Raw genomic sequence first — 57,671 nt, forward strand, 5'->3', positions numbered from 1 at the left:
TATTGATTTACTCAAGGAGTGGCCAAATTCATATTGGGGGACAGATGAGGCTCGGCACAGTATCAGCCCATTTATAACCTTCTATTTCTTACCCAAAGAAGAAGAAAACAAAGAAATTTCAGCACTGTTAGTTGATATTCACGAGGAGTTTGAACAGCTGGCCGGGTACCCCTATAGCATCTTCATGCACGGCGCCGCTGCACGCCCTCGTCGCTATGATGCATTGCACCGCCCTGACCTTAGAAAACTGGCCAGCAAGACTGAGCCGTACGAATACTTTGTCTTCGAGTTCACCGATGAAGAAAACCATGCCTCTTCACCGACGACGGCCGGCTACTTTTGGCGCAGCAAGTTCAAAGCGGCCGACTGGAAAACAGCCTATTCATCGATTGTCTTTTACTACCGCTGGCAATGGTGGCTGGACAACCGCGAGGCGTGGCGCATATTTGTGCTCAAGACCATCGACCGGCTCAAAGCCGACCAGGTCTATAGCGGCTTTGCCATGGCCAACCCGCTGGAGTTCGGCACACGTGCCGCCGTCACCACCTGGGAGCGCGCCTTGACACCTGCGTTCTACGGCTTGGATATCGATTACCCGTACGGGATGGACAACGAGTTACTCGACGGCATTCGCCCGCCCACGTGGGCCTTTTTGCTCGCCGACCGCTGGCGCGAGAAACTTGACCTGACGCGTGAGCAAGTGCACAACGCCCTGGCGCATCCGCGCATCAGTATCACCGAATTGCAATGCGGCCTATGGATCGAACTGGGCGAACAACCGGAGCTCTATCCCGCCGAGTATGGCGTGCCTGAGTTGCCAATGCTGTTGAACAAATTGTTAAAGCCCATTCGCTACGACGACTTGGGCTTATTGGGATTTGGTCAATGGGACGGCGATCCCAACGAGCGCTTCACCGACGCGGACGGCCGTCGCTGGATGGGCCGCTTTGATGCCGACAGCGACTGGCCTACACCCTTCATGCGCGTTGGCGCGCTGCCGACGAAGACGTGCACTCTACCCCCTGCACCGGCATGCGCCGTCGCCGGTATGCCATGCCTCCAAGCCGGGGTTTGGCGCATGGTCGGCCAGGCGGACAGCCGCCGAGTGTTTGAACAGGGGGACATCCTGCCCCACTTGAGCAATGAGTCGGATGACGGCTTTGTTATCTGGCAGCGCGACCCCGACCAGACCCCGCCGGAACCGGCTCGTTACGCCAACAGCCATGAGCCAGCTCCTCGTGCAGGGCGCTGGGAACTTGAGAGCGACCCGTGCGTGTCATGCGAACTGCGCGTGAATGATCTGCTCCCGCTTCATGCAGATCAGATTGTGCGCTGGCGCTGGCTTGGCTTCGGGCTTCGTGTACTCAGTGGGTCACTGTGTCCATATCCTGGAACATGGGTATGTGAGTACAAAACTGGCAGCAAGCGCTTTTTCGAATACGAGGCCCCTATGCCGACCATCGACGGCGAAAAAGTCGTCTGGTTTTGGTTGACCATATCGCCCCTGTGAGACTTGCTACTTGGTGATCATTGACTGCAACAACCACTCGCTACAGCCCAAGCAGAACGTACAAGCCGCGACCAAAACGCCATAGAGAGCACGTTCCAATGTACATATTCGACGACGCTATGAAATATAGTCCACCCTTTCTCGACAACCCCGCTCCAGGGCGCAAGTACGACCTGCCACGTCCGAACCAGCCACCAACTATGGAGCCTTCCCCTCTATTGCTGGCGAATTCGCCAAATCACGTAAATGACATATATCTGGAACTTGCCAGCTCCACGGCGTGGATTCGTGGAATCGGGCTTTGGTGTGCAGCGAGTATGGCTGCAACAACAATTGCACAGGCTTATTTTTTTGTCCTTATCAGCTTTAGTGCCCCACCGCCCTACCTCCAATTTTATATATATCAGAACTAGGAATTACGCTCATTGGATTGTGGCTAGTCGCTTATATCTGGAGAATGGACACCGAAGCCCCCCGAGACGAACCTATTCGGTTCAACCGCCTCCGTCGCAAAGTCTATGTATACCGTTTTTTCCATAATGGTCTTCTTCCTTTTAGCCGAGTTGCCTGGGGGGTACTCCCGGTAGCATACGATTGGGATGACCTCCACGCAGAAGCCTGTAGAGGCTATGTTCCTGGAACAGCCAGAGTAGAGAACATAACAATTAGTGTTCTTAAGCCAGGTACAAACGAGGTATTAGATCGCTTCCCGTTTTCCTGTGACATTCTACAAGGCGAAATGTACTGGGCCATGGCCCAACTATTCATGCAGCAGGGACCGCAGGCGCTCCCTGCCTTCCCTCGCCCGCCCCGGGACTGGAACAACGAAAAGGTCACCTTCAATCTCGCCCGGCGCCTCGCGCCCAAGGTGAAATGGCCGGAAGATCTGGACCTGGAATCACGGACGGCCCCTTGATGCCCGTAAAAGAAACAGCCCCTAGTCAACAAAATCCAGATCTCATCCGACATATCTGACAGACAAAGGCAAAGAGCTATGTAGGACGTGTCTGATTTCCATCTCGTCTCTTGAGGCACCAAGCCCCACCCACCTAGATTCCCCTGACGCGTCCCCTGCAGCCTCAGGCTCAGGCTCAGGGCGCTACCCCAATCAACGGCAAGGATGTCGACATCAATTCAAGGACCCACGATGGAATTTCACAACCAGACGCCCTTTGCCGCGCTGTGTTTCAGCGCACTCGACCCGCGGGGCAACGAACATCCCGTGGTGGCCATCAAGGTTGGTTATCGCCTGCTGCCGATTGCCGGCCAGCCGGGGCACTGCAGTGCCGAAGTGATGGCTGAGGAACCGGCCCTGCTCTGCGCCGCCGATCGCTACTTCGGTGAACAAGGCCGCAGCAGTGTCTATGAAGAAAGCGACCTGGCGCCGTTCAAACCGCGCTGCGATGTGATCGTCAACGGCCATGCCCACGCCCCCGGCGGCGAACCGGCAACGTCCTGGACCGCCGGCATCCGCTTGAGTGCGCCCCAGGGCGAAACCGCGGGCGAAATCCTGCTCGACAAACAGCTGCGTTTCAGCGGCCCGCGCTACTTTGAACACGGTCTGTTCAGCGGCTGGCGCCTGTCTGCCGCGGAACCGGCCACCTGTGTGCCGCTGCGTTGGGAGTATGCCTTTGGCGGCAGCAGCGTGTTGGCCAACCCCGGCTACCCGGGCACCAGCGCCGAGCCCTACCTGCTCCATCAGGTCTGCTACAGCAACCCCCTGGGCCGGGGCTGGATCGAAAAGCGTCACGAAAAACACGCCTGGTCCCTGCAAACGCCACTGCAACGCCTGGCAGCCCCGCAAATCGAAGCACTCGAGCGGCCGGTGACCCACCTGCACATCACTCACCACCCGGACGGCGACATCAGTGCGGCCGACATGGCCCAGTTGTCGGCCACCTACGGTTACTGCCCGGCAGGCTTCGGGGTGGTGGGCCGGGACTGGGCACCACGCCTGGCCCTGGCCGGTACCTATAACAAAGCCTGGCAGGCAAAGCCCTGGCCCGGGCTACCCGCCGACTTCGACTTTGCCTACTGGAACGCCGCCCCTATCGACCAGCAAATCGACTTTCTTCCCGCCAGGCTGCGCATCGAACTGTTCAACCTCACGGCTCCAGCCCTGGGCCACAACGGCCAACTCTGCGTCGAACTGCCCGCGCACCGGCCCTTCGTGCTGATGCACCTGCGCAGTGGCGAAGTCCTGGCGCTGCCCCTGTTCACCGACACCCTGCACATCGATACCGATGCCATGACCCTGTCGTTGACGCACCGGATCAGCCTGCCCCGCCCGGATGACATCGAGGCACTGGAGGCCTGCTTCGATGCCGAGCCGTGCGCGGCTGACTGAAAACTCCACGCCATTCCCTCCCGACGCTTTTTCGTTTCTGCGTCGCTTTTACGTTTCTGTGCGACACATCCCACTTCAGGCACTCCCGTACCAGGCCCTCATGGTGGTAGCTTGGAAATGTTTTGTTGCACCCATCCTTTCTCATTATTTGCCTGCAAAGGAATGCCCCCCGCAATGAATTTCGCCCTGAAAAAACTGGCTGCGGCCACCTTGATGCTGGCTGGCCTGGCGTCAATCACCACGCCTGCCTATGCCAACCTCACCCCACAGCAACGCGCGGCCATTCTCAAGAGCTTCAGCGACACTTCGGTCAAGGACTTCCGCCAGTTCCTCGCCAGCCTGGCGAAAAGCGAACTCGGCAAGGCCGACAAACTCGATCAGAGCATCGCCGCCTTCCTCGCCAACCAGCAGCTGACGGCTGAACAACAGAACGAAATCCATCGCCTGCTGGGCATCTATGCGCGGGTCAAGTACGGCGATGCGGCCACCCAGACCCTGCGTGAGCTGGTGGCCATCCCGACCTTCCGGGTCGACGGCGTCGAGCAGCACGACAACCCCGAGTTCATCAAGATCGCCGAGAAGATCAAAGGTCTGGCCAAGGCTTTCAACCTGAACTTTCGTAACATCGACAACCGTGTCTATGAGATTTCCCTTGAAGGCAAAGGCGATGAAGTGGTCGGCATCCACGCCCACGCCGACGTAGTACCGGTGACGCCAGAGAACTGGGTACTCAAGGACGGCACCCGCCTTGACCCGTTCAAGGTCACCCTGATTGGCGATCGCATGTACGGCCGCGGCACCGAAGACGACAAAAACGGCATCGTCGTGGCGATGTACGCGATGAAGATCATCAAGGAAGAAAAGCTGCCACTGGCGCGCAACTTCAAGCTGCTGGTCGACACCACCGAAGAGACCACCGGCGACGCCATCCCCTACTACTTCGAACGCAACCCCACGCCCAACTACAACCTGGCGCTGGACGGTGGCTACCCGGTGGTGATCGCCGAGAAAGGCTACGGCACGGTCATGGCCAGCTTTGCCCGCCGCGCAGGCGAAGGCAACGGCGCTGAAATCACCACCCTGAGCGGTGGCCTGGCCACCAACCAGATCCCTTCGACTTCGGTGGCGACCCTGGTGACCGACAAGCCCGCCGAACTGGCAGCCAGCCTGCAAAAAGCCGGCGCTGAGTACGTCAAGGCCAATGGCGGCAATTTCGAGGTCAGCGCCAAGGTCGACGGCAAGGATGTAAAGCTGACCGTCACTGGCGTCTCGGCGCACTCCTCTGAACCTGAGTCCGGGGTCAACCCGGTGGCGCGGATGCTCGGCTTCATCAACGGCCTTGATGGCAAGGTTGCGCTCAAACACAACCACATCACCGACGCCGCTCGCTACGCCGCCGACAACTGGGGCCTGGACTACCTGGGCGGCAAACTGGGCGTGGGTTTCTCCGACAGTTTCATGGGCCCGCTGACCACCTCGCTGACCTACGTTGGCCTCGATGACAAAGCCTTGAAACTGGCGGTCAACCTGCGGGTGCCAAAGGGCAAAAGCCCGCAAACCCTGAAGAGCGAAATCGCCGGCAAGCTGGATGCATGGAGCAAGCAGAGCCACATCAGCCCGACCTTCGACTACTCGATCGCCGAGCCGATGTACCGCAACCCCGAGGGCGAGTGGGTCAAGGCGCTGCTGGCGGTTGCCAGCGAGAACCTGGGCATGAAGCACGAATTCGGCACCTCCGCAGGCGCCACCTCGGTGCATGAACTGCCCAACGGCGTGCAGTTCGGCCTGGCCATGCCCGACGTCAAGTACACCGGGCATAACGACAACGAGTTCAAGACGGTGGAGCAGTTCCTTCTGGACCTGCAGGTGGTGACGGAAATGATGGGGCGTGTCGGGCAACTGCCCAAGCTCTGACCCATGCAGCAGGCCCGCTGTTGTGGCGGGCCTGCCTTGCGCAGTTTGTTAGACGCTATCGCACCACTTGCAGGTTATGATCCACCAACGTCCCTCCATGGAATGGATAAAACATGCACAAGCCCCCACCCAGGTCACGATTGCTCAGGGCCGCAGTGTCTGCACTGGCCATCGCCAGCATCAGTGGCTGCCTGACCAGCAAGTTGTACGAGCCGCGAGCCAGCGATGAAGTCTATACCGAGCAGGTTGGCCAGCTCTATGTGACGGCAGACCAAAAGAGCTTTGTGGTGCTGGGCAAAAAGTACCATTACTTCATCCTCGTCGAACCCGCGCTGTTGCAGGCGATTCGCTCAGGGTTGCATGCCAGGATGCAGGCCGAGTTTCTGCCGGTTCACGTCAGCATGTATGAAACCCTGGACGGCGAGTTCGAGCTCAGGATTCCCGGGCTTGCGCAACTCCAGGCACATGAGATCAACGAGGCAAAAGCGCTGGGCTTTGTGGTCTCAACGCAACAGGACGCCCTGGTGCGTCGCTACAAAATTCAAGGCAGCCGATTCGAGGCGAGAAAGGACATCAGCGCCCTGGAGGGCAACACGCTGAACAGCACCTACACCCTTCAGGTTTCGGCCTACAGAGAAAAGAGCAAGGTCACCCAGGTGCTGCTGACACCGGTCACTGTCACTGCGGATGGCGTGTTGATGATCCTCGCCGTGCCGCTGCTGCCGGTGGCGTTCATGGCGGCGCAACCGTTCCGGGTCAAATAGCACTTGTATAGCCAAATGATATCATTTTGACGTCAACTAATTTACCATCGCCGCGCTCTTCTGCGTGGCCCTGTCTTTTTGTCAGCGCAAGGTCCAGCCCCGCACGGAAGCGAAGCACTTAAAACGCCGCTAAAGGAATGAACCGTGACCCCCGTGATGTTCCGCAAAACCCTGCTCGCCCTGGCCGTAACCGCCACCGCCCTGCCCGCCCTCGCTGAAACCGTGCAACTGACCAACGCCGGCTTCAAAAGCGAGCACCAGCGCTACAGCGGCAACCTCGAGATCAACGGCGCCTACAGCGGCGGCAGCGACGAAGATGCCATCGAGCTCAATGGCTCGAGCATCGAGAAAGACCTGATTCTCAACGCCACCATCAACAGCACCGGCGACTTCGCCGGCGGCGTCGATATGGACGTGTGGGAAGGTACGCAGCCGTGGGTGGCCAACAGCGTTGGCGGCGACGTGATCAACAAGGGCAGTATTTCTGCCATCGGCGGTGGCGCCAACGCGCTGATGATCGACCCGGCCAAGATCGGCGGTAGCGTCATCAACGAAGGTTTGCTGTACGCCGAAGGTGCGCCGTTGAGCGACGACGGCGGCCGTGATGTTGCCCGCGCCGTGGATTTCTCCGGCTCGTCGGTGATCAAGGGCGACCTGCTCAACGCCGCCAGCGGCAAGATCATCGCCAAGGGCGAAGATGCCAAAGGCATCAACCTTGAAGGCGGCGAGATCGTCGGCAAGGTCATCAACCGCGGCCTGATCGAGGTCACCGGCGCCGGCGCCACCGGCATCGACGCCACCACCAGCGGCTCGGGCATGTACACCGACATGGTCGACCTGGCCGGCATCGAGAACCACGGCACCATCATTGCCAATGGCGACGACGCCGAGGGCATCCGCATCGACGGCGCCAGTTTCACCGGCATGAACAACCACCTGGTCAACACCGGCACCATCCGCGCCGAAGACGCCGCCATCGCCATCGGCTTCAGCGACTTCGACAGCCCGGGTGCCCAGCCCTGGTACAAAGCCGAAGGCGACTTCAACATCTTCAACAGCGGTTCGATCATCTCTGCCGACGAGGCCATCGACGCCTCGCAAAGCAACCGCCCGGTCGAGCTGATCCTGCGCAAAGGCAGCGTCATCGTCGGCAACCTGATCGACCTGAGCAACATCGAGATCGAAGGCGACACCTCCTTCACCGGTACCGACAGCCGCGCTGACGGCGCCAACATCCGCATGAAAGACGGCGGCTGGATCGATGTCGGCAGCCTCAGCGACGACCTGAAAACCACCCTGACCTTCGAAGCCCCGCACACCAGCATCGACGGTAACCTGTACGTCGCCGGCAACTCGGCCCTGGGCCTGAACCTGAGCAGCGCCACCGACGCCAACCGCGCCGTGCTCAAGGTCAGCGGCACCACTCAGTTCGGCCAGGGCGCCCAGTTGCAACTGGCGGCCAAGGGCGAAGACTTCAACGCCAATGGCAGCCGCTACACCCTGCTCCAAGCCGGCCAGATCGAACTGCTGGGCGCCGACGGCGAAACAGTCGACCCGAATGGCAAACTCAACCTGGTCAGCAGCTCGGCGCTGCTCAAGGTTGACAGCTTCACCGTCGACAACAACCAGGTGGTGGCCGTGGTCACCGGCAAGGGCAAGGAAGAAGTCGAACAGATCATCACCAACCAGGGTGGCTCGGCCAACAGCCAGAAAGCCCTGGGCAGCCTGACCGCCGACGGCATGATCGCCAAGCTGGCCAACAACGACCCGTTCAAGCAGGCGCTGCTCAACGCCGACGAAGCCCAGGTCGCCAAGCTGGCCTCCGAGCTGACCCCGGAAACCAACGGCGGCGCGACCCAGGCGGCCACCACCAGCCAGAACCTGGTCAGCAACGTCACTGGCAGCCGCACCAGCTCGCTGCGCGGCGCCTCCTCGGGTGAAGGCTTCAAGGAAGCTGGCGTCTGGGTGCAGTCGCTGTACAGCGATGCCAGCCAGGACCTGCGTGACGGCGTGGCCGGCTACAACGCTTACAGCCGCGGTATCGCCGTCGGTGCCGATGGCAAGCTCAACGACAACCTGACCCTGGGCCTGGCGTACAGCTTCATCAACACCGACGTCAACGGCAAGAGCGGCAACCAGACCGAAGTCGACAGCCATGCTTTCACCCTCTACGGCGGTTTCGAGCACGGCAACTACTTCGTCGATGCCAGCCTGACCTACGGCTTCAACGACAACCAGAGCAAGCGCAGCATTGCCGGCACCCAAGCCAAGGCCGACTATGACAGCGACCTGCTGGGCCTGAACCTGGTCGGTGGCTACACCTATCACATCAACCCGCAAGTGCTGGTCGAACCGCGCCTGGCGGCCCGCTACAGCCTGGTCAACATCGACGGCTACCGTGAAAAAGGCTCTTCGGCAGCGCTCAAAGTCGAAGACCAGCGCTATGAAGCCATCGAGCTCGGTGCTGGCCTGCGCGTGGCCGGCAGCGTCGCCCTGGGCGCCGGTACCCTGGAGCCGCAAGCCAAGCTGATGGCGTATCACGACTTCGCCGCTGACGAAGCAAAAAGCACCTCGACCTTCCTGCTCGGCAGCACGCCGTTCGTGACCAGCGGTGCCAAGGCGGCGCGTGACAGCTATGAAGCCGGCGTGGGCGCCGACTACAAGCTGGGCGCGGTAACCCTGGGCGTCAACTACGACTACATCGGCAAGTCGGGCTTCGATGCCGACGTGTTCTCGGCGAAAGTCCGTTACGACTTCTGATGAGTCAACACCTTGCCGGCCCACACCCGTGGGCCGGCGTCGGTCGAACCTTGGGGGCGCTGCTGGTCAGCGCCCTTCTTGGTGCCTGCCAATCCCCCTTTCAAGCGCTGCAGGAGCTGGCTGAACAGCACGGTCGCCACGTACAAATCGTGCCGGGCCAGGCATTCCCGCTGGTCCTCTTGCCGCCGTCTGAGCAACGCCCCACCGAGCGCCTGCGGGTGTACCTGGAGGGCGACGGCCATGCCTGGGCCACGGCTAGCCAGCCGAGCCTCGACCCCAGCCCGCGCAACCTGCTGGTGGCGCGCCTGGCGATCAATGATCCAGCCCCCAACGCCTACCTTGCCCGGCCCTGCCAGTTTGTCTCGGCTGCAGGCTGCACGGCGGCGCTGTGGACCGATCGGCGTTTTTCCCAGGAGGTGGTGACCAGCCTCAGCCAGGCCCTGGACCGGCTCAAGCAGCGCGTTGGCAATCGCCAGTTCGAGTTGGTGGGCTATTCAGGTGGTGCGGCATTGGCCGTGCTGCTGGCCGCGCAACGGGACGATGTCGCGCAGATCCAGACCCTTGCCGGCAATCTTGATCCAGGCTTATGGGTACAGCTCAAAGGCTTGTCGCCCCTGAACGGTTCGCTCGACCCGATGGTCTATCGCCAACGCCTTGTAGCATTGCCCCAGCGCCATCTGCTGGGCGGCCGCGACCAGGTGATCAGCGCCGAGATCAGCGCCAGTTTTCGCGGCACGCAGGCATCCAGCCGGTGCAATCAACGGGTGATCATCCCGGCTGCAACCCACGAGCAGGGTTGGGAGACAGCCTGGGCGCTTTGGCAAGGCCAGGCGATCGGACCCTGCCCCTGAACCCAGGCATCGCCTCACTGTGCCCAGCGCGCCTCGCTGTTTTGTAGCGCCGAGGCAATGGTCGCCAACTTGCCGTCCGGCAGGGTGTCCGGCAACAGGTCGGTACCGGAGCTGACGTACAACTGCGCATAGGCATTACGCAATTCGGCATACGACAGGTCGCGCTTCAACTGTGTCTGCAGGTTGTTCAGCTCGCCCTGGATCAGCTCCAGCTCACCAATGTTCTGGGTCTGGTAGCGGTTGCGCAGTTGCTCGGCGATCTGCCCGTCCAGTGCCGCCAGCTCTTCGCTGGTGCGAAACTGCCGCGCGGCCTCGTTGTAGTTGGCGTTGGCCACGTACAACTGTGCCAGCACCGCCATCGACATCGCCTGGCGGCGCGCCGCCGCGACGTCTTCGCCGGCCTTGGCGACCTTGATGGCCGCCGGGGCCGAAAGCACGTTGAACAGGTTCCAGGTCACCTTGACGCCGTAATCCGCCCAGCTCTGGTTGACCAGGAAGGAGTTGCTGTCGTAGTGCCCGCCGGCCGAGAACTCCAGCCCCGGCAGCAGGCGCAGCATGGCCTTGCGGGTTTCGGCGGCACTGATCCGCGCCTGGTAGTCCTGCTCGCGCAGTTCCGGGCGGCTGGCCAGGGCCTGTTGCTCCAGGCGCGTGAAGTCGCCCTTGAACTGCGGCACCGTGTAGCCCTCTTCCGGCGCCAGGCTGAAGTCGGTGTTCAGCGGCAGGTTGATCAGCGCCGCCAGTTCCGTCTTGGCCAGCGACAGCGCGCGGCGCTGCTCTTCGAGCTGGCGGGTCGCCTCGATCAACGCACGCTGGTAGCTGAGCGACTGCACCGGGTCGCCAATGCGCTGCCTGCTCATGTGCTGGCTGTTGTCCCGGGCCTGGGCCACGCGGCCCATCAGGCTGTCGATCTGGGTCAGCAGGCGCTGCGCCGCGACCGCCCGCCAATAGGCCGAGCGCACGTCCTGGGTGATGGTGTGGATGACCTTGCGGCGCCGTTCCTGGAGGATCAGGCGCTGGTCGGCCTGCTGCTTGGCACTGACGTAGCTGACACCGAAGTCCAGTACGTTCCAGACCATGGTCAGGTCCGCCACTTCACGGTCGCGGTCCTGGGAGGTCGACGGCTCCAGGGACTGGGTACCGGTCTGCACGCTCTGGCTGCTCGAAGCGCTGACATTGTTGCGCCCGGCGTAGCCGGCTTCCATGGCCATGCGTGGCAGCATGTCGAAGCGCGCCAGGTCGACCTGGCGCTTGGCCAGGGCTTCTTCCATGACCTTAAGGCGTGATTCGAGGTTGTACTTGACCGCCCGGGCCATGGCCTGGTGCAGGGTCAGCGGGCCGTTGAGCGGCTCCTGGTCCTTGAACATACTGACCAGGTCGGTGCGCGCGCGCTCCTCGCTGATGCTGCGCTCGATCGGTTCGCTGGTAACCGCACATCCGCTGATTGCCAGCGCCAGCAAGCTGGCGCTGAACAGTTTCTGACTTTTTTTCATCCTTGGGCCGCCCCCTGGTACGGCTCGATCATCTCTGAATAAGTGCTGGCGTTTCAGGTCCGGTTGCCGATCTGTGTCGGCTGTGCCAGAGCCATGGCCAATTCGCGTACGGGACGCTGTTCGGCGTCCTTGATGTCCTGCAACTGCTGCTCCAGCGAGGCGGCGCCAAACACTGCGCGCAAGCCTTGGGCAGGGTCGGTGGTGCGCCACTGCTTGCCGTCGAAAACCCGCATCGACTCGCCCTCCGGCGCCGCCTCGCGGGCAAACAGGGCGGCAAAGGTACTGGTGCCGAACACGCCCCCATCACCGCCGCCAAAACCGAGAAAGCCCTGCCCCGATCCGTCGCCGCTGCCATCGCTGCTGGCAAATACCTGGGCGATGAAGCTCGGCGCGCTGAGACCGTAGTGAATGAAAATGCTGCCCAGGGTGTCGATGCCACTGCCCAGCGTGCGCTCCTCGAACAGCGGCGCGGGCAGCATCGGCGACGTGCTGGCAACCGACGGCAACTGCGGAACTTGTGGCTGCAGCAGCGGTACGCTCACCGCCGGGTTGCTGACGGGCGGATTGACCCGGAATTCGAGATCGCCGACATCCTGGTTCGGCAACTGATACAGCGGGCTGCTCATCGACACCGCCAGGGCATTGCCGGCGCCGTCGCGGATGCCGCTGTTCAGCGCGTTGAGGCTCAGCCCCAGGCCGCCCTGGCCGCTGATACTGCCCAGGGTTACCCGGTAGGTACGCGCATCCAGTTGCTGCACCGACTGCACCACCCCCGTGGCGCTGCCGCTGGACAGCACGCTGAAGTCAGCGGCATCGACGCCGCTGACCGCCTCGTCAAAGCTCAAGGTGTAGCTCAGCGTCCGCTCGCCGGGCGTTGCCGGAGTTTGCACGGCGATCTCGGCAGGCCGCGGTGCCCGGGCATCGACGAGGATGCCGGCGGTGCTGGCGACGTTGCTCAGGCCGGTGCCGGCATCGTTGCCGCGTGCATCACGCACGGTGCTGCCATTAAGGTCCAGGCTCGGCGCCACGCTCAGGCCATTGCTGGCCTGCAGGCCCGGGCTGATGGTCAGGCGGAACACCAGGGTGTTGCTGCCGGAGCCGCAAACGTAATCGGCATACACCACCCGGCCATTGTCCAGGGTGACCGCCAGGCGCGGCGCGCCATCGGCGGTATCGACCAGCACCGCTTCGTCCAGCTGCACGCTGAACTCCAGCCCCTGCCCGGCGACATAACTGCCCGCCGCCGGCACCGCCACCGCAGTCACGCTTGGCGCCACGCGGTCGATACTGTAGCTGCTGCCTTGCAGGCCCCCTGCAAGGGCGTTGCCGGCCGCATCGGTGATGCCGGTGCCGGTCGGATTCAGGTCCAGGCGCAGGGTGCCGACACCGCTGAGGTTGTCGACCAGGACGCTGTAGGTGCGCCCGTCAAGCTGCGTCACGCTGCTGATCCGCCCGCTGGCGCTGGCGCTGAACGCCAGGCTGAAGTCGGCCAGGTCAACGCCGCTGACGCTCTCGTCGAAGCTCACGGTGTAGCGCAGCGAACCGCTGTTGCTCGGGCTGACATCGACGCGAACGATATCCGCCACTTGTGGCGCTGCGGTATCGATACGCACCCCTGTGGTGCTGGCGAGCCCGTTCAGGCCCAGGTTAAGGGGGTTGCCTGCCGCATCGCGCACTGTGCCACCGTTCAGATCCAGGGTGCTGCCGACCTGGATGCCATCGGCATCGTTGTTACCGGCTTGCACGCTGTACTGGAACACCAACTGGCCGCTACCAGAGCCGGACACATAGCTGGCATAGCGGGTCAGCCCGCCAATAGTCAGCTGCAGGCGCGGCGTGCCGGCAGAGGTATCGACGATCAGCGCTTCACTGGCGTTGACCGTGAAGCTCAGCACGTCGCCAGCGTTGTAGCTGCCTGCTGCCGGTACCGACACGCTGGCCACCGTCGGCAGCACAGCGTCGACCAGTACGCCACTGGTGCTGGCGACGTTGTTGAGGCTGATCAGCGCGTCATTGCCAGCGCTGTCGCGCAGTGCACCGCCATTGAGCACCAGGCCGCTGCCCAGGCTGATGCCGGTGCTGTCGAGCTGGCCGGTGCTGACCGTCAGGCGGAACACCAGCGCGCCAGTGCCAGAGCCGGACAGATAATCAGCAAACACTGTGCCGCCAGTGTCCAGGGTGATTTGCAGGCGCGGTGTACCGGTGACCATCACCGCCTCGCTGAGGTTGACGGTAAAGTCCAGGTGCTGGCCAGCGACATAGTTGCCGTCGGCCGGCACCGTAACGCTGTTGACCGTCGGTGCCACCCGGTCGATCTGGTAGCTGGCGCCGCTCTGCCCATTGCTCAGGCTGTTGCCGGCCGCGTCGCTGATGCCGGTGGCGCTGCTGTTGAGGTCCAGGCGCAGGCTGCCAACGCCGCTCAGGCCGGACACCAGTACGCTGTAGGTGCGCCCGTCCAGCGAGGTGACGCTGCTGATGCTGCCGTTGGCCGTGCCACTGAACACCAGGCTGAAGTCGCTGGCATCGACACCGCTGACCGCTTCGCTGAAGGTCACGTTGTAGCGCACGCTGCCGGCATTGCTCGGGCTGGCATCGATGGCCAGCAGCGCTCCAGCGCTGGGTGCCAGGGTATCGACCAGCACGCCGGCGGTACTGCCCAGGCCGTTGAGGGCCAGCACCAGGCCGTTGCCGGCGGCATCGCGCAGCGTACCACCGTTGAGGTCCAGGGTGCTGCCGAGCTGAATACCATCGGCATCGTTGACGCCGGCATCGACACTGTACTGGAACAGCAACTGGCCGCTACCGGAGCCGGACACATAGCTGGCATAGCGGCTCAGCCCGCCAATGGTCAGTTGCAGGCGCGGCGTACCGGTGGAGGTATCGACGATCAGCGCTTCGCTGGCGTTGACGGTGAAGCTCAGCACGTCGCCGGCCTTGTAGCTGCCCGCAGCCGGTACCGCGACGCTGCCGATAACCGGCGCCACGGCATCGACATTGACGCCCGTGGTGCTGCCGACGTTGTTGAGTGTCGCGCCTGCCAGATTGCCCGCCTGGTCGCGAACCGATCCGCCGTTGAGCACCAGGTTGCTGCCCAGGGTGATGCCGTTGCTATCGAGCTGACCGCTGCTGACCGTCAGGCGGAATACCAGCGCGCCGGTCCCGGAGCCGGACAGGTAATCGGCGAACACGGTGCCGCCAGTGTCCAGGGTGATCTGCAGGCGCGGTGTACCGGTCACCGTCACTGCCTCGCTGAGGTTGACGGTGAAGTCCAGCTGCTGGCCGGCGACGTAGGTGCCATTGGCCGGCACGCTGACACTGGTAACCTGCGGCGCGATGCCGTCGATGACCAGGTTGTGGTTGGCCCCCAGCGAATGGGCGGAGCCCGGCGTTGGCAAGGTCAAAACGGCATTGTCGAAGGTGGCGTTGCGAATCACTGCACCATTGAGGGCCAGGGCGGCGCTGCCGGCGTAGTCGAGGTCGGCGCTGGTATCACCGGCCTGCACGGTGTACTGGAACGTCAGGGTGTTAGTGCCCGAGCCGGCCACATAGGTGGCATAGCGATCGATAAGGCCGGTTTCCAGCAGCAAGGCCGGGATGCCGCCAGTGGTGTCGACGCTGACCATCTGGTCGAAGGTCAGGGTCAGGGTAATGCTGTCGCCGGTCTTGTAGCTGCCATTGGCGCTCTGCGCCGAGACATCGGTAACCCGCGGGTTCAACGAGGCGACGTTGATGCTAACGGTGTCGGTGTCGGTCTGCGCCCCGCCGCTGCCGCTGCCGCCCAGGTCGCTGGTGGTGATCTGCAGGCTGGCCGAACCGTGGTAGCCGGCCACCGGGGAGAACACCAGGCCGTTGAGCGCGGCATTGATATCGCTTTGCGAGCCGGTGAAGGTCATGCTCGCATCGCCCGCGCCGCTGCCGACGGTAAACACCAGGCCGCTGAGGCTCGACAGCGTCAGCAGGCCGTTGCTGGCGGTCAAGGTCACCTGCAGGGCGGCGCCGCCGACGTCAACATCGCTGATACTGATCAGGTTGCCGTTGCCATTGTTGAAGGTCAGCGAGCCGTCCTGAAGGACGTTCTGGCTGCTCGGTACCTGGTTGACCGGCGCATCGTTGACCGCACCAATGGCCAGCGTTACCACCCGCTGAGTGAGCTGCACCCCGCCGCTGCCCGTGTTGCCGCCATCGTTGTAGGTCACCGTCAGGTTGACGTTGCCGTTACCGTTGGCGGCGCCGATGTAGGAGACCCCGTTGGCGGCGATAAAGGCGTTGATGTCCGATACCGAGCCGACCAGTATCAGACCGCTGCCCAGCGTGTTGACCGTGACGCCGGCGCCACTGTTGGCGCGCAGTTGGCCCAGCGCCACGCTCAGGGTCAGGGTGACCTGCCCGCTGCCGGCATCGGCATCGCTGATGGAAATGCCCGACACCGTGCCAGAAGCATCTTCATTGAAGTTCAGGCTGCTCGGTACGCTGAGGATCCCGGCGTCGTTGACGGCCTGGATGTTGACGGCCTTGCTGGCGACGGCGCTGTCGCTGTTGCCGTCATTGACCGAGAACGACACGGTGCGCGTCGAGGTGTCGGGGTTGTCGGAAACGTTGCGATAGCCCACCGATTGCAGGGCGACCTGCCACTGCCAAAGGGTCGCGGTGGCCCCCGCCGACGTCAGGGTCAGGACGCCGGTCGCGGCGTTGTAACTGGCGTTGATGTTGCCCGTGGTCGGCGAACCGGGGCTGAACTCCAGTACATCCTGGCCGGCGCGAAAGTTGCCGGTGATGCTGATGGTAGCGCTGGCCAGGGTGTTGCTGTCGATGTCGCTGAGCGTCAGCCCGCTGTCGATTGCCACGGGCCCTGCGTTCTCGAAGTAGGTTTCGCTGCCGCCGCTGGTGGCGATCACCGGCGTATCGTCTACTGTCGCCACGGTCAAGGTGCGGGTTGCGGCCGGGCTGTCCAGGGTGCCGTCGTTGACCACGAAACTCAGGGTCCGGGTGGCCGTGCTGGGCGATTCGCTCTGGTTGCTGAAGGTCACCGAGGCCAATGCCGCCTGCCACTGCGCAAGGGTGGCAGCGGCGCCTGCGGAGGTCAGGGTCAGCACGCCGGTGGAAACGTCGTAGCTGGCGCTGATGTTGCCCATGGTTGCCGGGTTGTTGGTAAATGCCAGCACGTCGAAACCGCCCTGGAAATTACCGATAATGCTGACCCTGGCGCTGGCCAGGGTGCTGTTGTCGGAATCGCTCAGGGTCAGGCCGCTGTCGATGACTACCGGGGTCGAGGGGCCGTTGTTGCCCTCGACGAAGTGCGCGCTGCCAGCGCTGGTGCTCAGGTTCGGCGCGTCATTGACCGCCGTGACGGAGATGCTGGCAGTGTCGCTGGCGATGGAAAACGCCGTGCTGGCGCCGCTGGCCGTGGTGTCGACCTTGCTGCCCTGCTGCCCTGCCGAGGCGCCAGTCTGGTCCCAGGCCTTGTAGGTCAGGGTTGCCACCATGGCGCTGGCGCCGTCGGGCACCAGGCGCAGCTTGTCGCTACCGCGCAGCAGCAAGGCACTGTTGCCGGCCACGGCGCCGATATCGCTCCAGGTGCTGCCATCGGTGCTGTACTGCCAGGTGCCGGTGCCGCTGTTCAGGCCGGTGATGGCGATACCGACAAGGGCGCCGGTGTCGACATCGGTTACGCCACTGAGGAAGCTGGCAACGGTTTGCCCGGGGTTGTTCAGCTGGCCATCAGTGATGCCGATGAGCACCGGTGCAGTCGGGGTCAGCAGCGGCGCGTCGTTGACCGCGCTGATTGTGATCTGCGCCTGCGCGGTGCCGACCGAGAAGCTGCTGCTGCCGCCGTTAATGGTGGTGTCGCCAGTGTGGCGTACTGAGCTGCTGGAGGCCGTGCCGCTGGTCTGGTCCCAGGCCCGCAAGGTCAGGCTGGCGCTACCGGCATTGGTGCCATCGGGGACGAAACGCACTTGCGTGGTGCTCGACAGCAGCAGGCCGGCGCTGCTGGAGACCGCGCCGATGTCGGCCCAACTGAATCCGTCGCTGGAGTACTGCCAGAAGCCATTACCGCTGCTGCCGATCACGGCGACGCCGCTCAGCGAACCGGCGCCGTCGACATCGCCATGGCTCAGCCCGGCAAGAATGCTTGCAATCAGCTGGCCGCTGGAGCTGCTGTCTTCATCGGTGCCCGGCAGCACGAACGGCCCGCCCGAGAGGCTGGGCGCATCGTTGCTGGCCTGCACCGTGACCGTTGCGCTGATGGCCAGCGAAGTGCTGTCGGCACCGCCATTGCCGGTGCCGCCGGTGTCCGCCACGCCGCTCAAGGTGATCACCCGGGTGCCGATGGTCGGCGCATGGCTGAGGTTGCTGTATTGCACGCCATCGATCAGCGTCTGGGTCAGGCCGCTGCTGATGCCGGCGGCCTTGGTCAGGGTCACCGTCGCGGTCGCGCCGCTGAGCGTCACCGAATAGCTGAAGCCGTTGATGGCCGTGGTGCCCGAGGCGCCGTTGACCAGGTCGATGTTGCTGCCGTCGAGGGTCAGGCGCTCGTTGCCGGGATCACTGACATTGCTGACGGTGAAGGTCAGCTGCTTGATGCCCTGCCCGGCCTCGACGGTAGACACCACCACCGCGCTGAACAGGTCGACCGGCGCGCCACCTTCGGTGAAGGTCGGGGTGCCGCCGCTGGCGGTTACCGTCGGTGCATCGTTGACCGCGCTGACATTGACGCTGACCAGGGCGCTGGCGTCGCTGGCGCTGTCGCCATCGTTGATGCTGACCTGCACCGTACGCGCCGCGGTTGAGATATCGCCATTGTTGCTGTTGCTGTAGGTCAGGTTGCGCACCAGCGCCTGCACCGCAGCGGCGGTCGCGTTGCTGTTGAGCGAGATCACCAGGTTGCTGCTGGCGCTGCCGCCGGCAAAGCTGCCGATGATCACCCCGGCATAAGTCACGTTGCTGCCCGAGACACCGATCTGCCCGGCCCCGCTGCCCTGGTTGAAGATCCCCAGCAGGTCTTCGCCGCTGACCCGGTTGGCGGTGATCGCCACGGTGACGTTGCCGCCGTTGAAGTCCGCCGAGTCCAGGTCGGTGAGCAGCGCATTGCCGCCGGCATCGAGCAGCACCGGCGCCCCACCCTCGATAAAGGTGTTGCTGTCGCCATTAAGGTTGCTCAGCACCGGCGGGTCATTGGACTTGGTGGTGAAGTTCAGCGTGGTGTTGTTCTTCACCCCCTTGAAGATCGCGCCATCGCCATCGACGAAGGTCTTGGCGTCCAGGCGGATGGCATAGCCGGTGCCCAGTGCCAGGGGGACCGGCAGGGCGATGGTCCAGGTGGTGCCGGAGCCGCTGATCTGCGCACTGCCAATGGCGATGGTCTGGACCACGACATTGTCGAAGGTGCGCACGATGTAGATGTTGCCGCTGCTACCCTTGCTCACCGCTTCGTTGAAGGTCAGCACGATGTTGGCGTTGGTGTCGACGTTGCTGGCGTTGTCGCTGGGCGTCGAGCTGACCACGATCGGTGGGCGGTCGTTCTGTACATACAGGTTGCCGGCGGTGCCGTTGAACCCACCATACAGGTCGATATCGCCGTCGCCGTCGAAGTCGGCGGCGCGATAGGTGGTGCCGGTATGATCGACCAGGCTCAGGCCGGCCAGCGGCGACTGGGCCAGGGTCTGCAGGGTGAAGGTGCCGTCGCCGTTGCTGCGCGCATAGGCGAAGGCTGTGCCGTTGCCGCCAGTCTGGTAGAGGATGTCGGCATCGCCATCGCTGTCGAAGTCGGCCAGCACCATGCGGCCGAACGCTGCCGGGGCCGGGAACGAGGCGGTTGACTGGCTGCTGAAGGAGGCGCCGTCATTGCGCAGGTAGACCCCGGTGGTGGCGTTACTGCCGGCCAGTACGTCGATGTCACCGTCGCCGTCGATGTCGGCGGCGTAGTAGTTGCTGCCGTTGTGGTCCGGCAGCGTCAACCCGGCAAAGGGTGATTGCGCCAGGGTCAACAAGGTAAAGGTGCCGTTGCCGTTGCTGCGCGCATAGGCGAAGCCGGTGCCGTTGGCGCCGGTCTGGTACAGCAGGTCGGCGTCGCCGTCGTTGTCGAAGTCAGCGGCGAGCATCCGTGAGCCGGCCGCTGGCGCCGGGAAGCTTGCCGTCGACTGGCTGCTGAAACTGCCGCCGTCGTTGCGCAGGTAGGTGCCGGTAGTGCCGTTGACCCCGGCCAGCACATCGAGGTCGCCGTCGCCATCGAAGTCGGCAACGTGGTAGTTGGAGCCGGTATGGTCCGGCAGCGACAACCCGGCAAAGGGCGACTGCGCCAGGCTTTGCAGGGTGAAGCTGCCGTTGCCGTTGCTGCGCGCGAATGCCCAGAGCGAACCATTGCCCCCGGTCTGGTAGAGGATGTCGGCGTCGCCGTCGTTGTCGAAATCGCCCACCACCACCCGGCTGCCGGCGGCGATGGTGGTGCCGCTCAGCGGCGCGCTGCCGGTACTCCAGGAGGTGGCCAGCAGCCCCTGGTAATCGTTGAGCGCCAGGGCCGTGGTTGCCAGCGGGCCGCTGCTGCGCTCCAGGGTCCAGTTGCCGCCCAGCGCACCGCTACCGGTGTCGTCGCTGGAGGCGCCGATGTCGGCACCGGTCAGGCTTGCCAGCTGGCTGACAAAGGCCTGGCCAGCATCGTCCTTGCCGACCTGGCAGCCATACAGCATCAGGTCGCCGTCGGCCTTGAGCGACTGGCCGATGGACTGCAGCGTCTCGCCGTGATCGGCAAGGTTGCTGCTGCTCAGCCAGACATTGCCCAACTGCACGGTACCCGACGCACCGTGGGAAAATACATGGATGGCATCCAGGTCGCTGCGGCCCTTGAGGTAGTCGGCCATTTGCTGCAGGCCGTCCTTGCCCGGGTCGAGCACCACCACTTCACTGCCCGCCGGCAGGCCCTTGAGGGCTTCCTGCGGGTTGCTGATCTGGCCATCGACAAACACCACTTCATGGCGTTCGCTGGCACTGGCGCCACGCGTATCGGCCGTGGCCAGCGCGGCCTTGTCGGCCTGCGCGGTATCGCTTGCGCTGTCTTTGCCGGTGTCCTTGGCGGCCTCGGCAGTTGCCTCCTGGGCAACCACCGCAACCGAGGCGTCGAACATGATCCGCGGTTCCAGGGCAAACAACAGCGGTGCCTGACCGGCAGGGGTGGGCACTGGCCGGCCCTGGCGTTTGAATCGGTCGATGAACTTCATGTTGCACCTCAGGCTGTACGGGTTGTTGCCCTAAAACTGCTATGGAACGGCTATGGCAGCGGTGGCGCGCATCACGCGCCACCGCGCCGGTTTCATCAACCGCGCGAAGGGAAGATGCCTTCGGTGGCGATGATCATGCTCAGGCCCAGGTACGGGCTGAGGTTGTTGAAGGGCTGATTGCCACCGGCAACGCCACAGCTTTGCGCTGCCAGGTTGGTCAGCGCCGTGGGGTTGCCATAGATGTTGACCGTGCCCAGGTTGGCATCGCCGCTCTGCGCCAGAACCAGGCTTGCCGTGCCTTTGTCGGCGCCGGCAGCTTCCGTCGAGACCATTAGCGGATGGCTGTGCATCGGCATTTGCTGCACGGTCAGCGTGGTGTTCTGGCTACCTCCCGTTTCACCGAGATCGACTTCACCCAGGCCCGGGCCCTGGCCCCAACCGACGGGCGAGCGGCCGCGCAGGTCGGGCAAGCCGAAGGTGACCCGGCCGTCGCCGCCATAGATCGTGCCGAGGATCGAAAACAGCGCGGCGTTTTGCGATATCGCCATCAATTGCCCACTGCACATTGCATAACCACGGGGCGCAAAGTTGCCACCGAACATCTTGATCTCACCGAGGAAGGGATCACTCATCTGGCATTACCTGTTTTTGGGTTGTGGGTGTGAACAGATCAGTTCAGGGCGCTCAGGCCTGCGGCTCCCGCTCACGGTGCAGCACCGCCTGCAGCACATGGCGGCCATCGGGCTCGGGCTGCACCGGGGTCATCAGCAGCAACCATTCCTGCTGCTGCGGACCGATAACGCGGTACACGCCCTGCTGCGGCAGCAGGCCGGCGGGCAAGGCGAAAAACACCAGGAAGCATTCGTGGCGGGCGCTCATGGCCACGCCCTCACTCAGTTGCACGCGTTCGACGGCTACGCGCTGCTCCGGCCCCAGCCAGAGCGCAAAGGCATGGCGGTCGGCCGCTTGCAGCTCGGCGAAGGTGGGCATGGGGAACTGGCCGGCGGCGCTCATGAGGCCTGCGCCATCAGGCAGCCAGGCACCGGCTCACGGCGCAGGCGGCGGTAGACCCCCGACTCGCCGACCGGGATAAAACCAAGCCTTGCATACAGCCGTTGCGCCGGATTGTAGTGCTCGACACACAGCTCGCAGGCCAGCCCGCGCTGGTCGGCGCGGCGCAGCAAGTCGTCGAGAATGGCGCTGCCAGTGCCGTGGCCAATGCAGGCGGGCAACAAGGCGATATCGATGAGGTTGAGTGCAGTCTGCCCCCAGAACAGGTACAGGCGGCCGATGGCCTGGCCCTGGCGTTCGACCAGGAGGAACTCACCGTCCGGGTAATGGGCCTGGTAATACTGGTGCTGGGCATTGAATTGCTGGCGCAGAAACTGCGCAATCTGCTCGGCCGACCAGCCGCTGTGGCGCATTTCGCCGGCGCGGGTGGTGGCGTACAAATGCTCAAGGAAAGGCAGGTCGCCTTGGCCGATGGGGCGGAAACTCAAACCGAGTGGGTTCATCGTGTGTAGCGTCCCTGCGAGATGCTGAGCATTGATCCGTCCGCCCCAATGCCCCACGCCTGGCGTGAGATCATTGTGATGGCATTTTATTCTAATTGTCTGACAATCGCACTATCAAAATCCGCTTTCTCTTACCCCCAGCGCAGCCATTCGTCGCCATGCCGATGCCAGCAACGATTGACCCTTGCCTTCGAGCACCACCAGCCCGCGAACCGGGCGTTGGAGGCCCCCAGGCGGGCTGTTTTCGAGGGCAAAGCGTACGCCGTATTGCCCCTGCAGCGGCTGCGCCCGGCGGTTCTCGTCGCGGCGGATGGCGATGGGGCCCTGGTGCTCGGAAACCAGCGCCTCCTGATCGATGGCGCTGACCCCGGTGGTGTCGATATCGCTGAGGCTGACCCGCAGCGAATCGCGCAGCGGATCATCGGCAACAAAATGCCCGGGCGCGCCGGCCTCGACCCGCCACAAGTCCGCTTCGGCCAGGTAACCACGCAGGCGCAGGCCCTCCTCGACCACTGCAGCCAGCGGCAACTGCGCGGCAATCCAGCGGCCCGGTGCCAGGCCCACGGCCAGGTCGCGTATCACCCCGGCGTGCGGCGCGCGCAGGTTCAGGCGCTCGCGCTGGGCGGCCAGGCCACGGTATTCGGCCACCGCCTCGGCCAGGCGCTGCTCAAGGATGCCGCTGTCGGCAGCGGTTTCACTGCGCCCGGCCTGGCGACGCAATTGCAGCTGCAGGATCTGGATTTCGCGCCGTACGATCTGCAGGCGCGATTCCAGGTCCGGTGACTCCAGCACCACCAGTAACTGATCGCGGGCCACGCGCTGGCCGTCCTGCACATGCACCTCGCGGATACGCGCTGCGGTCGGTGCATGCAGGGCACTGACCCGCGACGCTTCGAGCAGCGCCGGCACCTCGACATCGCTGCGCCACGGCAACACCAGCACCAGCAGCACCGCCAGCAGGCCGAGGCCCAGGCCCAGCACCTTGCGCGGTTGCGCCCGCTGGCGTTGCTGCCACCAGTGCTGGCCCTCCTTATAGACCGGCAAGGCGATGAACCAGGTCAGCTCGACCAGCATCAAAAAGATGCCCAGCGCCTTGAAAAACAAGTGATACACCGCCAGGGCGATGCCGAAAAACAGCACTGCGCGCCACAGCCAGGCGGCGTAACCCCAGCTCAACAAGCGCCGGCGCATGGCCGCAGACCACGGTTCGGGCGCCGCCTCGCCATAACCGAACAGCGCCTCGCGCAAGCGCCAGCGGCACAGGGCGAAGGCCCGGCCCTGGAGGTTGTCGACCGCCCACAGATCGCTGAGCAGAAAGTAGCCGTCAAAGCGCATCAACGGGTTGAGGTTGATCGCCAGGGTGGTGATCCAAGTGGCGCTGGCCAGCATGAACGCCGCCGTGCGCCCTGCCCCGTCCGGCAACAACGACCAGGCCAGCAGGGCCAGGCAGGCCAGCAGCAACTCGGCGAGCACCCCGCCGGCGCCGATCAACAGGCGGGTGCGGCGGTCCTGCACGCGCCAGGCATCGCTGACATCGGTGTAGAGCATCGGCAACAGCACCATGAACGCCAGGCCCATGCTCGGCACCCGGCAGCCGGCGCGTTTGGCCATGTAGGCGTGGCCGAATTCGTGGCACAACTTGGCAAAGCCCAGGGCGATGGCAAAGGCTGCAGCACCGCCGAGGCTCAACAGGTGGGGAAAGGTTGCGAGAAAACGCTGCCAGTCGCGCATGACCAGAAACAGCCCCAGGCACAGTACCGTGGGCAGGCCGTAGCGCAACAGGTTCGGGCCGAACCGCGCCAGCCACGGCCAGGTACGGTTGAGAAAGGCATCCGGGCGCCACAATGGAATACGAAAGAACAGGTACTTGTGCAGCAACTGGGTCCACAGCCCCTGGCGCTGGCGGGCGGCCTTGTCGGCGTAGCTGGCCCGTTGCTCGTCATCACTGGCGGTGACCAGGTCATGGCCACGCAAAAAGCGCAACAGCTCCTCAATGGCCGTGCCCGGCAGCGGCATGCCCGGTTCGCGATTGGCTGCGGCCAGCACCCGCGCCGGATCGCCCAGCGCCCAGTGCCGCAACAGGCGCATGGCGGGCGCGCCGAGCTTGAAATAGCGCCCGCGCAGCGGGTCGGCCAGGGTCCATTGCGCAGCGCCGTCCAGCCCTGGCGCGGCGGGCGACAGTTGCAGGTCCGGGCGCAGTGCCGGCAGCATCAAAGGCCCACCGTCTGGCGCAGGGCCGCCAACGGCCGGCGCAGCAGGTACAGCGCCAGCGGTGCACGCTGGCCAAACAGCTTGGCGGTGCCACGCAGGCCGATGCGCGGCGGCGCGTCGGTAAAGCGTGCGTCCAGGCGATAAGCCAGTTGCCCGGCCGGAGTGTTCTGCGCTTCGTAGGCGGCGCGTTCGAGCTCGGCGCCATGGCGGTGCAGCGGGTCGCTGTCAAGAAACAGCGCCACTTCGGCGCCGGGCTCAAGGCTCAAGGCATCGGCCACCGGCAGCTCGATGCGCAGCTCGGCCTGGGCCGGGTCGGCGATTTCCAGCAGACGCTCGCCGGTCTGCAGTGGCTTGCCGGTCAGGCGCTGGGCGTCGGCGAACACGGCAATACCGGCACGCTCGGCACGCACATCGGCGCGCGCCAGCAGCTCGCGGGCATAATCGCGCTCGGCGCGCTTTTGCTCGACACGGGCGGCCAGCAGGTCAAGCCGGGCGCTGGATTCAGCATCGGAAAAGGCTCGCTGGGTGTTAGCCTTGAGCTCGGCCTCGGCGACCCCGAGGGTGCGCTCGGCAACATCGGCCTGGGCCTTGAGGCTGGTGGCGTCGAAGCGCACCAGCACCTGCCCGGCCTGCACCGCCTGGTTGGGCTTGATCAGGAACTCGGCGATCACCCCATCCAGCGGTGCGGCCACCACCTGGCCGTTGCGTGGCACTACTTCGGCCGGCGCCAACACCGACTGGCGCACCGGCACCAACAGCACCAGCAGGGCTGCGGCGCCGATCGCCCAGCGGCTGCGTGCCGGCCAGCGCAGGCGCCATGGTTTGCCCGGCTGCAAGGCCAGCCAGGCATGGCTGTAACACTCGCCCAGGTGGTTGAGCAAGCTGTGCTCGGCCTCGACCCAAGGGTTGTCGCGGGCCAGCCACAAACCGCCAAAAACCACACCCTGGCGGTCCTTGAGCGGCAGCCAGAAGGCGTGGGCAGCTGACAACGACTGCCAGTCATCGCGGCTGGCCTGATCGAAACTGTCCGGGTTCAGCGGCCCGCTGGTGTCCAGGCGGGCGCTTTTACCCAACTGCGCGCCAGCATGCTCGATGAAAGCCACGAACGGCGCGTTCGCCTCGACCACGCTGATCGCGGTAAGCGCCCGCACCTTGCCAGCGATCAGCAGCGCGGCGTGGCGAAAGGCGAACAGCGGCTGGGGATCGTTGACCATGCTGAAGGCCAGCGCCTCGACCGTGGTCGCGGCGCGGGCCTGATGCTCCAGGCGCAGGTAATGCGCCAGCAGCTGCTCCATGCCATTGGCTACTGGCGCGTTCATGGCTGGCCAGCGAAGTGCGCGGTGCCGCTCATGCCGGCCAGCAGGCCGCGGCTGTCGGCCGGCAGCGTGCCGATCAGCAGCAGGGTCTGGCTGCCTTCATCGATGCGCGCGCCCAGGCGCTTGACCACCGCCTGCAGCGGCGCGCCGGTTTCATCGGGGACGAAGCTGAAGGTCTGTTCCGGCTTGAGCTTGCCCAGCCAGCGCGAAGGCACCAGCAGGTGCACCTCCAGCGAACGGTTGTCGACGATTTCCAGCAACGGCGCGCCGCTGGCCACGCTTTCGTGGGCCTGGACCTTACGGGCAACCACCTGGCCGTCGAACGGGGCCTTGACCTGGCAGCGCTGCACCTGCACCTGATAAACCTGCGCCTCGGCCTGGGCCTGCGCCTGGCGCGCTTCGGCCAGGGTCACTTCGAAGCGCCCGACCGAATTGAGCGCCGCCAGTTGCTGCTTGTTGCGCAGCTCTTCACGGGCCGCACGCACGGCAGCGCCGGCGGCATTCTGCTGGGCCTGGTAAGCGCTGCAATCAAAACGCACCAATACATCGCCCTTGCTGAACGACTGGCCTTCGGCGAACGGCATGTCCACCACCCGCCCGGCCAGCTCGCTGGCCAGCACCGCCTGCGAGCGCGCGCGCAGCACGCCGCGCACTTCGCTGACGCTCGAGGTCGCGCCCTCGAGCAGCGGATCGCTGTCGGCAGCCGCCTGCGCCAGGCTTGCGACCATCACCAACGCCAGGCACCAGGCTCCGTGCTTCATCTCGCTGCATCCTTTCATTATTGGTTGTATGCGTTGTGTATCGGTTGCAGTGGCGCGAACCTGATTACCGTTGGTCAGCAGCCGCTGGCTGGCAACCCAGGCACCGCCCTACGTGCCAGGCACAGGTGGCATGGCAAGTGTAGTAGCGGGGAACATGCGCGATGAAATGCGCGAACTGCAATCAAGGTAAGTGGCAGGATGCTATCAGTGTTTTTCGAGGCGCGGTAGCGGGTGCGAGGGGGTAAACACTATATTTTTTTGGCCCGGCGAGCTGGCCTTCGTCAGCGATGAGAACGATGCTGCTTTTGCGCACGGTTCTCTACCAGCAGCACGCTCAAACACGTCTGAATACATACTCCATAAAATACGAACTTACATCTTGTCAAAACATTTGCATTGACGCTTCAGCCCCTCTGGCGAAAACAATAAACCCAGACCGAGCGATACACAGAAGTTTGAAAAGCAAACATTAAAGATGCTTCCTACAAACAATAAAAAACATTAAACAACTTCCCCCAATACGTTGAAAGCAAACGTTCACGCAGGGCCGCACATGTCATTAAAAAGTCGCTATATGGAAGAACGCCGGCGCCTGCGCGAACTGGCCGACGAATTTGCCGAAGACGATCCGCGCCTGGCGCACTTTCTCGGCAGCGAAGCCTCTGACCCCGACGTCGAGCGATTGATGGAAGGCTTTGCATTCCTGACTGCAAAGCTTGCGATGAAGATCGACGACCACCTGCCGGAAATCACCCAGCCGCTGCTGCAACTGGTCTACCCCAATTTCCTTCGGCCCTTGCCCAGCGTCACCCTGGTGCGCTTCGACCCGATCGATCATGCGCTGAGCGAAAGCCAGCTGATCCCCAAGGGTACCGCGCTGTTCTCCAGGCCGGTCGACGGCGTGAACTGTACCTTTCGCACCTGTACCGACGTGACCCTCTACCCCTTGGTCATCGATGAGATCTGCCACATCGACAGTGCCGACAAATCCATCGTCCACATCGACCTTGGCGCGCTGTCCGAGCAACCGCTGCGCCAGCTCGACTGCGACCGGTTGAGCTTTCATCTGGGAGGCGCTGCAAGCAACGCCCTGACGCTCTACCAATGGCTGTCACAGCACCTGCACAAGGTGGTTTTGCACATCAACGACCATCGCTATTCCCTCCCGCCCGCGACCTTGACCTTTGCCGGTTTCGAACCCGGCGAGGCACTCCTGCCAAGCCCGGGCGAGCACCTGGATGGCTACCGCCTGATACAGGAGTACTTTTACTTCCCGCAGCGCTTTCACGGCTTCAACCTGACCGAACTGCGCCGCTACTGGCCGGACGCCGCAGCCGAGCATATCCGCCTGGAACTGCGTTTTGACGCGCCCTTCCCCAACGGTTTCCAGCTCGACCGCGACAGCTTTTCACTGTACTGCACGCCGGCCATCAACCTCTTCGACCACCCAGCCAGGCCCATCCCGCTTGACGGGCAGGCCGTCTGCGAAGCCGTGCAACCCAGCGGGCGGCGAGCGCAGGCCTATGAGATTTTCAGCGTTGACAAGGTCGCTACCCGACGCCGGGACACGCAGACCTCGCAGGATCAACAAAGCCTGGAGTTTGCGCCCTACGAAGCGCTGCCCCGGCGTGTCGAACGCGCCGAAGAGCGTAGCGCACACTATTACAGCGTGACGCTCGAACAAGACCTGATCAAAGAGCGGGCGCGCCATGTCATCCGCCTGCTGCACGGTGATCAACGCCCCTACCGGGGCCAGCAGCAGACCCTGAACATCGACCTCACCTGCTGCAATGGCAACCTGCCCCTGCAACTGGACATCGGCGATATCAACCTCACCACCCAGGCCACGCCCTCGTTTGCCACCTACCGCAACCTGACCCGCCCGACCCGCTGTTACCCACCGGCGCTGGATGACGACCTGCACGGGGATGTGCAGTGGGTACTGCTTTCCAACCTGGCCCTGAATGACCTGTCGCTGTCCTGCGCCGACGCGCTCAAGGCGGTGCTGCAAGTCTATGACTTCGTGGCGCCCTATGACCTGCAGCACAAGCGCGCCACCCAGCGCCGCCTGAACGCTATCGAACACGCCAGCACGGCGCCGACTGACTGGTTGATCAAGGGCCTGCCCGTGCGCGGCATGCTCACCACCCTCAGGGTCAACCCCAACGCCTTCGACAATGAGGGCGACCTGCAGCTGTTTGGCAGCGTGCTCTCGCACTTCATGGCGCTGTATGCCAGCAGCAACTCCTTTCACCAGCTGGAAATCATCAACAGCGTGCGTAACACCAGCTTCGTCTGGCCCGCACGCACCGGCCAGCAGCCGGTGATGTGAACCCGGCAGGCCGCCACTACCTGAGTATGAGCCGGGAAAAACTACGCGTGCGATGCGCTGAGTTGCGTTCAATAACGTGCACTTAAACCGCTCTGTAATCAGCAGAGCAAACTACTACGCCTGCAAAAAACACCCCAAAAACAACAAGTGACTTTTCCCACAAGCATTTAGGAAGCCCAACAAAGACAAGGCAGTAAGTTACCTCTTACTGTCTCCCCCCTCTGTAAGAACAAATCTTGTTGGACGTTCCATCCACGTCCATTCGACCTGCCCGACGCAATGAACAGCAGGAGTTGCCATGCCCGGCCAGCGCGATGTGCGTTTTACCTTCAGCTCGACGGCTGACATTGACTTTGATGTGGTGTCTTTTGAACTGAACGAGGGTATTTCCCAACTCTATCGTTTGACCATCGAGCTGGTCAGTGCAACCGCCGACGCCGACTTTGCCACCCTGCTCGACCAGCCTGCGGCTCTGACCCTCTGGCAGGGCAACCAGGCCGTTCGCCATGTGCATGGCCTGATCAGTCGTTTCGAACAGGGCCAGACCGGCTTTCGCCGCACCCGCTACCGCGCCGAGATCGAACCGCAGCTGGCCCGCGCGCAACTGCGCTCCGACTGGCGCATCTTCCAGAAACGCAGCGTGCCGCAGATCCTTGAACAACTGTGCAAGGAGCGTCAATGGGGCCAGGCCCGCCAGCACCTGAGCGAAACCCACCTGCCCCGCGAGTACTGCGTGCAGGCGGGCGAACTGGACCTGGACTTCTACCTGCGCCTGGCGGCCGAGGAAGGCTTGCTGTCGAGCTTCGAGCACAGCGAAGCCGGCCATCGGCTGATCCAGGCCGACCATATCGCGACCTTCGGCGCCATCGAGGGCGGGCCGGTGGTGTATGAGGCCAATCCGGGGGGCGAAGCCTGGCAACCGTCCCTGCGCCAGTTCACCTACCGCGAACAGGTACGGACCAGCTGCCAGACCCAGCGTGACTACACCTTCAGCCATCCGCGCTACAACCTGGAGCAAAACGTGCTGGCCGCCGAGATGGGCAGCCAGACCGTCGACTACGAGCGCTACGACTACCCCGGTCGCTACAAGCACGACGACGCCGGCAAACCCTTCACCCAGACCCGCCTCAAGGCCCTGCGCGGTGATGCGCGCACCGCCGAGGTCGAAGGCGACGATGCGCGTCTGCTGCCGGGCAAGGCCTTCACCCTCAGTGGCCATCCCCGCGAAGACCTCAACAGCGGCTGGCGGCCAATCCAGATCAAGCACCAAGGCCGCCAGCACACCGCCCTGGAAGAAGAGTCTGCCGAAAGCGAACACGGCACCTGGTACAGCCTGACCGCCACCTTGATCCCCGATACCGTTGAATGGCATGCCCCGGCGCGCCCCAAGCCATGCATCGAAGGGCCACAGATCGCCATGGTGGTCGGCCCGGCCAAAGAGGAAATCTACTGCGACGAGCATGGCCGCGTGCGCGTGCAGTTTCCCTGGGACCGCGAAGGCTGCGAAGACGATCGCAGCTCGTGCTGGGTGCGCGTCGCCCAGACCTGGGCCGGGGCGGGCTGGGGGCATGTGGCCCTGCCGCGGATCGGCCAGGAAGTGGTGGTGGGCTTTCTCCACGGCGATCCGGACCAGCCAATGATCATGGGCCGCAGCTATCACGCGATCAACCGCCCACCGTACCGCTTGCCCGAGTTCAAGGCACTGAGCCCGCTGCGCAGCAAAGAGCACCACGGCCAGCGCCACAACGAACTGCGCCTGGACGACACCAGCGGGCAGATCAGCGCCACCTTGATGAGCGATCACGCCGCCAGTGCCTTGAACCTGGGCTACCTGACCCATCCCCGGCCCGGTGGCGGGCAGCCCCGGGTGAAGGCTTCGAACTGCGCACCGACGCCCACGGCGTGGTGCGTGCCGGCGGCGGCCTGCTGCTGACCAGCGAACTGCGCGCCCGCGCCGCCTCCCACCACACCGACCTGCCGCAAACCGCCGAACGCCTGAAGACCGCCCAGCAATACCACGCCACTTTCGCCAGCGAAGCCCGCGACCACCTGGCCCAGGAAAGCGGCGACCAGGACGAAGTCGCCGATGCGCTTCAGGCCCAGCACGACGGCATACGCGGCCGCGGTACCGGCAACCCCAATGCCAATCAATACCCCGAGTTCAGTGAACCCTTCCTGGTCCTCGACAGCCCGGCCGGGATCGCCAGCAGCACGCCGCAATCCACCCACCTGGCCAGCGGCGAACACCTGGGCCTGAGCAGTGGCGGGCACACCAGCCTGGCCGTCGGCAAGCGCCTGCTGATCAGTGTCAGCCGAGGCCTGCGCACCTTCGTGCAAAGCCTCGGCTGGCGCCTGGTCGCAGCCTCCGGCGATATCGACATCCGCGCCTTGAAAGACAGCATCAACCTGCTGGCCAAACTCAAGGTCACCGTCAGCGCCGAACGCATCATCCTCAGCGCCAAGGAGGAGCTGGTGATCCAGGCGGCGGGCAGCAGCACCACCTACAACGCCGGCGGCATCAGCCACGCCACCAGCGGCGTGTACACAACCCACGCCACAGACTTTCTCTACAAAGGCGCAAAGAGCCAGGCGGCGGCCTTTCCTGAAGGGCCAAAAGCCGGCAAAGGCAATCTTGAGCTGTTCCAGCACTACGCCAATGGTTTTGCGTTCAAGGGCTCGGAGTATCAGGTCGAGGATGCACTCGGGCAGGTTTTCAAGGGCACGCTGGATGACAACGGGTTTGCGGCGGTGGCAGGCCTGGCGCCAGGACCGGTCAAGGTGCTGTTCGGCACAGACAAGACTCGCGCCGCCTCGGCAGCGCCATTTGCAGAGCAAGCAGCACGATCAGCAGCGACACCCGGCGCCATGACTACCTTGCGGCCGTCGCAGGTCATCCAGCAGACGTTGGACCGCCTCTTCGCAATGGAGTCCGCTGATAAAGGACTGCCCCTCTCCCTTCCCGCTATTCCCGCAAATCGAACCAGTAACGGAGGCGGCCCGAATGGCTCGATGTGAAGGTGCGGTCGCGCCCAAGAATACTTTTACCGAAGAGGATGTAAGGGCTGGCACCGACAAACTGGCGCAGTGGCTGACCGTGCTCACCGGTGATGCCGTCAACTGGCGCACTGTTATTACTGTCGGTGAAATGCTACCCGTCGCGGGCTCGATCTTCGCTGCGGCCGATGCGATCGGCGACATCATTGAGCTGGCCCAGGGCGACGCCACCTACAGGGCCGATCTCTACAATTGGGTCGGCCTGGGGATCAACCTGTTCGGCCTGGTTCCTCTTCCTGGAGTCGGAGCAGCCCGAGCGGTCATGCGCCCTTCACTGAAGACCCTCAGAACCACCAAAGGCGACATCAGCCAGGCGCTGCTGACTACCATAGAAAGCGCGCTGGCCGATGTCTGCCCCGGCGATCTCGAGGCATTCATCAAGGAGGTTGAAGCCACCCTGCACAGCATCCTCAAGGCCTTTGCACAAAAGGTCATCGAGGTTTGTAAATTCCTTGCTGACCTCATCCGCTCGGTGGCAAGCGGCGTTGTACAGGACGTGGCACTGACCGTGCTCTTTCCCGGAATCAGCCTGGTAGTTGAAGCGGCCGATGCCTTCAAGAGACGCACCGGATTCGGCTTTGGAAAAGACGATATCGGCTTAGGCGACAGACAAAAGCAACAGTTGCAGAAAACCCTTGAGCCCGTTGCGGCGAGCATCGAGCAGATTGGCAATATCGCCAGCGACAAGATCATCCAGACAGGCAGTGAAACCAATCCGGACAGCCTTCTTAGCATCATCAGGGCGCTTTCCAGTGCCTTGCAGCGACGCAAGAATGCCCCACGCCAGGCGAATATGGCGCCTGGCAGAACCAACGAAGCCAGAAGGCCACAGCCGCAAAATGGCACTCAAGCCAGTCCGGCCCAGCGCTCTGCCCGTGCTGACGGTAACTGCCAAAAGCAGGGAAGCAAAGCTGGCACCCAGTGCAGCATCAGCTTCGCCATGGGCAGCGAAACAATTGTCCATACCGACTTCGAGCTTCCCGGCACCTTCCCCCTGGTGTGGAACAGGACTTACCGTTCCTCACTCTCAGCCTTTGACAACAACCCGTTCGGTGCCCGCTGGATCACGCCGTTCTCCAGCCGCTTGGATCTGAGCGAAGATCAACTCACCTACCATGCGACCGATGGGCGTAGCCACCACTACCCGCTTCCCGACGTTCACCATCACCATCTCGACCCGATTGAAAACCTGGTCATTGCGCGCACCAGCAAAAACAGATTGGTACTGCTTCGGGGGCATGACAGCCAGGAGCACTACGAACGGGTAAGCAATCAGTTCCGCCTGACAGCCATCAGCCTGCGCGGCGGTGCCCGCATTGCCTTGCACTACGAGCACCAACACGCTGAACACAGCGTGCTCTCGGATTTGCTCACCTACCAGAACGACACCCCGCACCAGCACATCCATACCCAGATCGACGACCAGGGCCGAATCAAGGCACTTTGGCTCATGCATGACGGCCAAGCGCTTCGACAGTTGGCACGTTATGAGTTCGACCACCAGGGTGACCTGCGCGCCGCCCGCGACGAGCACGATGCTCAATGGAACTATGACTACCAGCACCATCTGCTAACCCGCTACACCGACCGCACCGGTCGCGGCATGAACCTGCAATGGCAAGGCAACGGGCCGGATGCCAAAGCGGTTCGAGAATGGGCCGACGATGGCAGCCAGGACACCCGCCTGAGCTGGGACCCGAACATCCGCCTGACACGCCTGCTCGACGCCAACGGTCAAGAGACGCTGTATTACTACGATGTCCTCGGCTACACCTACCGCATCATCCATCCCGATAGCAACGAGGAGTGGTTCTACCGCGACGACGCCAAGAACCTCACCCAGCACATCCACACCGACGGCAGTGTCGACAGCTACGCCTACGATGACCGCGGCAACCTGGTCCAGCACACCCGCCCCGACGGCACCAGCGTCCACCATGCCTACGACGACCAGGACCTGCGCTTCAAGACCCGCGATGCCGAGGGCGGGCTGTGGAAGTACGACTACGACCCGCGCGGCAACATCATCGAAACCCTCGATCCGCTGGAGCACAAGACCCAGTACAGATACAACAGCGACAACCTGCCCGTTGCCATCATCGACGCCAACGGCGCAGAGAAAAAACTCGCCTACAACGCCGACGGCCAGCTGATCCGCTACACCGACTGTTCCGGCAAAACCAGCCAATGGCGATACAACGCGCTGGGGCAACTGTCCCAAGTCACCGACGCCGCGGGCATGGTCACCAGCTACCATTACCAGGCAGGTCAGCTCAGCCGTATTGTTCACCCGGACAAGACCGAGGAGCGTTTCGAGCGCGATGCCGAAGGCCGTCTTCTCGACCACATCGACGCCCTGCAGCGCCGCACCGTCTGGCAATACAACGAAGCAGGGCTGATCCAGCAACGCCAGAACGCCGATGGCAGCATCCTCAACTACCGCTGGGACCGGCTTGGCCAGCTTGTCGAGCTGCGCAACGAGAACAACAGCACGGCTACCTTCAAGTACGACCCGGTTGGCCGCCTGCTGAAGGAAACCGGTTTCGACCAGCAAACCACCCACTACCTCTACGACAACGGCAGCAACCAACCTACCCGCCGCCTTGATGGCGATCGCGTCACCTGTTTCGAATACGACCCCCTGGGCCGACTGCTAATGCGCCAGGCAGGCCAGAGGACGGCGCAGCAATGGCAAACCGAAACGTTCGCCTACGACGGTAACGGCAACCTGCTGCTCGCCGAGAACGACGCCTGCAAGCTGCAATGGTTCTACGATGCCGCCGGCAACAACACGCGCGAACACCAGTACCTGCGCTACCTGAAAAAGCCCCATGTTGCCATCTGGCGGCACGAGTATGACGCGCTGAACCAGCGGGTTGCCACGGTCCGTCCCGATGGCCATCGGGTCAGTTGGTTGACCTATGGCAGCGGCCACCTGCTGGCGCTGAAGCTGGACGATCGGGAACTGCTGAATTATCAGCGTGACGACCTGCACCGAGAGATTGGCCGCGAGCAAGGCAACGGCCTGCAACAACGCCAGAGCTGGACACCGAACGGTCACTTGCAGGAACAGACCGTCGCTCGACGCGGTGAGTCGAGCCGCTTGTCAGTGCGCAACTACCGTTACGACGTTGCCGGTCAGCTCACCAACATCCAGGACCTGCGCCGTGGCGCCATCAACTACCGCTACGATCCTGTTGGCCGCCTGCTCGAAGCAGGCAGTTTGGCAAATAGCGAACATTTCGCCTTCGACCCGGCCAGCAACCTCCTCGACCCGCAGGCACCCCAGGAGCGCAACAGCTACCCGCGCAGCAAACTGCTCGACAACCTGCTACGCGACTACTGTGGCAAGCACTACCTCTACGACGAACGCGGCAACCTCAAGGAGCGCATCGAGAACGGCAAGAAAGCCACCTTCAGCTGGGACCTCTACGACCGCTTGACTCACTACGAGGATGATCGGCTGACTGTCTACTATGCCTATGACGCCCTCGGCCGGCGCCTGTGCAAGCGCTCCCGCGCCAAGTACCAGCACCGCCGCGAGGCCGGTCCCGCATGGAACCAGAACGAACAGCGCAAGCTCGATCAGCAGTACGGCTGCGGCAACACCCTCTACGGCTGGGATGGCGACACCCTGGCCTTCGAAAACCGCACCCATGACCTTGGCGGCCGCCTGACCCACTACGTGTACGAGCCCGGCACCTTCGTGCCCGTTGCTCAAGCGGTGGAACACCGCTCCATCAAGTTGCTGCTCGAGCCTGTCTACGACTTCCCCTACGACATCGAGCGTGATCCCGTCTGGCAGCACAAGCCCGCGCCAACGCCCTTCGATGCGTTTGCCTGGTACCAGTGCGACCACCTGGGCACGCCCATGGAGCTTACCGACGAACAGGGCGAAGTGGCCTGGAGCGGCACCTACAAGGCCTGGGGCGCGGCACAGGAGAAACGCAGCGACACCGCCAAGCACGCGGGCATCCACAATCCGTTGCGCTTTCAGGGGCAGTACTTCGATGTCGAGACAGGGCTGCATTACAACCGGTATCGGTACTATGATCCGGGGGTCGGGCGGTTTGTTGGGAAGGATCCGATCGGGTTTGCGGGTGGGTTGAATGTTTATGCCTATGCGCCGAATCCGGTTGAGTGGGTTGACCCGATGGGGCTCGCTAAGCGGGGCCCCGTACCAGGAGGAAAAGGTCCGCATAACGAAGCTATTGCTCAGTGGGGACAAGAAGTAGTAGATGCTAACGGAACCGTGCATGCTGGTGGCGGAAGGAAACCAGAGAGGCTCATACCTACACCTGGCGGACATAAGCAAGGACGCAGACCGGATATAATATTCGAGGAAAAGGATGGGAAAATCATCTACGGCAATGTAGGAAGACAAAAAGCAGATGGCACTCCGGTATCTCGGGAAGTCGGCGCAATAAATGATCTAAAAACAAAAACAACAGGAAACGACACACCTGCCGAAGTTCAATTCAGACCATACTGCCCCTGCAAAACCAAAGGACAACATTAAGTGGACATAAATATATTCATGACATTCGATGAATTCATTGAAATAGTTACGAAATTAACATCAAGCACCCAGCTAAATCTATATGCATCCGATGACTATTCCAAACCGTACACACCAATCGAAACCACCACGCTACCTACTAGACATCATCAAACTTCCTTCCTTGTTGGTCCCAAGGACAAAGACGAAAATATACTGGGGCCTGAGCAAAAAAACCTAACCAGGGAGAATAAGGTTGGATTTGTAACAGCTACATTTGGCGGAGAGGACGAGTTCGCCATTGGCGCTTCGCACTTTGGGGCTGACTCTTCTCAAACCGCAACATTAATTAATCGCGAGCTAAGAAAGCTACTCAAAACTCTCGCACACAAAAATCTAATTGACGCTAACGGCAACACAGTTCGCAACCACTACTGGACGGACTCCGCCCTCGCTAGCGGAAAGAACTGGCATCGCTTCTTACGTAAAGGTGAGCAAAAGCGACACAACTTGAACTTAGGGTACCGCCCCGGACCAACCTAGTCCTACAAACAGTATATATTCTATTGTTGAGCACTGAATGAGATCCATAATAAGAATTGACGATATAACGGACCACGGCGGTTCAGTTATTAGCTCTATCCCTCACACCAGCCTTGGCGGTCGCTCGATGGCCGGCAAAGGCAACCTAGTCTCCTGCCCGCTCTGCAAAGGCATCTTTCCCATCATCGAAGGCAGTAGCACCTACAGCATCAACGGTATCCCGGTCGCGCTCGACGGCATGAAAACCGCCTGCGGTGCCAGCCTGATTGCCAGCGCCTCTCACGGCAGCGTGCATCGATAACCCGAAACTAAAGAGCACTTTGTTCGCACGGATTGCGACCACACCTCAGCGTCAACGGAGGATGAGGCCATGGGCCAACTGAAAACCCGAATTGCCGAGCTGAAGCACACCCTGCAACAGCTTGTCGAGCACAACGTCCACAACCCGGACGACGATGACCACTGGAGCGGCGTGCTGTTCTTTTGCGCTACTGACGAACGCACCCGCACTCTGGTTGAACAGGTTGAAACCCTCGCCAGCGAGCTGTTCTTCGACCCTCAAGGCAGGGCCCTGCGCCACCGCATGCGCACCGCCTGCATTGACGGCGTCATCATCCAGGAGTCAATGCCCTCCCGCGGCGATGAAACGGTTATCTGCATCGAGTTATTACAAGCAGGTCGTATCACCGTGAGTGCTGCCAGGGAGTAAGGGCTACCGCTTGAATCCTTGGCCTTCGACCCGGCCAGCAACCGCGCCAAGTACCAGCACCGCCGCGAGGCCGGTGCCGCATGGAACCAGAACGAACAGCGCAAGCTCAATCAGCAGTACGGTTGCGGCAACATCCTCTACGGCTGGGATGGCGACACCCTGGCCTTCGAAAACCGCACCCATGACCTTGGCGCCCGCCTGACCCACTACGTGTACGAGCCCGGCACCTTCGTGCCCGTTGCTCAAGCGCTGGAGCACCGCTCCATCAAGTTGCTGCTCGAGCCCGTCTACGACTTCCCCTACGACATCGAGCGGGATCCCGTCTGGCAGCACAAGCCCGCGCCAACACCCTTCGATGCGTTTGCCTGGTACCAGTGCTACCACCTGGGCACGCCCATGGAGCTTACCGACGAACAGGGCGAAGTGGCCTGGAGCGGCACCTACAAGGCCTGGGGCGCGGCACAGGAGAAACGCAGCGACACCGCCAAACGCGCGGGCATCCACAATCCGCTGCGCTTTCAGGGGCAGTACTTCGATGTCGAGACAGGGCTGCATTACAACCGGTATCGGTACTATGATCCGGGGGTCGGGCGGTTTGTTGGCAAGGATCCGATCGGGTTTGCGGGTGGGTTGAATGTATTTGCTTATGTGCCGAATCCAACCCATTGGACAGACCCATTAGGATTAAAGGCAAAGATCAACTGCCCAATATGTTGTGATGGATCACACGGAAGATCAAATAAGCAGGAGCGGCTTCTAGAGCTTGCAAACGACCCTAATCAGCCCAGACATGTTCGCGGATGGATACGCAATGAAATTCGTCACATTGAAACAGGGAACCGCACATCAATTCGCCTCCCTGGGAATTCGAGGAACTCCAGAGCTCCTGGCCGAGAGCTCGCCCATGGACGCAACACTACCGCGAAAACAGGACACTGCTATCGTCACTCAGCTCTCCAGGACGCCGACTTGCACAAAACACAACACAAAATAGGAGGTTATTAAGTGCAACACCACCCCAAAAAAATCAGCAACATCGTATCTCTATCAAAGAAAGAGCGATACGAGTATTTCCTTCGAAAAGTCACTGACTCCATGAAACTATGGGGACTATTCGATGCTGGATGGGCAACCCTCCAAGCCGAGAATTCGACTATAGTTCCTCTCTGGCCCGAGGAGTGCTTTGCCAAAATTTGCGCCACCAATGAATGGAGTAACCTAGAACCCCAACACATTGATCTGCAAAGTTTTATAGACAAGTGGATTCCAGGACTAGAAGGTGATAACCATTTGTGCTTAATATTCCCTACCCCTAGCGATCAAGGAATGATAATCACTGCCCACTCTCTACATCACGACTTGAAGAGGGAACTTTCCCAATATGAATAACCCGACACTACGATCATGGGTAGTTTGTTGTTGAAACGCAAACTGTTGAGAATCGCTCCATCAGCAGTACCACCCGGACGACGATGACCACTGGAGCGGCGTGCTGTTCTTCTGCGCCACGGACGAACGTACCCGTACATTGGTCGAGCAAGTTGAAATCCTCGCCAGCGAGCTATTCTTCGATCCACAAGGCAGGGCCCTGCGCCACCGCATGCGCACCGCCTGCATTGACGGCGTCATCATCCAGGAGTCAATGCCCTCCCGCGGCGATAAAACGGTTATCCGCATCGAGGTGTTACAAGCAGGTCGTATCACCGTGAGTGCTGCCAGAGCGTGACGGCTACCCGCGCAGCAAACTGCTCGATAACCGGCTGCGCGACTATTGCGGCAAATATTACGTCTACGACGAACGCGGCAACCCCGGGTGACCACTCAACCAATTTGCAAGACAATGTGTCCAGGCGACCGGTCAGTCGAGTGTATGAAATGTCGTTGAGGCGCGTACCAGAGCCTTGGCTGAAAGCATTAAGCAAAAGCGCCATGCTTCGCGCCCTGGCCACTTGAGATTTCACCCCATCCCGCCGCTTGCCCTGTGCACGCTCCTTGCCCGAAGATCCAGCCTGGCGATAGCAGATCGTCGAAACAACTCAGGCAAAGGACTTACCGTGAACAACAAGAAATCGCCAAACTCAGGCGACAGCCTCTCACCGCCCTGGACCACCCATATGCCGCGCGCACTGCACCAGCTGGAGCAGTTTCGCCGCGAGTACACTCGCAACTGGCGGGTCAATGCCAACAGCCACCGCAACCAGGGACACTATGCCTGGATGACCGCTCAGGTTGAGGGCTACCTGCGCATCCTGGAGATTGGTTGCGGCGTCGGCCATTCCACCCTGGCGCTGCTGAAGAATGGTCACAGCGTGGTCTGCGTGGAAGAGAACCCCCACTGCATTGCAGCCACTCAGGCCCTGCTCTCAGAACACGGCTACTCGGTCGCGGTCATTGCACGCGAATCTGCCCAAAGCCTGGACGACAACGCCTACCGACTCGACTACTGCGCGCCGGGTGATGCGCCCAAGGCCGACTGCCTGCTGATCGAAGGCGATGCCCTGGGTGACCCGCAGCTCGAGCAGTGGCTCAAGGCCCAGCCTCGATTCGACGCGGTGGCCTGCTGGCTGCTCGGCACCCACAACGCCCGAGGCCACAACGTCGCGGTGGACACTCGCCTGATGCCAACCGCCTTCGAGCACCGAATTTTCGTGCAGAACAGCGTCTATGAACTGGCCGATGAAGTGCTGCGTCCCGGCGGATTGTTGAGCGTGATCGACCGTGGGCAAACACCCGACACGGACGTTCTCAAGCACGCCGTCCTTGGCGGTCACCGTGATCAGGCCAGTGTCACCTCATTGCAGGTCGAGAAGCTGGAGCACACGCCCTACATGCACACCCGCGAGGAAGGTGCGATGGGGATGCAACTGACAGCCCCCGTAGCCTCTGCCGTACCGACCGGTCCCGTGACGCTGTCGCTGACGGCGGTTACTTCGCGCAAACCCTGAAGCGGCTGCCCCGCCCTGCGTGGGCGGGCACTGCCACTTCACAGACCGTCAATGGAGAGCCAATGGACAACCCGCACCGAAACCTCAAGGCCGCTGCCGATATCCGCCAAACCCTGAAGGCCCTGCAAGAAAGCCTGCCACTTTTGGTAGCCAAAGGCTTTGCCAAGGAAGCGCATCGAATTGGCGAAATCGTCAAAGACACGCAGAAGACGATGGACCGCATTGCCGTAGACACGGATGGTGAATTCACCTCAAGGCACTGATGGTTCAGCGATGCGTCAGAGCCCTGGACCAGACACCTGCCCAGCACCGAACAGCAGAAACGAAAAAAGGCCCCGAAGGGCCTTTTTTCTATCACCACAGCACTCTGCTGAATGCTGTAGCGCCATATTTGGAGCGGGAAACGAGACTCGAACTCGCGACCCCGACCTTGGCAAGGTCGTGCTCTACCAACTGAGCTATTCCCGCGTCGTGATGGGGGCTATTGTAACGATTCAATAAATCTCGTCAAGCCCTTGATTCAAAAAAGCTTTATTTCTGCTCCGAGCCTTCGCGCAGGTGCGGCCAGGCGGCGCGCAGGTAGTGCACCATCGACCACAGGGTCAGGCCGGCAGAAATCATCAGCAAGGCGTAGCCAAGAATCACCCAGAAGGTCAGCACCGGCGGGTTGGCCAGCAGGATCACCAGGGCGAGCATTTGCGCTGCGGTCTTCCACTTGCCCAGGTTCGACACCGCCACGTGCGCCCTCGCCCCAAGCTCGGCCATCCACTCGCGCAGCGCCGAGACCACGATCTCGCGGCCGATGATCACCGCCGCCGGCAGGGTCAGCCAGAAGTTGGCGTGCACTTGCACCAGCAATACCAGGGCCACCGCCACCATCAGCTTGTCGGCCACCGGGTCCAGGAAGGCACCGAACGGCGTGCTCTGCTGCAGGCGACGGGCCAGGTAACCGTCCAGCCAGTCAGTGGCCGCGGCGATGGCGAAGACACTGCTCGCTGCGATATAGCTCCAGTGATACGGAACATAGAACAGCAAAATGAAGATCGGAATGAGCAGGACGCGAAGAACGGTAAGCAGATTTGGAATATTCATCGGCACAACTGGCTGCAAAGTGAGCGGGCATTCTACTCGCTATGCAGGTTGGCATAAATCGACTCGGCAAGCTTTTTACTGATTCCCGGTGCTTTGGCGATTTCTTCGACGCTGGCGCGGGTCAGCTCCTGCAAGCCACCGAAGTGCTTGAGCAGGTCGCGGCGGCGTTTCGGGCCGACCCCGGCGACGCCTTCAAGGGTCGAGGTGCGGCGGGTCTTGCCGCGGCGGGCGCGGTGGCCGGTGATGGCGAAGCGGTGGGCTTCGTCGCGAATCTGCTGGATCAGGTGCAGCGCTGGCGAGTCGCCCTTGAGGGTGAACTCGTGGGCCACGTCGTTCAGGTACAGGGTTTCGAAACCGGCCTTGCGCGTGGTGCCCTTGGCCACCCCGAGCAAAATCAGGTCGGGCACCGCCAGTTCCTGCAGCACTTCACGGGCCATGTTCAGCTGGCCCTTGCCGCCGTCCACCAGCAGCACGTCGGGCAGCTTGCCCTCACCGTCCTTGAGCCGGCCAAAGCGCCGGGTCAGGGCCTGGTGCATGGCCGCATAGTCATCGCCCGGGGTTACGCCTTCGATGTTGTAGCGGCGGTAATCGGACTTGAGCGGCCCTTCCGGGCCAAACACCACGCACGAGGCGACGGTGGCTTCGCCGCTGGAATGGCTGATGTCGTAGCACTCCAGGCGCTGCGGGGTTTCGTCCAGGGCCAGCACCTGGGCCAGGGCCTCGAAGCGCGAGGCCATGTGCTGGCGGTTAGCCAGGCGCGCGCCCAGTGCCTGCTCGGCATTGGTCACCGCCAGTTGCTGCCAGCGCGCACGGGTGCCGCGCACCCGGTGGCTGATGGTCAGCTCGCGGCCGCGCAGGGTTTCGATCGCGGCGGTGATGGCGGCAAAATCCTCGTGGACAACGTTGACGATCAGCTCGCCCGGCAGTTCGCGCTCGGCGTTGCCCACGTAATACTGCGAGAGGAATGCGGCCATGACCTCGGCCACCTCCTCCTCGATGCCCACTTGCGGGAAGAAGTTCTTGCTGCCCAGCACCCGCCCGCCGCGCACGCTGATCAGGTGCACGCAAGCACCGCCGGGGTTGACGAAGGCGGCGACGACATCGACGTCGCCGCTGCCGCCTTCCATGCTCTGCTGGTCCTGCACGCGGCGCAGCAAGGCGATCTGGTCGCGCAGCTCGGCGGCCCTCTCGAACTCCAGGGCCATGGCCGCCTGTTCCATCTCGGCGTTCAGCTCGTTGGTCAGCTGGTGGCTACGGCCTTCAAGGAACATCACCGAGTGGCGCACATCCACCGCGTATTCTTCGGGTTCGACCAGGCCGACACAAGGCGCCTTGCAGCGCTTGATCTGGTACTGCAGGCACGGCCGGGTGCGGTTGCTGTAGTAGCTGTCTTCACACTGGCGGACGAAAAAGGTCTTTTGCAGCAGGCTCAGGCTTTCGCGGATGGCGCCAGCACTGGGGTACGGGCCGAAGTATTTGCCCTTTTGCTTCTTCGCCCCACGGTGGATGCCCAGGCGCGGGTAGTCGCCGTCGGAAAGAAACACATAAGGATAGGATTTGTCGTCGCGCAGCAGGATGTTGTACGGCGGCCGCCATTCCTTGATCAGGGTCTGCTCGAGCAGCAGCGCCTCGGTCTCGTTGGCGGTGATGGTGGTTTCGACCTGGGCGATGCGCGCCACCAGGGCAGCCGTCTTCGGCGCCAGGCCAGCTTTGCGAAAGTAACTGGCGAGGCGCTTCTTGAGGTTCTTGGCCTTGCCCACATACAGCAGCCGGGCCTCAGCGTCGAACATCCGGTAGACGCCCGGGCGACCGCTACAGGTCGCCAGGAATGCGCTTGAATCGAACACAGGTGTCATGAATGCGCTCAGAGACTGGCGTCAACCATGCCGTGGCGGACCGCCAGCAGCGTCAGCTCGACGTCGCTGGTGACCGAGAGTTTTTCGAAGATCCGGTAACGGTAAGTATTGACCGTTTTCGGTGACAGGCACAGCTTGTCGGAGATGATCTGCACCTTCTGGCAACCGACGATCATCAGTGCGATCTGGATTTCCCGCTCCGACAACGCATCGAACGGCGAGCCTTGCGGCTGGAACGACTTGAGCGCCAGTTGCTGGGCAATCTGCGGGCTGATGTAGCGCTGGCCGGCAAACACCAGGCGAATGGCCTGGACCATTTCGTCCAGCCCGGCGCCCTTGGTCAGATAGCCGGCGGCGCCAGCCTGCAACAGGCGGGTGGGGAACGGGTCTTCTTCGCAGACGGTCACCGCCACCACTTTCACGTCCGGGTGGCTGCGCAGCAGTTTGCGCGTTGCCTCCAGGCCGCCGATACCGGGCATTTTCACATCCATCAGGACCACGTCGGGCTTGAGCTCGCGCGCAACCTTCAGCGATGCCTCGCCAGAGTCGGCCTCGCCCACCACCTGCAAGCCATCGATATCGGCCAGCATGCGCGTGATGCCCGTACGCACCAGATCGTGGTCATCGACCACCAGCACCCTAATCAAGCAGACACCTCGCACTGCGGCGGTAATTGGATCCCGCCACCTTAGCAAAAAATACAGCCGTAGACCTAACGGAAGACGTCATTTACCTGACGTCATTTTTTCATTTACCCGACAGTCGCCCGTACATCCCGCGCTCATAGCCGCCCGCTCTCGCCGGCGGCATCTGGGCACGCTCGGCCAGGCTGCCGAGCAACTGCCGGACGGCAGCCTGGTCGGCCTCTTGCAGCAGGCGAAAACTATTGAGCAACTGTTCTTCCTGGGTGTTCAGGCTGCTGTGTTCGACCGGCGTGTGCACTCCGCTCAATACATACAACGCGTCGACCCCGCGCGCCGCCACTGCCGCCAGGTAGTCGGCCTTGGGCGTGCGCTCGCCGCTTTCATACTTGCCCTGGGCGTTGGGCTCTACCCCGCCAATGTCGCCAAAGGCGCGCTGGGTCAGGCCCAGCCGTTCTCTTTCTTCCCTGATACGCGAACCGATTCCGTTCATTTGCTTGGCGTCCTTTATCCAGCATCCGGATGGATGAGCACACAGCCGTCAATGGCGTGCCTCGAACGAAGCCCGAACTATGCCGCGATCAGCCGCGCGGCACAAGTCAAAGCCCGCCCTACCTGTCCGGGGTTGTCTGGACAACCTGCAACTGGGCCCCACACTTGTTACTCAAGGCGCTAATAAGCCAACAACTTTGCTTAATAGCTAAAGTGCCATCACCGACGAATCAACCGCCACTAATACAACAGCGCGGGGAGAATAAAGAAGTTCCATAGCGCATGCAAAAGCCCCGTCAAAAAAACCGTGAAAATCGTCAAAAGCCACAGATGCAACGGCTTTCTGGCGCCATTTTCTCGGCAAAATGCCGATATCGTATTTTTGACGCCGAACTAACCACAAACTTTATCTTATTGATTTTTAAGTGTTTTTAAACTTTAACAGAGCAGATTTAAACTTTATCCAAGCAAGAGTTAGAGACTGCTTGCCGAAGTTAAAAAAACTCCCTTAGGATGTAATAAGACAACGAAAAACGCTTGCATCGCCTCCTTTTAGCGCGCTGCTTTTTCTTGCGCGTCTGCCGCGTCGACCATGCCGTTTAACTGAGTATCTCGGTCAGCTTTCGCTGCACCTTGGGAGAGGGAACTATGAATATCAGTATTTTTGGATTGGGTTATGTAGGCGCTGTCTGTGCCGGTTGTTTGTCTGCACGGGGCCATCAGGTGCTGGGCGTGGATATCTCGCCGGCCAAGATCGACATGATCAACCAGGGCAAGTCGCCCATTGTCGAGCCGGGCCTTGAGCAACTGCTGCTCGATGGCGTGCGCCATGGCCGCCTGCGCGGCACCACGGATGTCCAGGCTGCGGTACTGGCTACAGAGATGTCGCTGTTGTGCGTGGGTACCCCAAGCAAGAAAAACGGCGACCTGGACCTGGTCTACATGGAAGCGGTGTGCCGCGAAATCGGCACCGCCATGCGCGACAAGGCCAGCCGTCATACCGTCGTGGTGCGCAGCACCGTGCTGCCCGGCACGGCCAAGAACGTGGTGATTCCGATCCTCGAGAAGTACTCCGGCAAGCGCGCCGGCATCGACTTCGGCGTGGCGGTCAACCCCGAGTTCCTGCGCGAAAGCACCGCGATCCAGGACTACGATTTTCCGGCCATGACTGTGATCGGCGAACTGGACGCGCAATCGGGCGACCTGCTGCAGTCGCTGTACCAGGGCCTGGACGCCCCGGTGATCCGCAAGTCGATCGAAGTCGCCGAGATGATCAAGTACACCTGCAACGTCTGGCACGCGACCAAGGTCAGTTTTGCCAACGAGATCGGCAACATCGCCAAGGCCTCCGGCGTCGATGGCCGCGAGGTGATGGATGTGGTCTGCCAGGACTACAAGCTCAACCTGTCGCGCTACTACCTGCGCCCGGGCTTCGCCTTCGGTGGCTCGTGCCTGCCCAAGGACGTGCGCGCCCTCACCTACCGCGCCGGCCAGTTGGACGTCGAGCACCCGCTGCTGGCCTCAATCATGGCCAGCAACCGCAACCAGGTGAAGAACGCCTTCGAGCTGATCACTCGCCAGGACAAGCGCCGCATCGGCCTGCTGGGCCTGAGTTTCAAGGCCGGCAGCGACGACCTGCGCGAAAGCCCGCTGGTGGAGCTGGCGGAAATGCTCATCGGCAAAGGCTACGAGCTCACCATCTACGACGCCAACGTCGAGTACGCGCGGGTGTTCGGTGCCAACCGCGAATACATCGAATCGAAGATCCCCCACGTTTCGTCGCTGCTGTGCAACGACCTGCAGCAGGTGATCCGCGACGCCGAGGTGGTGGTGCTGGGCAACAACGATGACCGTTTTGCGCAGGCCCTGGATGCCAGCGATGGCAAGCAGATCATCGACCTGGTCGGCTTCATGGCCCACGGCAGCGATGCCCGGCGTGAAGGTATCTGCTGGTAAGGCCCCGTACTCCAGCAGAGAGCACTCCAGCCAGAAAGTACTCCATCCAGAGAGTACCCGGCGATTGACCCAGGCGCCCCGCCTGACTGACTGCCCACCTGCCTCCTGCCCGGCCGGCCTTGTCCTGGCCAGGCGCGAACAGTGCGCATGTCATTCAGCCGGGTGCGGCCCGAACACAGGAGCAACGACTACATGGAACGACAGCAACAGCCGCCCTCGGGCCGGCCGGACTACCTGCAGGCAGGCGCGCGGTTTTGCGCCTGGGCCTGCCTGTTCGGCCTGATTGCGCTGGCGTCGGAGATGGTCGCGCCGCAGTATCTCGACCCTGCGCACCATAAGTTCATCTTCATCATCGGTGCACTGGGCATGTGGCGCTATGGCAACGCCATCGTCCATTACCTGCGCGGCATGTACTTTCTGCACTGGAAGTTCCCGCGCATGCGCAAGGCGGTCGAGCGCATGGGCGATGCGGCGCTGCCGGCGCACATGTTCATGGTAGTGACCAGTTTTCGCATCCCCACCCACACCACCTTCAAGGTTTACCAGTCGGTGTTCCAGGAGGTGCAGCGGCTGAAGGTGCCGTGCACGGTGATTGCCTCGATCGTCGAGAAAGGCGACGAGCAGTTCATCAAAGAGATCATGCGCAACGAGGTCAAGGACCGCGACGACATCAAGCTGGTCATCGTCCGCGCCCGTGGCACCGGCAAGCGTGACGGCCTGGCCCATGCCTTTCGCGCCCTGTCACGGCAGATGCCGCTGGAAGACTCGGTGGTCGGCGTGGTCGATGGCGACACCATGATGCTGCCCGGCTGCGTCGAGCGTGCAGTCAAGCTGTTTGCCTACCTGCCCAACGTCGGCGGCCTGACCACCAACGAGTTCTGCGAAGTCGAAGGCAGCAGCCTGATGCGCCAGTGGCACTCGATGCGCTTCGTCCAGCGGCACATCAACATGTGCTCGATGGCCTTGTCGCACCGGGTGCTGACCCTGACCGGACGGCTGTCGTTCTTTCGCGCCAGCGTCATGACCGACCCGGACTTCATCCGCGACGTCGAGGCGGATTTTCTCCAGCACTGGCGCCTGGGGCGCTTTCAGTTTTTGACCGGGGACGACAAGTCGTCGTGGCTGAGCCTGATGCGCGCCGGCTGGGACACTTTCTACGTGCCCGACAGCAACACCCTGACCGTCGAGCATCCACCAGACAACAGCTTCTGGCGCGCCACCCGCCAGTTGATGTTCCGCTGGTACGGCAACTCGCTGCGCCAGAACTTTCGTGCCACCGCCCTGCTCGGCCGCGCTCGCCTGGGCCTGTTCACCCTGTATGTGCTGCTCGATCAGCGGGTGTCGATGTGGACCTGCCTGATGGGCCTGACCGCCTCGGTGGTCGCCGGCATCGTCTTCGGCATCCAGTACCTGCTGGTGTACCTGTTCTGGGTGCTGCTGTCGCGCAGCATCGTCACCGTGCTGTTTCTGTTCGCCGGCCACCCGGTCAGCCCGGTGTACCCGTTCGTTCTTTATTACAACCAGATCATCGGCTCGCTGATGAAAGTCTACGCCCTGTTCCACATGGACCAGCAGAGCTGGACCCGGCAAAAAACCACATTAAGCAACGGCGCCGTCAACTTCGATGCCGCCCTGAACCGCTGGTCCTCGAAGGCGATGCTGTTTTCATCCATCGCGATTTTCTTCGGGGTCATCTCGGTTCTTCTCGAACTCACGCAACGTTAAGGAAAGGCGCCTGCCATGAGTAGCTCAAGCACACCCGCAGTACCGGCCAACGTAGTCCACGAAGCCATCGACGAACGCCAGTACGTGCGCACCAAACTCAATGCCCGGGTCAAGCTCAGCGCGGCCGGCCAGCCGCCGTTCGACAGCACCCTGCAGGACATCTCCCTGGGCGGCATCGGCCTGGTCCACCCCGAGCCGCTGAAGATCGGCAGCCTGTACCACGCCTCGATCCAGCTGCGCCTGAACCAGGTCGACCTGAACATCGACAGCCAGATCAAGATCGTCTCCCAGCGCGGCCAGGAAGTCGGCGCCCAGTTCGTCGAGCTCGATTCGCAAAAGCGCGACATCCTGCGCTACATCATCAGCGCCTACCTGTCGGGCGAAATCGCCGACATCAATGGCCTGTTCAACGTGATGCAGCGGGAAAACTACATCAAGGAACGCAAGCACAAGTACGCCAGTGCGCGCAGCTCCAGCGAGCGCCTCAAGGCCACCCTCGGCACCCTGCTGTATGCCGCCGCCGGCCTCGCCGCGCTGGGCTTTGTCGCCTACAAGTGCTACCTGCTGTTCTTCCGTATCCCGGCAGTACAGGCCCAGGTCTCGGCCAATGCCCAGGTCATCAGCATGCCCGACAACGGCTATGTGAAGTTCCTCCTGGCGCCGGGGCAGACCGAGGTCAAGGCTGGCGCGCCGGTGGCGAGCATTTCCACCCAGCTGGCCACCAGTTTCACCAGCCCGGCCGACATGAAGGCGGTGGCCGACCTCTCGCCCGGCGACCTGCAGACCCTGCTCGGGCGCGCCACCATCGAAACCGTGATCAACAGCCCGTGCGACTGCGAGCTGTACTTCCCGAGCAAGCCCCTCGACGGCTTTGGCTACAAGCAGGCGCCACTGGTGCATCTGCTGCCCAGGGATGAAGGCCTGTTCGTCACCGCCAACGTGCCGTTCGACAAGCTCGCCGACATCGGCCGGGTGACCTCGGTGGACCTCAAGGTGTTCGGCCTGGATGAGACCTTCAGCGGCAAGGTCATCGACTCTCGCGTCGATGAAGCCAACAAGAACCTGGCCCTGACCATCGCCCCCGACAGCCCGCTGCCACGCGCTGCGTACCAGAAGCCGGTGGCGGTGGACCTGTACCTGGGCCTGCCGTTCACGGCGTCGCGCTAAGCACCCCCAAGGAAGGAATAGGCAATGAATGCGAAGACGCCCTCCCGCCTGCTGCTGGCAGGCTTTGGCCTGGCCTGTGCCGGTAATGCCCTGGCCGGGCAAAGCCTGGAGCAGATCCGCTACGCGCTGTACAAGGACCCGAGCGCCAATGTCAGTGCCGACCTGCGCATCCTGGCCGAGCGCGGTGACCTGGCGTCCAAGCTGTTGCTCGGTGATGTGCTGGCCAACAGCGATGGCGCCAGCCGCGCAGACGTCATCGCCCTGTACCAGGAGGCGTTTGCCGACGGCCGCGGCCAGGTGCCGGCGCTGGCCTCGCTGGCGCGCCTGCTGGACCGCACCCCGAGCCTGCAAAAGGGCCAACAGCAGTGGATGGCCCAGGCCCTGACGCGTTACCCGGCGACCCTCGACCCGCGCAATGCCAGTACCACCCTGGAGGTGTTCCTGGTGTACCCGCAGCTGGTCTCCAGCGAACAGGCGGCGCAGTTGCTGGCGCTGTACCAACAGTCGTGCCTGCTCAACTGCCGTCCCGAGCTGTACCAGGCGGTGCTGGCCGAGCGCCAGGGCGACCGCGCCGGCGCCGAGCGCTGGTACCAGCAGGCAGTGCGTGTCGATGTGCGGGCGATCGACCGCTACTACCGCTTTCTCGGCGACGACCAGGACCGCACCTTCCCGGCCTTTGCCCGCAGCCTCGAAGCGCTGCGCCCGACCCTGGCGGTTGAAATCGTGCACCGCATCGGCTCGCTGCTCGACAGCATCAACAGCGTGCAGCGCGCCGAGCAGGAAGCCGACCGCTACCAGCGCCAGGCCAGTGCCATGGGCCCGGCGCGGGTGCAGCCGGACGCCGCGCAACTGGCCCTGGAGAAACAGCGCAGCGATGCCCTGGACCTCGCCCGCGGCGAAGCCCATCGCTGGCGTGACAACGCCGTCGAGCGCGGCTTCGTGCCGGCGATGGTGTCCAAGGCCAACTTTATGATTTCCAACCCCACCGAGCACAACGCCGAAGAGACCCAGGCGCTGATCGACCAGGTGCGGACCCGCGAAGCGACCCGGGCCAAGGCGCTGCAGGCCTCGTTCTACATGGTCAACAACTGGCTGACCCTGGACCCGGACAAGGCCCGCGCGCTGATCGACGAGCTGGTTGCCAGCCGCTACCCCGACGCCGAGCTGCTGCTGGCCGAGTACTACAGCAAGGGCGTGGCCGACCAGCCCGACCAGGACAAGGCCCTGCAGATTTTCCAGGCCCAGGCCCGGGCCGGCTCCACCGCCGCCTGGTACCGCATGGCCACCCTGCACGCTTACGGCCGTGCCATCTGCCATGACCCGGTCAAGGCCTACACCTATGCCCAGGTGGCCGTGGCGCTGGGCGAGAACGGTGCCCGCAGCCTGGTCACGCGCCTGGAAAAGACCCTGAAAAAGGATGACATCGCGCGCGCCCTGGCGGCACGCAACGATCTGTTGAAGGAGGCAACCCTGTGAAAGCCCACCACACCCTGTTCGGCGCCCTGCTGGCCCTGGCACCGCTGTACCCGGCGCACGCCCTGGAAGAAGTCACCGGCCCCGAGGCCGACAGCAGCGAGCCGGTGCGGGTCGCCGATGGCAGCGAGCCGGTGATCACCTCGGAGTTTTTCAACAAGCTCACCGTACAAACCGGCTACGGCCCGGAAAACGCCGAAGTCGGCCGCAGCCGCGAGATGTTCTACAGCTTGCGCTACGAGCCGTCGTTCGCCTGGTACTCGCCGGAAAAACGCTGGGCCAAGTGGATGGTCTATGGCCGCCTGTGGCTTAACTACGACTCCAGCGAGTCGGCCAGCGTGCAGAACGAAAACGCCAACAACCTCGACCGCGAACAGCCCGAAGGCTGGTACGCCGAACTGCGCGAGCTGTATGTGAAACGCAACCTGCTCGGCGACGACCCGCGTTTTTCGCTGTCGGCCGGGCGCCAGCGCTATTTCGACGATTACGGCATCTGGTGGGACGACAGCATCGAGTCGCTGCGTTTCAACTACAACGACACCTTCTCCCGTGGCTTTGTCGCCGTGGCGCAGAAGTTCTACAACTACAACAGCGACGTCAATCGCCTGGCCGACAGCGAGGAGCGCACCACCTACCTGATGGGCGAGTACGCCTACCGCTGGAGCGAGCACAACTGGGCCGGCGTGCGCCTGATGCACGAGAATGACCACAGCGGCCACGACGCCGAAGACCGCTACGACTTCAAGGGCATGCGCTACGGGCTGTTCTTCAAGGCTGACGATCTTGACCTGACGCCGCTGTTCAGCGACTACCACCTGGAACTCGCGGGCCTGGACGGCAAGGTCGACAACACCGATGTCAACGGCCTCACCAGCAGCGGCCACAACGCCAGCGGCTGGGCGGCCCTGGGCGAAATCGGCAAGCGCTTCCACGACCTGCCATGGACACCACGGGTGGCCCTGCGCGGCGGCCTGACCGACAAGCCGAGCAACGACAACGACGGCTTTCGCCTGAATGCCATCCAGTCCGACCGCATCACCCGCCAGGGCAGCTACAGCACGCGCCTGGCCAGCTCTTTCGTCAGCCTCGACCTGCGCAATCTGAGCTACTACGGCATCGCCCTGGAAACCAACCCGACACCGCGCAGCGCCCTGGATTTTCGCCTCACCGAACTGAAGCTGCGCGATGCCAACGGCACCCTGCCGATTCGCCTTGAAGGCGACCAGCGCAGCGAGCGCAACCGCGCCATTGCCCAGGGCAACCACGGCGGCGGCAAGGACGTCGGGCAGATGCTCGACCTCAACTACTACTGGAAGATGTTTCCGGTGGCCATCGACGGCAAGCACCTGGACGTCAACGCCCTGGTCAGCGCCAGCTACCTCAACGCCGGCAACGCCCTGGACAGTGGTGATGACTACCAGCTGACCTTCGGCGTCGTGGTCAGCTACTAAGGACGGAACCCGAGATGATCTTCGCCTCCAACGTCTTCCTGTTCCTCTACCTGCCGTTGTTCCTGGCCGTGTACTTCCTCGCCCGGGCGCCGTGGCGTTCGACGGTGATCGTCGCCGCCAGCTACATCTTCTATGCCTGGTGGAGGCCGGACTTTTTGCTGCTGTTCGTCGCCATCACCTACTGGAACTACTGGTTCGGCCTGCGCATCAAGGCGCGCCTGGATGCCGGCGACAAGCGCTGGGCGTTCCGCCTGCTATGGATCGGCATCATCGGCAACCTGTCGACCCTGGGCTACTTCAAGTACGCCAACTTCGGCGCCGAGGTGCTGGCCGCCCTGCTCGCGCCGCTGGGCATCAACACCTTCACCCTGGAGACGATCTTCCTGCCGCTGGGTATCTCCTTCTATGTGTTCCATGCCCTGAGCTACATCGTCGACATCTACCGCAAGGACGCCACGCCGACCAACAACTTCATCGACTTCGCCGCCTTCGTCGCGCTGTTCCCGCACCTGGTGGCCGGCCCGATCCTGCGCTACAGCCAGCTGGCACCGCAGCTGCGCCAGCGCACCCATTCGCTGGAGCTGTTCTCGCTGGGCGTGTGCCGGTTCATGCTCGGCTTCATCATGAAGGTGCTGATCGCCGACCAGCTGGCGCCGATCAACGTGCTGTTCATCAGCGAAGGCACCCTGCAATTGAGCGATGCCTGGTTCGGCCTGGTGGTCTCTACCCTGCAGCTGTACTTCGACTTCGCCGGCTACAGCCACATGGCCCTGGGCCTGGCCTTGATGATGGGTTTCCGTTTTCCGGAAAACTTCAACCAGCCGTATGTGTCGCAGAGCATCACCGAGTTCTGGGCGCGCTGGCACATGACCCTGGCGCACTTTCTGCGCGACTACGTGTACATGCCGCTGGTGCGCAAGCGCATCGCCGGGGCGCTGCCGGCGCTGGTCTACACCATGCTGCTGTCAGGGCTGTGGCACGGCGCCAGTTTTGCCTTTATCTGCTGGGGGCTGTTCTTCGGCTTGGGCATGGTCATCGAGCGCAAATACAACCTGGCGACCAAGATCACCACGCCCTATCACCTGGGCCGCAACCTGCGCACCTTCGTGCTGATCATCCTGAGCATGCCGCTGTTCTTCACCAACGACCTGCGCCACAGCATCGACATCTACCAGGCGCTGTTCGGCCTCAACGGCCTCGGTTCGCTGGACCTGTACGTGCTTGGCGCCTCGAAGATGGCCATGTCGTTCGCCGCCATCGCCCTGTGCTGGCTGGTGCTGGCCGGCAGCAACAACGTGCGCTTCTACGCCGGCAACAAGGAGCAGTACTTCATGCGCCATGTCGGCGGCCTCAAGGCCCTGCTGCTGTGGGCCGGCTTTGCCCTGGCGCTGAGCAGCCTGGCGGCGCATTCGTTCTCGCCCTTTCTGTACTTTCAGTTCTAGGAGACCGCCATGTACCCGGTCATGAATTCGGCCAGCAAGGTCAACGGCATTGCCTTCGGCGTCCTGCTGGCGGGCATGTTCGTCTACTCGCTGCCCCCGGTGTTCAGTTTTGCCCGCAACCAGACCGACGCCTGGAACCTGTTCGTCGACGGCAAACTGCTGCGCAAATTCGAGCAGGTCTACGACAAGCGCTTCTTCCTCCGTGAGCCGTCGGTCGAGCTGTGGGCCAACGCCCAGTACCGGCTGTTCGACGAAGGCACCAAGGGCGTGGTGCTGGGCAAGGACGGCTGGCTCTACACCAACCAGGAATACCGCGTGCCGAACAACCTTGAGGCCAACCTCGACGGCCAGCTCAAGCGGATCGCCGAGGTCGAGCAGCAGCTCAAGGCCCACAACAAGCGCCTGATCGTGCTGCCGCTGCCGATGAAGGTCGACGTGTATGCCGCGCACACCGAGCGCGCCGTCGACCCACGGGCGATCAGCCTCTACGACCGTTTCGTCGAGCGCCTGCAGGCGCAGGAGATTGCCGTCACGCCGTTGCGCTCGGCATTTCTGGCCAACCTTGCCGGCCCCGAGCTGTTCCTCAAGTCCGACACCCACTGGAGCCCGCAAGGCGCGCGCCTGAGTGCCTACGAGCTGGCCCGCCAGCACCCGGAACTGCTCGGTGACCAGCGTTACCTGTCGCACAAAGTCGCCGACAAGACGGTCAAGGGCGACCTGATGAACTACATCCAGTTCAACCACGCGCAACTGGCGCCGCAGTTCGGCCCCAACCAGATCGCCCTGTACGAAACCCTCAAGGCCGAGCAAAGCGCCAGCGACCTGTTCGCCAGCGAAAACCAGAGCCTGATGCTGGTGGGTACCAGCTACAGCAAGATCGATGACTGGAACTTCGTCGGCTTTCTCAAGGAGGCGCTCAACCGCGACCTGCTGAGCGTGTCGGTGGAAGCCCGCGGGCCGTTCGAGGCCATGAGCCAGTTCCTTGCCAGCGACCAGCTGAGCAACCCCGAGATCGACACCGTGGTCTGGGAATTCCCCCTGCGCACCCTGCTCGCCCACCGCCTCGGCTCGCTGAGCCGCCCCGGCCAGACCCAACATTTCTAAGGAGAGACTGATGAACACTGCACTGCAACGCCTGCTCGCCACTTCCGCCCTGCTGCTGGGCAGCGCCGCCGTTCATGCCGCCGAAGGCAACGCCGACCTCTATGACGCCGTAGCCCCGGCCGACTCGGCCTTCGTGCGCGTGCTCAACCTGTCCGGCGGCAACATCGATGTGACCCTGAGCGGCAAGATTACCGCGCAACGGGTCGCCGCCGGCCAGCTCAGCGGTTACCGCTTCACCCCGGCCGGCGCGCACAAGATCGCCGTCGGCGGCACCGCCATCGAGCCGCAGCTCAAGGCCAACGCCGCCAGCACTGTAGTCTTTGATGGCAGCAAGCTGACCCTGATCGCCGACAAGTACGTCAACGAGCCGAAGAAGGCCCAGGTCGCCTTCTACAACCTGACCCCGGCCCAGGCAGCGCTGAAAACCGTCGATGGCAAGCACGTGATCGTCGACCCGCTGGGCAAGGACCAGACCGGCAGCCGCATGGTCAACGAGATCAAGATCGGCTTTGCCGCCTACGTCGATGAGCAGAACGTTGCCCAGTTCGACGAACTGTTCCTGAAAAAGGGCCGCTCCTACAGCTATGTGCTGCTGCCCAAGGGCGCCGGCTACCAGAGCATGAGCCTGGCCAACAGCATCGACCCGAGCGAGTGATCATGAAGCGCATTCTTCCCCTTGGCCTGGCGGCGCTGCTGGGCCCTCTGCTGAGCGCCCCGAGCGTGGCCGCAGAGCCCGCCAAGGCCAGTTGCACGAGCCTTGAGTGCATGGTCTGCCCGGGACTGAGCAACCCGCAGAATTACGCCGAAGGGCGCATGAAGCTGATGCGCGAAATCGTTCCGGCCAAGGACCGCTGGCTGTTCCGCTCGGCGGTCGACCTGACCAACGACTTCGGCATCCCGGCGCCCATGCGCCCGGAGTTTGCGCGCTTGATGGCCGCCTTTCGCCAACAGGGCATCCATGTGGCCATGGCGGTGCAACCGACCCGTGGCCTGATGCACCGCGACAAGCTTTACGCCGACAAGCTGCATGGCTTCGACTTTGCCCGCGCCAGCGGCAACCTGGAAAATTACCTGCAGCAATTGCGCGCCGGTGGCGCGGTGGTGCCGCCGTTGATGCAACTGGTGCACACCCCGCCCAAGGGCGAGTTCTTCTTTCGCCGTGACCACCACTGGACCCCGGCCGGTGCCCAAGCTACGGCGCGGCTGGTTGCCGAAGAAATCCGTCGCCAGCCGTTCTACGCCGACCTGAGCAAAAAAAGCTACCGCACCGAACCCGGGGTCATGGTGCCCAAGGACGGCACCCTGAACCTGGCGCTGAGCTATATCTGCGGCAACAACTACGGTTTCCAGTACGTGCGCGGCTACCAGACCATCCCCGAGGCCGCTGGTGCCGATGCGCTGTTCGACGACGCGCCGGACCCAGAGGTGATCCTGGTTGGCGACAGTAACGCCGCCGCCCGTGAAGACGAGAGCAAGCAGTTCAACTTCGACGGCTACCTCAAGCAGTACCTTGAGGTCGACATCCTCAACTACGCCCTGCCCGGCGTCGGCCAGGACGGCTCGCTGCTCGAATACCTGCTGTCAGAGAACTACAAGCCCAAGGCACCGCCGAAGCTGATCATCTGGGAGCTGCCGGCCAACTACCAGCTGGAATCCGAGCAGATGTACCGCCAGCTGATCCCGGCGATCAAAGGCGGTTGCCCGGTGTCGACCGAAGTCCTGGCCAACCGGGTAGAGCGCCCGCCGCTGCGGGTCAATGAGCGCATCGAACTGCTCAGCAACGCAGGCGAAAACCGCAAGCACCTCGGCAACGGCCAGGGCTTTCTCGATATCCGCATCAGCGACAAGAACGTCAAGGATTTCTACGTGATCGTCTATTACGACAACGGCGCCCGCGACAAGGTCTGGTTTCGCCGCGAGGCGGTGGTTAGCGGCGGCCAGTACTACCTTGAATTGAGCCGGGCCAAGGAATTTGCCGGGGCCAACCTGCTGTCGGTGTTCATGGAGCCGACTAAGCCCGGCACCGCCGCCACCCAAGTGGAAACCCGCGTATGCCTGTAAAGACCTGGACCGCGCTGGGCCTGGGCCTGTGCGCCAGCCTGCAGTTGGCCGACAGCCTGGCGGCCAGCTCGATCTGGCCACCGCGGGCCACCGCGCAATCGGCGATGATCGCCGACTACCGCACCTTGAGCTGCAGCAAACAAGCACCGCCGCCCTACACCGGCAGCCTGCAGCTACAAAGCAAGTACGACCAGCGCGACGCCAGCAAGTCGACCCTGCGCAGCAGCCCGGACGCCAACAGCGAACAGATCGGCAAGCAGGTCAAACAGTTCATCGGCGGCCTGATCTACGCCAGCAAGCGCTTCCAGCGGGCGAAGAATCCGCAGGAGGCGAACATGGCCCTGGCTTGCCAGGACCAGTGGCTGGAACGCTGGGCCGAGGCCGGTGCGCTGCTCAACCCCGACGCCAGCAGCACCGGCATGGCCGCGCGCAAATGGGCGGTGGCGGCCATGGCCTCGACCCTGCTGATGACCCAGGCCG

The 57,671-nt window shown here is 62.8% G+C and carries 41 protein-coding genes and 1 tRNA gene (2 of these 42 running past the window's edge); 29 read left to right on the forward strand and 13 right to left on the reverse strand.

Annotation, left to right across the window (positions count from 1 at the left end; translation table 11 throughout):
- The 7 genes from LOY22_RS15205 to LOY22_RS15235 form a co-directional block, all read left to right on the forward strand.
- Positions 1-1,510, forward strand: the 3' portion of a protein-coding gene (locus LOY22_RS15205; RefSeq protein WP_258593775.1) for a DUF3396 domain-containing protein. Its footprint begins 47 nt before the window's first position; the window shows 1,510 of its 1,557 coding nt (coding positions 48-1,557); its start codon lies off the left edge, out of view; its stop codon occupies positions 1,508-1,510.
- A 430-nt stretch (positions 1,511-1,940) separates the two neighbouring features.
- Entirely contained in the window at positions 1,941-2,426 is a 486-nt protein-coding gene (locus LOY22_RS15210; protein ID WP_309475557.1) for a DUF6708 domain-containing protein, read from the forward strand.
- 231 nt (positions 2,427-2,657) lie between these two features.
- Complete coding sequence (locus tag LOY22_RS15215; protein ID WP_258593778.1) at positions 2,658-3,857, forward strand: DUF2169 domain-containing protein; 1,200 nt, start codon at positions 2,658-2,660, stop codon at positions 3,855-3,857.
- Positions 3,858-4,031: 174 nt separating this feature from the next.
- Positions 4,032-5,771: a dipeptidase gene (locus tag LOY22_RS15220; protein ID WP_258593779.1), complete on the forward strand. Its 1,740-nt coding sequence runs from the start codon at positions 4,032-4,034 to the stop codon at positions 5,769-5,771.
- Between the two features lie 113 nt (positions 5,772-5,884).
- The gene (locus LOY22_RS15225) at positions 5,885-6,535 is read left to right on the forward strand and encodes a hypothetical protein (protein WP_213604151.1); all 651 of its coding nucleotides are present in this window, start codon (positions 5,885-5,887) and stop codon (positions 6,533-6,535) included.
- Positions 6,536-6,691: 156 nt separating this feature from the next.
- Positions 6,692-9,295: an autotransporter outer membrane beta-barrel domain-containing protein gene (locus LOY22_RS15230; RefSeq protein ID WP_213604410.1), complete on the forward strand. Its 2,604-nt coding sequence runs from the start codon at positions 6,692-6,694 to the stop codon at positions 9,293-9,295.
- Positions 9,295-10,146, forward strand: a complete 852-nt coding sequence (locus LOY22_RS15235) for an alpha/beta hydrolase (protein WP_195884374.1) — start codon at positions 9,295-9,297, stop codon at positions 10,144-10,146. The genes LOY22_RS15230 and LOY22_RS15235 overlap by 1 nt, the downstream gene beginning before the upstream one ends.
- A 14-nt stretch (positions 10,147-10,160) precedes the next feature.
- Here the strand turns inward: LOY22_RS15235 and LOY22_RS15240 are convergent, their stop codons facing one another.
- The 8 genes from LOY22_RS15240 to LOY22_RS15275 form a co-directional block, all read right to left on the reverse strand.
- Positions 10,161-11,636 (reverse strand): TolC family protein, encoded by a 1,476-nt coding sequence (locus LOY22_RS15240; RefSeq protein WP_258593781.1) that lies wholly within the window; start codon positions 11,634-11,636, stop codon positions 10,161-10,163.
- A 53-nt stretch (positions 11,637-11,689) separates the two neighbouring features.
- Positions 11,690-20,848 (reverse strand): DUF4347 domain-containing protein, encoded by a 9,159-nt coding sequence (locus LOY22_RS15245; RefSeq protein ID WP_258593783.1) that lies wholly within the window; start codon positions 20,846-20,848, stop codon positions 11,690-11,692.
- A gap of 95 nt (positions 20,849-20,943) precedes the next feature.
- Complete coding sequence (locus LOY22_RS15250; protein ID WP_045194004.1) at positions 20,944-21,480, reverse strand: phage tail protein; 537 nt, start codon at positions 21,478-21,480, stop codon at positions 20,944-20,946.
- A 52-nt stretch (positions 21,481-21,532) separates the two neighbouring features.
- Positions 21,533-21,862, reverse strand: coding sequence for a DUF6916 family protein (locus LOY22_RS15255; RefSeq protein WP_052676460.1), 330 nt, complete (start codon positions 21,860-21,862; stop codon positions 21,533-21,535).
- Complete coding sequence (locus LOY22_RS15260; RefSeq protein ID WP_195884376.1) at positions 21,859-22,362, reverse strand: GNAT family N-acetyltransferase; 504 nt, start codon at positions 22,360-22,362, stop codon at positions 21,859-21,861. The genes LOY22_RS15255 and LOY22_RS15260 overlap by 4 nt, the downstream gene beginning before the upstream one ends.
- Positions 22,363-22,476: 114 nt before the next feature.
- A complete protein-coding gene (locus LOY22_RS15265; RefSeq protein WP_177329136.1) occupies positions 22,477-24,576 on the reverse strand; it encodes an HlyD family efflux transporter periplasmic adaptor subunit in 2,100 nt (699 codons plus the stop codon).
- Positions 24,573-25,892: an efflux RND transporter periplasmic adaptor subunit gene (locus tag LOY22_RS15270; protein ID WP_258593784.1), complete on the reverse strand. Its 1,320-nt coding sequence runs from the start codon at positions 25,890-25,892 to the stop codon at positions 24,573-24,575. The genes LOY22_RS15265 and LOY22_RS15270 overlap by 4 nt, the downstream gene beginning before the upstream one ends.
- A complete protein-coding gene (locus LOY22_RS15275; protein WP_082075376.1) occupies positions 25,889-26,650 on the reverse strand; it encodes an efflux RND transporter periplasmic adaptor subunit in 762 nt (253 codons plus the stop codon). Before LOY22_RS15275 ends, LOY22_RS15270 begins: the two co-directional genes overlap by 4 nt.
- Before the next feature lie 553 nt (positions 26,651-27,203).
- Here LOY22_RS15275 and tssF point away from each other — a divergent pair.
- The 12 genes from tssF to LOY22_RS15335 all read left to right on the forward strand — a co-directional run bounded on the left by tssF (position 27,204) and on the right by LOY22_RS15335 (position 40,994).
- Complete coding sequence (gene tssF / locus LOY22_RS15280; RefSeq protein ID WP_258593785.1) at positions 27,204-28,982, forward strand: type VI secretion system baseplate subunit TssF; 1,779 nt, start codon at positions 27,204-27,206, stop codon at positions 28,980-28,982.
- 298 nt (positions 28,983-29,280) lie between these two features.
- Complete coding sequence (locus tag LOY22_RS15285) at positions 29,281-30,915, forward strand: type VI secretion system Vgr family protein (protein WP_258593786.1); 1,635 nt, start codon at positions 29,281-29,283, stop codon at positions 30,913-30,915.
- Entirely contained in the window at positions 30,885-31,997 is a 1,113-nt protein-coding gene (locus tag LOY22_RS15290) for a DUF2345 domain-containing protein (protein WP_258593787.1), read from the forward strand. The genes LOY22_RS15285 and LOY22_RS15290 overlap by 31 nt, the downstream gene beginning before the upstream one ends.
- Positions 31,984-36,555 (forward strand): RHS repeat-associated core domain-containing protein, encoded by a 4,572-nt coding sequence (locus tag LOY22_RS15295; protein WP_258593788.1) that lies wholly within the window; start codon positions 31,984-31,986, stop codon positions 36,553-36,555. The genes LOY22_RS15290 and LOY22_RS15295 overlap by 14 nt, the downstream gene beginning before the upstream one ends.
- An 18-nt stretch (positions 36,556-36,573) precedes the next feature.
- Positions 36,574-37,077 carry a hypothetical protein gene (locus tag LOY22_RS15300; protein WP_258593789.1) on the forward strand — a complete coding sequence of 168 codons (504 nt, stop codon included), beginning with the start codon at positions 36,574-36,576 and terminating at the stop codon, positions 37,075-37,077.
- A gap of 37 nt (positions 37,078-37,114) precedes the next feature.
- A complete protein-coding gene (locus tag LOY22_RS15305; protein WP_258593790.1) occupies positions 37,115-37,378 on the forward strand; it encodes a PAAR domain-containing protein in 264 nt (87 codons plus the stop codon).
- 69 nt (positions 37,379-37,447) lie between these two features.
- Positions 37,448-37,786, forward strand: coding sequence for a hypothetical protein (locus LOY22_RS15310; protein WP_258593791.1), 339 nt, complete (start codon positions 37,448-37,450; stop codon positions 37,784-37,786).
- A gap of 18 nt (positions 37,787-37,804) precedes the next feature.
- Entirely contained in the window at positions 37,805-38,791 is a 987-nt protein-coding gene (locus tag LOY22_RS26910) for an RHS repeat-associated core domain-containing protein (protein WP_309475558.1), read from the forward strand.
- Positions 38,792-39,175: a DUF2750 domain-containing protein gene (locus LOY22_RS27070; protein ID WP_093381777.1), complete on the forward strand. Its 384-nt coding sequence runs from the start codon at positions 38,792-38,794 to the stop codon at positions 39,173-39,175.
- Positions 39,176-39,275: 100 nt separating this feature from the next.
- Positions 39,276-39,512 carry a hypothetical protein gene (locus tag LOY22_RS15325; RefSeq protein WP_258593792.1) on the forward strand — a complete coding sequence of 79 codons (237 nt, stop codon included), beginning with the start codon at positions 39,276-39,278 and terminating at the stop codon, positions 39,510-39,512.
- Positions 39,513-39,900: 388 nt separating this feature from the next.
- Positions 39,901-40,731 carry a class I SAM-dependent methyltransferase gene (locus LOY22_RS15330; RefSeq protein WP_258593793.1) on the forward strand — a complete coding sequence of 277 codons (831 nt, stop codon included), beginning with the start codon at positions 39,901-39,903 and terminating at the stop codon, positions 40,729-40,731.
- Between the two features lie 62 nt (positions 40,732-40,793).
- Positions 40,794-40,994, forward strand: coding sequence for a hypothetical protein (locus LOY22_RS15335; RefSeq protein ID WP_045194012.1), 201 nt, complete (start codon positions 40,794-40,796; stop codon positions 40,992-40,994).
- Positions 40,995-41,123: 129 nt separating this feature from the next.
- On the opposite strand, the gene LOY22_RS15340 is transcribed toward LOY22_RS15335, so the two are convergent.
- The 5 genes from LOY22_RS15340 to LOY22_RS15360 form a co-directional block, all read right to left on the reverse strand.
- Positions 41,124-41,199 (reverse strand) — tRNA-Gly (locus LOY22_RS15340).
- 63 nt (positions 41,200-41,262) lie between these two features.
- The gene (gene pgsA, locus LOY22_RS15345) at positions 41,263-41,823 is read right to left on the reverse strand and encodes a CDP-diacylglycerol--glycerol-3-phosphate 3-phosphatidyltransferase (RefSeq protein WP_010221879.1); all 561 of its coding nucleotides are present in this window, start codon (positions 41,821-41,823) and stop codon (positions 41,263-41,265) included.
- A 32-nt stretch (positions 41,824-41,855) separates the two neighbouring features.
- On the reverse strand, positions 41,856-43,679 hold the full coding sequence (gene uvrC / locus LOY22_RS15350) for an excinuclease ABC subunit UvrC (RefSeq protein WP_045194013.1): 1,824 nt from the start codon (positions 43,677-43,679) through the stop codon (positions 41,856-41,858).
- Positions 43,680-43,687: 8 nt separating this feature from the next.
- The gene (gene uvrY, locus LOY22_RS15355) at positions 43,688-44,326 is read right to left on the reverse strand and encodes a UvrY/SirA/GacA family response regulator transcription factor (protein WP_010221877.1); all 639 of its coding nucleotides are present in this window, start codon (positions 44,324-44,326) and stop codon (positions 43,688-43,690) included.
- 100 nt (positions 44,327-44,426) lie between these two features.
- Positions 44,427-44,813 carry a helix-turn-helix domain-containing protein gene (locus LOY22_RS15360; protein WP_195884391.1) on the reverse strand — a complete coding sequence of 129 codons (387 nt, stop codon included), beginning with the start codon at positions 44,811-44,813 and terminating at the stop codon, positions 44,427-44,429.
- 647 nt (positions 44,814-45,460) lie between these two features.
- Between LOY22_RS15360 and LOY22_RS15365 the strand changes: the two genes are divergently transcribed.
- The 10 genes from LOY22_RS15365 to LOY22_RS15410 all read left to right on the forward strand — a co-directional run.
- The gene (locus tag LOY22_RS15365) at positions 45,461-46,768 is read left to right on the forward strand and encodes a nucleotide sugar dehydrogenase (RefSeq protein ID WP_045194015.1); all 1,308 of its coding nucleotides are present in this window, start codon (positions 45,461-45,463) and stop codon (positions 46,766-46,768) included.
- 192 nt (positions 46,769-46,960) lie between these two features.
- A complete protein-coding gene (locus LOY22_RS15370) occupies positions 46,961-48,493 on the forward strand; it encodes a glycosyltransferase (RefSeq protein ID WP_082075380.1) in 1,533 nt (510 codons plus the stop codon).
- Between the two features lie 15 nt (positions 48,494-48,508).
- On the forward strand, positions 48,509-49,660 hold the full coding sequence (locus LOY22_RS15375) for a PilZ domain-containing protein (protein WP_213604111.1): 1,152 nt from the start codon (positions 48,509-48,511) through the stop codon (positions 49,658-49,660).
- Between the two features lie 24 nt (positions 49,661-49,684).
- On the forward strand, positions 49,685-51,136 hold the full coding sequence (locus LOY22_RS15380; RefSeq protein WP_258593796.1) for a sel1 repeat family protein: 1,452 nt from the start codon (positions 49,685-49,687) through the stop codon (positions 51,134-51,136).
- Positions 51,133-52,584, forward strand: a complete 1,452-nt coding sequence (locus tag LOY22_RS15385; RefSeq protein WP_093381741.1) for an alginate export family protein — start codon at positions 51,133-51,135, stop codon at positions 52,582-52,584. Before LOY22_RS15380 ends, LOY22_RS15385 begins: the two co-directional genes overlap by 4 nt.
- A gap of 14 nt (positions 52,585-52,598) precedes the next feature.
- On the forward strand, positions 52,599-54,026 hold the full coding sequence (locus LOY22_RS15390) for an MBOAT family protein (protein WP_258593799.1): 1,428 nt from the start codon (positions 52,599-52,601) through the stop codon (positions 54,024-54,026).
- A 9-nt stretch (positions 54,027-54,035) separates the two neighbouring features.
- The gene (locus tag LOY22_RS15395; protein WP_258593801.1) at positions 54,036-55,130 is read left to right on the forward strand and encodes an alginate O-acetyltransferase; all 1,095 of its coding nucleotides are present in this window, start codon (positions 54,036-54,038) and stop codon (positions 55,128-55,130) included.
- Positions 55,131-55,140: 10 nt separating this feature from the next.
- Positions 55,141-55,785, forward strand: coding sequence for an alginate O-acetyltransferase AlgF (locus tag LOY22_RS15400; RefSeq protein WP_093381735.1), 645 nt, complete (start codon positions 55,141-55,143; stop codon positions 55,783-55,785).
- Positions 55,786-55,787: 2 nt separating this feature from the next.
- Positions 55,788-57,191 carry an alginate O-acetyltransferase AlgX-related protein gene (locus LOY22_RS15405; protein ID WP_045194022.1) on the forward strand — a complete coding sequence of 468 codons (1,404 nt, stop codon included), beginning with the start codon at positions 55,788-55,790 and terminating at the stop codon, positions 57,189-57,191.
- Positions 57,182-57,671 carry the 5' portion of a polysaccharide lyase gene (locus tag LOY22_RS15410; protein ID WP_213604105.1) on the forward strand. The gene runs 626 nt beyond the window's last position, so only the first 490 of its 1,116 coding nucleotides appear in the window; it begins with the start codon at positions 57,182-57,184; its stop codon lies beyond the right edge, outside the window. Before LOY22_RS15405 ends, LOY22_RS15410 begins: the two co-directional genes overlap by 10 nt.

It is taken from the genome of Pseudomonas sp. B21-035, from assembly GCF_024748945.1.
Classification (GTDB): domain Bacteria; phylum Pseudomonadota; class Gammaproteobacteria; order Pseudomonadales; family Pseudomonadaceae; genus Aquipseudomonas.

What these genes read in the sequence shown, in the direction of transcription:
- LOY22_RS15245 (WP_258593783.1), bottom strand. Translation starts at nt 20,848, where the DNA reads ATGAAGTTCATCGACCGATTCAAACGCCAGGGCCGGCCAGTGCCCACC.
- LOY22_RS15365 (WP_045194015.1), top strand. Translation starts at nt 45,461, where the DNA reads ATGAATATCAGTATTTTTGGATTGGGTTATGTAGGCGCTGTCTGTGCC.
- LOY22_RS15275 (WP_082075376.1), bottom strand. Translation starts at nt 26,650, where the DNA reads ATGAAGCACGGAGCCTGGTGCCTGGCGTTGGTGATGGTCGCAAGCCTG.
- LOY22_RS15360 (WP_195884391.1), bottom strand. Translation starts at nt 44,813, where the DNA reads ATGAACGGAATCGGTTCGCGTATCAGGGAAGAAAGAGAACGGCTGGGC.
- LOY22_RS15225 (WP_213604151.1), top strand. Translation starts at nt 5,885, where the DNA reads ATGCACAAGCCCCCACCCAGGTCACGATTGCTCAGGGCCGCAGTGTCT.
- LOY22_RS15375 (WP_213604111.1), top strand. Translation starts at nt 48,509, where the DNA reads ATGAGTAGCTCAAGCACACCCGCAGTACCGGCCAACGTAGTCCACGAA.
- LOY22_RS15400 (WP_093381735.1), top strand. Translation starts at nt 55,141, where the DNA reads ATGAACACTGCACTGCAACGCCTGCTCGCCACTTCCGCCCTGCTGCTG.
- LOY22_RS15335 (WP_045194012.1), top strand. Translation starts at nt 40,794, where the DNA reads ATGGACAACCCGCACCGAAACCTCAAGGCCGCTGCCGATATCCGCCAA.
- LOY22_RS15230 (WP_213604410.1), top strand. Translation starts at nt 6,692, where the DNA reads ATGTTCCGCAAAACCCTGCTCGCCCTGGCCGTAACCGCCACCGCCCTG.
- LOY22_RS15330 (WP_258593793.1), top strand. Translation starts at nt 39,901, where the DNA reads ATGCCGCGCGCACTGCACCAGCTGGAGCAGTTTCGCCGCGAGTACACT.
- LOY22_RS15220 (WP_258593779.1), top strand. Translation starts at nt 4,032, where the DNA reads ATGAATTTCGCCCTGAAAAAACTGGCTGCGGCCACCTTGATGCTGGCT.
- LOY22_RS15310 (WP_258593791.1), top strand. Translation starts at nt 37,448, where the DNA reads ATGGGCCAACTGAAAACCCGAATTGCCGAGCTGAAGCACACCCTGCAA.
- LOY22_RS15300 (WP_258593789.1), top strand. Translation starts at nt 36,574, where the DNA reads ATGACATTCGATGAATTCATTGAAATAGTTACGAAATTAACATCAAGC.
- LOY22_RS15395 (WP_258593801.1), top strand. Translation starts at nt 54,036, where the DNA reads ATGTACCCGGTCATGAATTCGGCCAGCAAGGTCAACGGCATTGCCTTC.
- tssF (WP_258593785.1), top strand. Translation starts at nt 27,204, where the DNA reads ATGTCATTAAAAAGTCGCTATATGGAAGAACGCCGGCGCCTGCGCGAA.
- LOY22_RS15405 (WP_045194022.1), top strand. Translation starts at nt 55,788, where the DNA reads ATGAAGCGCATTCTTCCCCTTGGCCTGGCGGCGCTGCTGGGCCCTCTG.
- LOY22_RS15270 (WP_258593784.1), bottom strand. Translation starts at nt 25,892, where the DNA reads ATGAACGCGCCAGTAGCCAATGGCATGGAGCAGCTGCTGGCGCATTAC.
- LOY22_RS15370 (WP_082075380.1), top strand. Translation starts at nt 46,961, where the DNA reads ATGGAACGACAGCAACAGCCGCCCTCGGGCCGGCCGGACTACCTGCAG.
- LOY22_RS15295 (WP_258593788.1), top strand. Translation starts at nt 31,984, where the DNA reads ATGGCTCGATGTGAAGGTGCGGTCGCGCCCAAGAATACTTTTACCGAA.
- LOY22_RS15240 (WP_258593781.1), bottom strand. Translation starts at nt 11,636, where the DNA reads ATGAAAAAAAGTCAGAAACTGTTCAGCGCCAGCTTGCTGGCGCTGGCA.
- LOY22_RS15235 (WP_195884374.1), top strand. Translation starts at nt 9,295, where the DNA reads ATGAGTCAACACCTTGCCGGCCCACACCCGTGGGCCGGCGTCGGTCGA.
- LOY22_RS15215 (WP_258593778.1), top strand. Translation starts at nt 2,658, where the DNA reads ATGGAATTTCACAACCAGACGCCCTTTGCCGCGCTGTGTTTCAGCGCA.
- uvrC (WP_045194013.1), bottom strand. Translation starts at nt 43,679, where the DNA reads ATGACACCTGTGTTCGATTCAAGCGCATTCCTGGCGACCTGTAGCGGT.
- LOY22_RS15305 (WP_258593790.1), top strand. Translation starts at nt 37,115, where the DNA reads ATGAGATCCATAATAAGAATTGACGATATAACGGACCACGGCGGTTCA.
- LOY22_RS15255 (WP_052676460.1), bottom strand. Translation starts at nt 21,862, where the DNA reads ATGAGCGCCGCCGGCCAGTTCCCCATGCCCACCTTCGCCGAGCTGCAA.
- LOY22_RS15285 (WP_258593786.1), top strand. Translation starts at nt 29,281, where the DNA reads ATGCCCGGCCAGCGCGATGTGCGTTTTACCTTCAGCTCGACGGCTGAC.
- pgsA (WP_010221879.1), bottom strand. Translation starts at nt 41,823, where the DNA reads ATGAATATTCCAAATCTGCTTACCGTTCTTCGCGTCCTGCTCATTCCG.
- LOY22_RS15260 (WP_195884376.1), bottom strand. Translation starts at nt 22,362, where the DNA reads ATGAACCCACTCGGTTTGAGTTTCCGCCCCATCGGCCAAGGCGACCTG.
- LOY22_RS15250 (WP_045194004.1), bottom strand. Translation starts at nt 21,480, where the DNA reads ATGAGTGATCCCTTCCTCGGTGAGATCAAGATGTTCGGTGGCAACTTT.
- LOY22_RS15390 (WP_258593799.1), top strand. Translation starts at nt 52,599, where the DNA reads ATGATCTTCGCCTCCAACGTCTTCCTGTTCCTCTACCTGCCGTTGTTC.
- LOY22_RS15380 (WP_258593796.1), top strand. Translation starts at nt 49,685, where the DNA reads ATGAATGCGAAGACGCCCTCCCGCCTGCTGCTGGCAGGCTTTGGCCTG.